Source organism: Pseudoalteromonas sp. SG44-1 (genome assembly GCF_014164315.1).
GTDB classification, from domain to species: domain Bacteria; phylum Pseudomonadota; class Gammaproteobacteria; order Enterobacterales; family Alteromonadaceae; genus Pseudoalteromonas; species Pseudoalteromonas rhizosphaerae.
Genome location: NZ_JACJEW010000032.1, coordinates 1 through 57573 on the forward strand (window position 1 = coordinate 1; position 57573 = coordinate 57573).

Annotated in this window: 53 protein-coding genes; 6 read left to right on the top strand and 47 right to left on the bottom strand. The window is 39.6% G+C overall.

Features of this window, described 5'->3' with window-relative positions; genetic code table 11:
- Positions 1–196: 196 nt before the first annotated feature.
- The 18 genes from H5187_RS14840 to H5187_RS14925 form a co-directional block, all read right to left on the bottom strand.
- Positions 197–1003: a hypothetical protein gene (locus H5187_RS14840; protein WP_182718764.1), complete on the bottom strand. Its 807-nt coding sequence runs from the start codon at positions 1001–1003 to the stop codon at positions 197–199.
- Positions 1004–1145: 142 nt separating this feature from the next.
- On the bottom strand, positions 1146–2642 hold the full coding sequence (locus H5187_RS14845; protein ID WP_182797998.1) for a helix-hairpin-helix domain-containing protein: 1497 nt from the start codon (positions 2640–2642) through the stop codon (positions 1146–1148).
- A 3-nt stretch (positions 2643–2645) separates the two neighbouring features.
- Positions 2646–4115, bottom strand: a complete 1470-nt coding sequence (locus tag H5187_RS14850) for a PP2C family serine/threonine-protein phosphatase (protein WP_182718762.1) — start codon at positions 4113–4115, stop codon at positions 2646–2648.
- Positions 4115–5164 carry a TerY-C metal binding domain-containing protein gene (locus H5187_RS14855; protein ID WP_182718761.1) on the bottom strand — a complete coding sequence of 350 codons (1050 nt, stop codon included), beginning with the start codon at positions 5162–5164 and terminating at the stop codon, positions 4115–4117. Before H5187_RS14855 ends, H5187_RS14850 begins: the two co-directional genes overlap by 1 nt.
- 9 nt (positions 5165–5173) lie before the next feature.
- Positions 5174–5818 (bottom strand): VWA domain-containing protein, encoded by a 645-nt coding sequence (locus H5187_RS14860; RefSeq protein WP_182718760.1) that lies wholly within the window; start codon positions 5816–5818, stop codon positions 5174–5176.
- A 9-nt stretch (positions 5819–5827) separates the two neighbouring features.
- The gene (locus H5187_RS14865; RefSeq protein WP_182718759.1) at positions 5828–6478 is read right to left on the bottom strand and encodes a VWA domain-containing protein; all 651 of its coding nucleotides are present in this window, start codon (positions 6476–6478) and stop codon (positions 5828–5830) included.
- A gap of 146 nt (positions 6479–6624) precedes the next feature.
- Positions 6625–7080: a tellurite resistance TerB family protein gene (locus H5187_RS14870; RefSeq protein WP_182718758.1), complete on the bottom strand. Its 456-nt coding sequence runs from the start codon at positions 7078–7080 to the stop codon at positions 6625–6627.
- A gap of 11 nt (positions 7081–7091) precedes the next feature.
- Complete coding sequence (locus H5187_RS14875) at positions 7092–7703, bottom strand: HAD family hydrolase (protein ID WP_182718757.1); 612 nt, start codon at positions 7701–7703, stop codon at positions 7092–7094.
- Between the two features lie 2 nt (positions 7704–7705).
- Positions 7706–8794, bottom strand: a complete 1089-nt coding sequence (locus tag H5187_RS14880) for a cysteine protease StiP family protein (protein WP_182718756.1) — start codon at positions 8792–8794, stop codon at positions 7706–7708.
- Positions 8791–9564 (bottom strand): HAD family hydrolase, encoded by a 774-nt coding sequence (locus H5187_RS14885; RefSeq protein ID WP_182797999.1) that lies wholly within the window; start codon positions 9562–9564, stop codon positions 8791–8793. The genes H5187_RS14880 and H5187_RS14885 overlap by 4 nt, the downstream gene beginning before the upstream one ends.
- The gene (locus H5187_RS14890; protein WP_182718754.1) at positions 9558–10631 is read right to left on the bottom strand and encodes a phosphoribosyltransferase domain-containing protein; all 1074 of its coding nucleotides are present in this window, start codon (positions 10629–10631) and stop codon (positions 9558–9560) included. Before H5187_RS14890 ends, H5187_RS14885 begins: the two co-directional genes overlap by 7 nt.
- A 357-nt stretch (positions 10632–10988) precedes the next feature.
- Entirely contained in the window at positions 10989–12074 is a 1086-nt protein-coding gene (locus tag H5187_RS14895) for a sodium:calcium antiporter (protein ID WP_182718753.1), read from the bottom strand.
- A gap of 12 nt (positions 12075–12086) precedes the next feature.
- Positions 12087–12665 (bottom strand): TerD family protein, encoded by a 579-nt coding sequence (locus H5187_RS14900; RefSeq protein ID WP_182718752.1) that lies wholly within the window; start codon positions 12663–12665, stop codon positions 12087–12089.
- Between the two features lie 29 nt (positions 12666–12694).
- Complete coding sequence (locus H5187_RS14905) at positions 12695–13297, bottom strand: TerD family protein (RefSeq protein ID WP_182718751.1); 603 nt, start codon at positions 13295–13297, stop codon at positions 12695–12697.
- 83 nt (positions 13298–13380) lie between these two features.
- Positions 13381–13956 (bottom strand): TerD family protein, encoded by a 576-nt coding sequence (locus H5187_RS14910; RefSeq protein ID WP_182718750.1) that lies wholly within the window; start codon positions 13954–13956, stop codon positions 13381–13383.
- A gap of 288 nt (positions 13957–14244) precedes the next feature.
- On the bottom strand, positions 14245–15351 hold the full coding sequence (locus H5187_RS14915; RefSeq protein ID WP_182718749.1) for a TerD family protein: 1107 nt from the start codon (positions 15349–15351) through the stop codon (positions 14245–14247).
- 372 nt (positions 15352–15723) lie between these two features.
- A complete protein-coding gene (locus H5187_RS14920) occupies positions 15724–15993 on the bottom strand; it encodes a hypothetical protein (RefSeq protein WP_182798000.1) in 270 nt (89 codons plus the stop codon).
- Between the two features lie 110 nt (positions 15994–16103).
- On the bottom strand, positions 16104–16571 hold the full coding sequence (locus H5187_RS14925) for a DoxX family protein (protein ID WP_182798001.1): 468 nt from the start codon (positions 16569–16571) through the stop codon (positions 16104–16106).
- Positions 16572–16726: 155 nt separating this feature from the next.
- On the opposite strand from H5187_RS14925, the gene H5187_RS14930 reads away from it, so the two are divergent.
- Positions 16727–17638: a LysR family transcriptional regulator gene (locus H5187_RS14930; RefSeq protein WP_182784965.1), complete on the top strand. Its 912-nt coding sequence runs from the start codon at positions 16727–16729 to the stop codon at positions 17636–17638.
- Between the two features lie 58 nt (positions 17639–17696).
- Here H5187_RS14930 and H5187_RS14935 read toward each other — a convergent pair whose 3' ends face one another.
- Positions 17697–18548, bottom strand: coding sequence for a universal stress protein (locus tag H5187_RS14935; RefSeq protein ID WP_182760819.1), 852 nt, complete (start codon positions 18546–18548; stop codon positions 17697–17699).
- A 10-nt stretch (positions 18549–18558) separates the two neighbouring features.
- Positions 18559–20046: a SulP family inorganic anion transporter gene (locus H5187_RS14940; RefSeq protein ID WP_182718745.1), complete on the bottom strand. Its 1488-nt coding sequence runs from the start codon at positions 20044–20046 to the stop codon at positions 18559–18561.
- Positions 20047–20588: 542 nt separating this feature from the next.
- Here H5187_RS14940 and H5187_RS14945 point away from each other — a divergent pair.
- Positions 20589–21428 carry an ABC transporter substrate-binding protein gene (locus H5187_RS14945; RefSeq protein WP_259398518.1) on the top strand — a complete coding sequence of 280 codons (840 nt, stop codon included), beginning with the start codon at positions 20589–20591 and terminating at the stop codon, positions 21426–21428.
- A 43-nt stretch (positions 21429–21471) separates the two neighbouring features.
- On the opposite strand, the gene H5187_RS14950 is transcribed toward H5187_RS14945, so the two are convergent.
- The 8 genes from H5187_RS14950 to H5187_RS14985 all read right to left on the bottom strand — a co-directional run bounded on the left by H5187_RS14950 (position 21472) and on the right by H5187_RS14985 (position 34761).
- Positions 21472–23352 carry a hypothetical protein gene (locus H5187_RS14950; RefSeq protein WP_182793936.1) on the bottom strand — a complete coding sequence of 627 codons (1881 nt, stop codon included), beginning with the start codon at positions 23350–23352 and terminating at the stop codon, positions 21472–21474.
- A 9-nt stretch (positions 23353–23361) separates the two neighbouring features.
- Complete coding sequence (locus H5187_RS14955; RefSeq protein ID WP_182798002.1) at positions 23362–24453, bottom strand: hypothetical protein; 1092 nt, start codon at positions 24451–24453, stop codon at positions 23362–23364.
- 62 nt (positions 24454–24515) lie between these two features.
- Positions 24516–27584 carry a hypothetical protein gene (locus H5187_RS14960; protein WP_182760815.1) on the bottom strand — a complete coding sequence of 1023 codons (3069 nt, stop codon included), beginning with the start codon at positions 27582–27584 and terminating at the stop codon, positions 24516–24518.
- A 432-nt stretch (positions 27585–28016) separates the two neighbouring features.
- A complete protein-coding gene (gene prpF / locus H5187_RS14965; RefSeq protein ID WP_182798003.1) occupies positions 28017–29192 on the bottom strand; it encodes a 2-methylaconitate cis-trans isomerase PrpF in 1176 nt (391 codons plus the stop codon).
- Positions 29193–29203: 11 nt separating this feature from the next.
- Positions 29204–31810: a Fe/S-dependent 2-methylisocitrate dehydratase AcnD gene (gene acnD, locus H5187_RS14970; RefSeq protein WP_182718740.1), complete on the bottom strand. Its 2607-nt coding sequence runs from the start codon at positions 31808–31810 to the stop codon at positions 29204–29206.
- A gap of 146 nt (positions 31811–31956) precedes the next feature.
- Entirely contained in the window at positions 31957–33081 is a 1125-nt protein-coding gene (prpC, locus tag H5187_RS14975) for a 2-methylcitrate synthase (protein ID WP_145233600.1), read from the bottom strand.
- 25 nt (positions 33082–33106) lie between these two features.
- Positions 33107–33985: a methylisocitrate lyase gene (prpB, locus tag H5187_RS14980; RefSeq protein WP_145233598.1), complete on the bottom strand. Its 879-nt coding sequence runs from the start codon at positions 33983–33985 to the stop codon at positions 33107–33109.
- Positions 33986–34056: 71 nt separating this feature from the next.
- Positions 34057–34761 (bottom strand): GntR family transcriptional regulator, encoded by a 705-nt coding sequence (locus tag H5187_RS14985; protein ID WP_145233596.1) that lies wholly within the window; start codon positions 34759–34761, stop codon positions 34057–34059.
- A 265-nt stretch (positions 34762–35026) separates the two neighbouring features.
- On the opposite strand from H5187_RS14985, the gene rsmF reads away from it, so the two are divergent.
- Together rsmF and H5187_RS14995 are read left to right on the top strand one after the other, a co-directional pair.
- A complete protein-coding gene (gene rsmF, locus H5187_RS14990; protein WP_182718766.1) occupies positions 35027–36463 on the top strand; it encodes a 16S rRNA (cytosine(1407)-C(5))-methyltransferase RsmF in 1437 nt (478 codons plus the stop codon).
- A gap of 375 nt (positions 36464–36838) precedes the next feature.
- Positions 36839–37663, top strand: a complete 825-nt coding sequence (locus H5187_RS14995) for a polysaccharide deacetylase family protein (RefSeq protein ID WP_182718739.1) — start codon at positions 36839–36841, stop codon at positions 37661–37663.
- Here H5187_RS14995 and H5187_RS15000 read toward each other — a convergent pair.
- The 14 genes from H5187_RS15000 to yceD all read right to left on the bottom strand — a co-directional run bounded on the left by H5187_RS15000 (position 37660) and on the right by yceD (position 49459).
- Positions 37660–39513 carry a metallophosphatase gene (locus H5187_RS15000; protein ID WP_149982362.1) on the bottom strand — a complete coding sequence of 618 codons (1854 nt, stop codon included), beginning with the start codon at positions 39511–39513 and terminating at the stop codon, positions 37660–37662. The genes H5187_RS14995 and H5187_RS15000 overlap by 4 nt on opposite strands.
- Before the next feature lie 7 nt (positions 39514–39520).
- A complete protein-coding gene (locus H5187_RS15005; protein ID WP_145233593.1) occupies positions 39521–40300 on the bottom strand; it encodes a TatD family hydrolase in 780 nt (259 codons plus the stop codon).
- Between the two features lie 11 nt (positions 40301–40311).
- The gene (locus H5187_RS15010) at positions 40312–40638 is read right to left on the bottom strand and encodes a PilZ domain-containing protein (RefSeq protein WP_145233592.1); all 327 of its coding nucleotides are present in this window, start codon (positions 40636–40638) and stop codon (positions 40312–40314) included.
- Positions 40639–40645: 7 nt separating this feature from the next.
- Positions 40646–41542, bottom strand: a complete 897-nt coding sequence (gene holB, locus H5187_RS15015) for a DNA polymerase III subunit delta' (protein ID WP_149982363.1) — start codon at positions 41540–41542, stop codon at positions 40646–40648.
- 1 nt (position 41543) lies between these two features.
- Positions 41544–42173: a dTMP kinase gene (gene tmk / locus H5187_RS15020; protein ID WP_182793932.1), complete on the bottom strand. Its 630-nt coding sequence runs from the start codon at positions 42171–42173 to the stop codon at positions 41544–41546.
- A 54-nt stretch (positions 42174–42227) separates the two neighbouring features.
- Positions 42228–43229 carry an endolytic transglycosylase MltG gene (gene mltG / locus H5187_RS15025; protein WP_182793930.1) on the bottom strand — a complete coding sequence of 334 codons (1002 nt, stop codon included), beginning with the start codon at positions 43227–43229 and terminating at the stop codon, positions 42228–42230.
- A complete protein-coding gene (gene pabC / locus H5187_RS15030) occupies positions 43223–44065 on the bottom strand; it encodes an aminodeoxychorismate lyase (RefSeq protein ID WP_259398777.1) in 843 nt (280 codons plus the stop codon). Before pabC ends, mltG begins: the two co-directional genes overlap by 7 nt.
- Before the next feature lie 54 nt (positions 44066–44119).
- Positions 44120–45358: a beta-ketoacyl-ACP synthase II gene (gene fabF / locus H5187_RS15035; protein WP_149982366.1), complete on the bottom strand. Its 1239-nt coding sequence runs from the start codon at positions 45356–45358 to the stop codon at positions 44120–44122.
- Between the two features lie 118 nt (positions 45359–45476).
- The gene (acpP, locus tag H5187_RS15040) at positions 45477–45713 is read right to left on the bottom strand and encodes an acyl carrier protein (protein ID WP_016707440.1); all 237 of its coding nucleotides are present in this window, start codon (positions 45711–45713) and stop codon (positions 45477–45479) included.
- A gap of 240 nt (positions 45714–45953) precedes the next feature.
- Positions 45954–46700: a 3-oxoacyl-ACP reductase FabG gene (gene fabG, locus H5187_RS15045; RefSeq protein WP_145233587.1), complete on the bottom strand. Its 747-nt coding sequence runs from the start codon at positions 46698–46700 to the stop codon at positions 45954–45956.
- A 12-nt stretch (positions 46701–46712) separates the two neighbouring features.
- Positions 46713–47639, bottom strand: coding sequence for an ACP S-malonyltransferase (gene fabD / locus H5187_RS15050; RefSeq protein WP_145233586.1), 927 nt, complete (start codon positions 47637–47639; stop codon positions 46713–46715).
- 59 nt (positions 47640–47698) lie between these two features.
- On the bottom strand, positions 47699–48742 hold the full coding sequence (gene plsX / locus H5187_RS15055) for a phosphate acyltransferase PlsX (RefSeq protein ID WP_145233585.1): 1044 nt from the start codon (positions 48740–48742) through the stop codon (positions 47699–47701).
- Positions 48743–48754: 12 nt separating this feature from the next.
- Positions 48755–48925 (bottom strand): 50S ribosomal protein L32, encoded by a 171-nt coding sequence (gene rpmF / locus H5187_RS15060; RefSeq protein ID WP_002962381.1) that lies wholly within the window; start codon positions 48923–48925, stop codon positions 48755–48757.
- Between the two features lie 9 nt (positions 48926–48934).
- Positions 48935–49459, bottom strand: a complete 525-nt coding sequence (gene yceD, locus H5187_RS15065; protein WP_145233584.1) for a 23S rRNA accumulation protein YceD — start codon at positions 49457–49459, stop codon at positions 48935–48937.
- A gap of 142 nt (positions 49460–49601) precedes the next feature.
- Between yceD and H5187_RS15070 the strand changes: the two genes are divergently transcribed.
- Complete coding sequence (locus H5187_RS15070) at positions 49602–50195, top strand: nucleoside triphosphate pyrophosphatase (RefSeq protein ID WP_145233583.1); 594 nt, start codon at positions 49602–49604, stop codon at positions 50193–50195.
- Positions 50196–50213: 18 nt separating this feature from the next.
- Here the strand turns inward: H5187_RS15070 and H5187_RS15075 are convergent, their stop codons facing one another.
- The gene (locus H5187_RS15075) at positions 50214–50858 is read right to left on the bottom strand and encodes an HAD-IA family hydrolase (protein WP_182798004.1); all 645 of its coding nucleotides are present in this window, start codon (positions 50856–50858) and stop codon (positions 50214–50216) included.
- Positions 50855–51814, bottom strand: coding sequence for a 23S rRNA pseudouridine(955/2504/2580) synthase RluC (gene rluC, locus H5187_RS15080; RefSeq protein ID WP_145233581.1), 960 nt, complete (start codon positions 51812–51814; stop codon positions 50855–50857). Before rluC ends, H5187_RS15075 begins: the two co-directional genes overlap by 4 nt.
- A gap of 625 nt (positions 51815–52439) precedes the next feature.
- Between rluC and rne the strand changes: the two genes are divergently transcribed.
- Positions 52440–55784 carry a ribonuclease E gene (rne, locus tag H5187_RS15085; RefSeq protein WP_182798005.1) on the top strand — a complete coding sequence of 1115 codons (3345 nt, stop codon included), beginning with the start codon at positions 52440–52442 and terminating at the stop codon, positions 55782–55784.
- Positions 55785–56000: 216 nt separating this feature from the next.
- Here the strand turns inward: rne and H5187_RS15090 are convergent, their stop codons facing one another.
- The 3 genes from H5187_RS15090 to H5187_RS15100 all read right to left on the bottom strand — a co-directional run bounded on the left by H5187_RS15090 (position 56001) and on the right by H5187_RS15100 (position 57484).
- On the bottom strand, positions 56001–56459 hold the full coding sequence (locus H5187_RS15090; protein WP_182798006.1) for a GFA family protein: 459 nt from the start codon (positions 56457–56459) through the stop codon (positions 56001–56003).
- Positions 56440–57165: an alpha/beta fold hydrolase gene (locus tag H5187_RS15095; RefSeq protein ID WP_182798007.1), complete on the bottom strand. Its 726-nt coding sequence runs from the start codon at positions 57163–57165 to the stop codon at positions 56440–56442. The genes H5187_RS15090 and H5187_RS15095 overlap by 20 nt, the downstream gene beginning before the upstream one ends.
- A gap of 118 nt (positions 57166–57283) precedes the next feature.
- Entirely contained in the window at positions 57284–57484 is a 201-nt protein-coding gene (locus H5187_RS15100; RefSeq protein ID WP_182798008.1) for an SMI1/KNR4 family protein, read from the bottom strand.
- Between the last annotated feature and the right edge of the window lie 89 nt (positions 57485–57573).

Below are 57573 nucleotides of genomic sequence, written 5' to 3' on the forward strand. Positions count from 1 at the left end.
AAGAAATAGTCGAACAGGTTTCGCAAGCGTGGAATAAATTCATTTCTGTTCCTGATACGGTTAAAAGCATATGCTCTAGAGACTGGATAAAATTGACTTAATCTTTATGCAGATTGGTATTAATCGTATCAAGCTTAAGCAAAAGAACCGCCAACCGTAATCCTATCGAATAAACCGGTTAGTTCTCACTCTAAACTTAGGCTATAGCTTTTAGGCTTATCTCACAGTTTTCAATAGTAAAACTATTTCCTTTAGTGATTTCGACTTTTTTATCATCTGTTTCAGAGTTAAAAAATATTTTTTCACCCTCAAGAGAAATACTACCAATCTGTTTTAATACTGCTATGCCTTGACTTGTTAAGTTAATATCCATGTCATCTGTAAACCCAACGGAGATAGGATCTGCTCCAAGTGTTAAATTAAAACTATGAGGCTTTACTAAAGAGATTCCAGTTTGAATTGGTTTTAATGTGACATTAATTGATGCTTTGCGAAATACCTCTTCTGATGTTGCGACCATAAGCCCTATTACAGCACCAGTTACAACAACACCCATCGTATAACTTAAACCAAGGTTCATTACAACTAGGCCAATTGCTCCACCAACTGCACCAGCAATTAATGCAACCTGAACTTTTAAGTTAGGAATTCTTAACGAAGCAACATACCCTGCTGCCGCACCACTGATACTCCAACCAACTAGTCGTCCTATACCATCAGAAAAAATGCTCATCGACAAAAATGCTAACAAACCACCTGCGGCCCCAATCCCAAGCCCTTTAGCTGCACCATTAAGTATTTTATTTGTATTATTCCATGAGTTACTTTGGTAATAATTTTGTACATAGACAAGAAAAGCACCTATGAGAGCTGCGTCTATAGCACCTGTGAAAACCCAACTGCTAAAAGGTGAATCAAGAAGACCTAAAATGTTTGCCAAAATGGCACTAGCACCACCACCAATACCGGCTCCTGCTGCGAATAAACCCTTTTTATTTATCATATTCCGTCCTATAGAAAAATTTATTAGTGTAACTAATTTAAGTTGAGCAAACGTCACCTAGTGATGCCTATTTTAATAAACCAAAAACTGCTATTTATTTGCTATGATTGTTTTGTTGTTAACATGTATGTCTTATACTTTTTTATTTACTATCGACCATTTGAATATTCAATAATCGGTCGCCCCTCCCATTTCCAATTAATAAATTAATTCCGTCTGTAACTTCAATTTGGCTGCCAGTTGTATAAGCCTCCTTTGTTGTCGCATTAATTAAGTTAGGCATATTTTCATTCACTAAATACCAAGCATTATTATGAAAAACAAAATACCCTTGTCGTTTTTTATCACTTTCTTGTAATCTTTCATTCGGTGTAATAAAGCGATTTGTGTGCCAGCGGTACAATGACTGATTCGTATACACCATTAATCTATGATTGTCAGAAACAAAACGACCTTTTTCTCTTTCTGAATAGAAATTAATAACCGGAAGCAACCCTCGATATTTAGTGCTGCAAAAAGGACACGTTGGAGATAGTGTGTTGTCAAAAATATACCAGCCTTGTGAGCACGTATCATTAACGCATGGCTGAATCAAATCAATCGATTTAATTAGCGCGCTTTCCCACTCATCAGCTGTTGGTCTGCCCTGAGGCGAATGAAGCCCTTCAATAAACGCTCTTTCGAATAACTTACTTATGTAAGGACCTGTGATGGTATAAGGCAGTTTATTTGTGTCTTTCCAAGGTAGCTCTGTTGCTTTTACTCTTTCTACTTTTATTCTGTTATCAGCGTTTGTAGGGTGTTCCACAAATAGAGCTTTTTCGCCCATTGATAACATTTCATCTTTTTGTGGGTCTAAATCTCTTACTTTATCGCCTCGCAAGGGGTGGCGTAATAATAAGTAGTTATAGATTAGTACCGCTAATGCATGCCTATCAGTGGATATATTTGGTAAACACCTAGCAGGATCTGTTTTAGATAAGTGCGCAGTGGCTACAACCTCAGGTGCAATAAAGTCAGGTGTGCCTACTACGTCTGGCGGGTACTTTCCTGGCACAACAAGGCCATCAATATCAATGATAGTTGCAAGCCCTTCGACGGGCGACACAAGCACATTTTTATAACTTAAATCTGAGTGGGCAAGTCCTGCTGCATGTAATCTACGTACGGCTCTGGCAATAGTAAGGGATATTTTTAAGTATTTAGACCAATCTCCTTTTTCACGTTTATCAAGAAAACGATTTTGATTATTTGCAGATGCAAACCACTTACCTTGTTTTTCTTTGCCTTTGATATTTAAAAAATCATTATTGACTGAGCCGTAATCAAAAAAGAAATGAGGCTGATACGATGGCACAACGATGCCTGTGCGACCGTCGTGTTCAACAATTTTTTCAGGCCAACAAAAAAAGTTTTTCCAGTAATCACCTGTTTCATGTTGAAAAACACTTTCACGATACCGACCCGTGATCATCTCTAGTCGTTCTATACTTGCATGATCTAGCTCGTCTCTATAAAAAGCGACCACATAAGATTTACAAGGGCTAAAGTACACATCTTTCATTGCACCTGAACCAATAATCTCATCAACAAATTCTACTGTAGAGCCATCAAGTGCGTTTATTTTAACAACTGTCATAAATCACTCCTTAACTAGGCAAACAGAAATTGTACGATCGTCATGGTTACCCTTTGACCAAAAATCCATCCACTGGGTTAAACCTTTTAAGCCATCTTCGCGGTTCTTGTTTGTAATATGCGGCTCTAACTCATTCCATAATCGATCCCAATGAGGTAATGAATCTAGTTGTTTTTCTGTTTCAAACCATGCATCGGTGATCCCATCTGTAGCAAGAATAAGAGCACTCATTGATTCAACTTTTTCTACTCTAACGCGCCTGTAAACACTACCATCTTCAAATATTCTGTTATCTAAAAATCGAGTTTGTCCAGCAAATTCACCACTGTCTGGCTCGCCCATTAACACTACTGTTTTATTTTTATCATATATTGCAATACCACCGTCACCAATCCAAAAAGAAATAACAAGGTAACCACCTTGCACTTTTTTATGTGCGGCAAGTATTAATGTTGTAGAGAAGTCTTTTACGCTGTCGCCTTTACTTGCATCAACACAATTATTTATTGCTTTAGCGGCACTAAAAACAGCCTTTACAATAGTATGTTGGTAAACTTCGAGTAATGATTTTTGGTTTTCTTCGTTACTATCATTAGAAAAATCATTATATGTCTTTTCAAGTGCGCTGCCATAATGCCCATTTAAAGACTCTTTAAGTGAATCGGTTGCATTACTAACAGCTACAAATGCGCCTTGGCGAGAATATTTGCACGAACCTGCACCATCAGCAACACAGCTTATAATCCATTCGGATGACTTATCACAATAGAGTTTAAAATCGTCATCACGATGAATACCTTTGTGAGCATGCGAGCGCCCTCTTACACTGCACCCCATTAATAACATGCTACTATTTTCACAATATGCGTGGTGGGTATCTGGTTTATGAAAACGAGCCGTTTCATCTGAGGGTATATTTTTCCAAAGTGATTTCGGATCTGGCACAAAAGTTACTTTTATTCTTACAACAACACTCTGAACTTGCCCATTAGCAAGTGGGGTTGAACCGTATAAATCAAACTGATGATCGCCAACTTGAGTAGTTGTGCCAGATAGCATTAATTTATCTGGATCAAATTCTACTCCCTCAAATTCATCAACACTTTTAGTTTGAAAAAAGCTGATCTTTGTATTGGCTTCACTCTCAAAAGATATTGATTCTGAAAACAACGTATTTATTTTAAGATTAGGTAATCGGACATTAATGACCAAAGGCGGTATTTGTTTATTTACACTTAAATTGTTCTTTTTTTTATGCAATTTTCCACCCTCAAAGGTTGTTAGACGCACCACACTCTTGTCATTCTTTACTAATGGAGTAAGTTCATTAAGTAATGCATTGATATGATGCTGTACAACGGTTTGATCTAAATATTGGTTAGCTCGCTTTTGAACAAATGACTGTCTGGTATTTGTAAGTGAAGCTTGGAGTAGAATCTCAAATAATGCTTGTTCAAGCTTTACTTTGCTCATTAGCCCTGGCCTCGCGTAATAGAAAAATCACTGCTTCCTTGACTGAACTTAATACTTTTTTCGCACCATGGACACATAACAAGATCCTCGTCACCAATACACAATAGTTTACCACAACCGCACATTGCAAAAGCTGACTGATTTCCGCATTGCGGGCAAGGCGGAATACCATCAAGAGAAGAAGTATCGACGCTCTGTGCAACATAGTTATCAGAGGACCATTCAAAGTAACTTTCTTCTAATTTATAAGCGCCTTCGAGATGATAATACTTATGGTTTGGAATAAAGCGCTCCATACCTTCAACGAGTCTTGGTTTAATGTATTTAATTAGATAAGGACGCCGATTAGTTGAACAACGCCCGGTTAACGTTACACAACTTGTATCAGAAATATTCTGTTCAGAGGTATCCCTAATCACTTTTAAGCCAGCGTTATCAACTTTATCTAAAGATACTGGAGAATTTTTATTGTTTAACTCTATCATTTGACTTTGTGCTTTAACGGATGCACTTACCCACTCAATAAATTTAAAAAATTGATTTTTACCTGTATTTTCTAGCGCTAATACGGAATTTGCAACTTGATTTAATATATCAATATCTGCATTTAGACCCAGTGTAATGGCAATAAGGCTAGCATTTTTAGCGTACTTATCTTGCCAACGCGTAATTGCCTTACTAGGGTTATCTGTTGGTTTCCCATCAGTAATAAGAAAAACAATAGGTTCCCAATCACCACGGGTTTCATACGTGGTTTTTTTTACATTGGTATCTATTTCATCCATCAATACATTTAATGCGCTACCCAAAGAAGTTCCACCACCAACAGGAATTTTAGGTGGATAAAAAGAAATTAAATCAACTAAGGGGGCAATTACTTTAGATTTTCCTGCAAATGCAATGATACTAATGAACACAGTTTCTAATGAATTAGGATCTTGACGCAAAGAAGAAACAATACTCTCGATTCCTTTCTCCATCAACTCAATTGGCTCTCCTGTCATTGACTCTGAAATATCTATAACAAAAAAAATGGGTAATCTACGCATATTATTTCCTTATAATACGATTTGAAACTCAGGCGGTGGAGGTGGTAATGAGTTTTCTAATGGTCCATCAACACCCGAGCTCATAGAGCCTGCTGCAATAGAATCACTAACCCATTTAAAAAATTGCGCGAATGCAGAACTTTCCATATTGTCTAATACAACAACATTCTTTGTTAATTGTTTTAAAAACTCAGGTTTTGCTTTTGGACCCGCTGCACAGGCAATTATTTCAGCAAAGTTACTAGCCTTAACTTTAGGCAGGCTTTCTTTAAATACCATCAAGTCTGAAGGTGAACCATCTGTCATAATAAATAGCATGGGCCTAAAGTCTCCTTTAGTCTCATCAGAAGATTTAATGACATTTTTTGCTACTTTATCAACTACAAACTCTAGCGCTTCTCCCATATGAGTAGCACCAGATTTAGGTAATTCAATTTCTGAAAACTGCGCACTTTCAAGTGGAGTTAATGGTAAAATTTCTTTGATTTCACGATCAAAAGTTATTAAAGATAAATATACTGATTCAAGTGCATATGGGTCTTGTCTGAGTGCAGTGAGCATTGAACTAATACCGACATTAACTGCATGAATAGGCTCTCCTTGCATAGAGCCTGAGCTATCAATTAAGAGATATACTGGTAATCGTCGACTCATGACGAGCTCCTACTTTTTGGTTAAATCAACTAAGTTAATTTCAGGTGGTGGAGGTGGTAGGTCTGATAGTTGTGATGCTTCAGACTCACCGTTTTCGACTTTTTGAGAGTTTGTTGAAATACTTGCAGATACCCATTCAAAAAAAGCTGATATTGCATTCGAGTCTGTATTTTCAAGATGCACAACATTCTCAGTAATTTTCGTGAGTTCATCTATTTTTGCATGATGACCAGCAGCACACGCAACTATAATACCCATTTTAGTTGCTTTTAAATCATCAATGCCTTTTTGAAAGTCATCCGTTGCACCACCATCACTAAATACAAAAACTAATGGCCTCCAATCGCCTTTTTCTTCTAAGGTCGTTGTTTTGACTTCTTCATTAACTTTGTTCGCTAATAGAGTAAGTGCAGACCCTAGTGATGTAGTACCTGATGGAGTGAGTTCAGGTGCTTGAAACGACATCAAGTCTGTAAGTGGCACTGACTGAACCGCTTTACTGTTAAACTCAATTATCGATAAAAATGCAGTTTCCAATGCGTAAGGGTCTTGGCGTAAAGAAGAGAGTAAAGTTTCTAATCCATTTTTTACAGATTCAATCGGTTCTCCATACATAGATCCAGATGTATCTAATAATAGGTATACTGGTAAACGTCTCATTATGAGCTCCTAAATAGGTAATGATAAAAACTAATCTCAGAGGAAACAGCCAATATAAACTAACAACACAAGATAATAATTGTCATTATTAATTTATGAACATTTTTGCTTAGAGTCTCGTCTACACATTAGCTTTTATAACTGATTTATAAATCAAACTCAGATGGTAAAATACCAACAGCATTACAAGCATCCTTAATTGCTTGCTTTTCATCTGCGTCAAAATCTCCATCAGCTCCACCAATAATAATACCTAATTGAATACAAGCTCTCGCTTGGTCTTGCTTACCTTTTAAAGCACTTAACGCTTGAATGGCTTCTATTTTACCAAAATCATAATCCGCTTCTAATTTATTACAATAAAAATCGAATTTATCTTTTAGATCCGATGCAGAAAAAACTTTTAAAGACTCATTAGACATAATAAAACCAGTCGTTTTTTTCCGCTCATCCGCATCTATATCACCATCAGCGGCTGCAACTAATGCACATATAGCCATTGAAGCATCTGCAAATTTCTTGTTTTTAAATTGTCCAATGTTCTTTTGTAAACTATCGTTTGCATCGCTTATTTTTTCTTTAACGTTATTCCAAAAACTCATACTATTCTCCATTAATTGTTTATAAACGGACTTAATTGCCCTTTTTTAACATAAAACTTTTTTTCAGCGAGCTCTAACATGGGGATATCTACAGGTAAATTACCGTATGCCTCTTCAACTGAGCACGTTAATTTTTCACCCGCAATTAACGTATTAAATCGCGCTACTTTTTCTTCAATTTGGCACTCTGTACCAATTAATCCATTTAGTACATTAGCATCTTCTTTCAATAATGTACCAATTACTCTTTCAACGGGCCATTGTAGTTTATTAACTATACCTTCAATAAAGTATTGGGGCGAAGCGGTAATAATCCAAATTTCTACCCCTTGAGCGTGTAAATGCATCATTCTGTCTACAACAGGTTTAATAGGTGTTAATTTTTCAGCGGTATCTAAGCCTGCTTGAAATACTAGTTCGTTACTTTTTTTGTTTAAAGAAAGCATATAAAAATGCTGCTTAATTGAGTTTTTTATTGTTCTTCTGGATACTTTTTGTTTGGTAAATATGGGTAAAAGATAAGTAAAAAGAGGTCTTTTACCTAAAAAATACTTGAATAAAAAACTCAAAGAGTTTTCTTTCACTAGTGTTTCGTCAAAATCAAATACTGCAATTTTTTTCATAACTAATCTACATCTTTTATAAGTGCACAAGCACCAAATGGCATTTCAGGTAGTACACATACCTCAATACTTTTTTCGTTGGCAATAGTAATTAAATGTGCGATATTTGGGTTGTTAGCGTCATTTACAATTAAAAGATCTGGCACCCGTCGTAACATCACTCGTGTTGCTTCAGCAATTCCGGGTTTAATTCTGTTTATATCAGTCACACTAAATTTGCTCATTAATAAACGAATATAATTTTGAGTTAGCTGATGGCGTGCTTCTCTTTGCTGCTGATCTGGCACTGCTGCTAATTTATAATATACAGTTTTAAAGCAATTGGAAATTTCAAAAATAAACCAATTTGAATGATCATATTGAGCTAAATGCTCATACGAAATACACCCATGAAAATCATCTTTTTTAATCTGTTCATTAATAACTGAGCGACTAATTAAACCACTTACTGTTGAGTTCATTAACGCACTGGGTATTGCATAGTCTTGGTAAGTAACTGAGTAATCGGCAGTTCCACCTATATCAGATACAACATATAACGTATTGCTTATGTTAACTTTACGGCTGGCATTATAATCTTCAATCGCTTTTTTAAGCTCTTTAGTAATAACACCTTTGGCAGTCCAACCATCAATAAATACGATGCTTTGAGGAGGTATTTTCAAATCAAAAATAAGATAATCCAATGCATTAACATCAATACCTTTATCGCGAACAATACTAATTGAGTAATGCGTTGAATTATATTGTGAGTAGTTGTTTATACCTTTATTAACAAGCACGCCAATAGGTGTGCCCGCTCTAACTAAAGAAACAATACACACATCTTGCTTAATATTATTGGAAATGAGGCAAGATAGATTAAGAATTTCTTCAGCTAATTTATGCTTATATTTTGCTGTTAAATCATGAAATAACTTTTCATATTCAGGTGTTGGCTTACTTTCTTGGCTAACCATTTGAGAGTAATGCAATTGACCCGTTTGAATTAATCTTTCTTTATCTTCGATAGAATGAAATTCTGGTTTTATTTTTTTTAATAAGAATATGCAATCATGCTCTGGATAACTACCAATTAGTGGTGTTTTCATTGATTTAGTTCCCTATCTAAAATTTGCGAACCGTTGGGAACAATTAAAAAATCAGACTCTTTCATAAAAGGTAAATCACTATTACTGTCGCCAATACTAAACACCGTATCATGCTCTCCTATCTTCAATTTATTTTTAATATACCTAACGGCAACGTCCTTTCTTGCATAAGGTGGTAGTATTGCAAAATTACGACTATTACTGTGCAATAACATGTCATCTTCAAGTATGCTTTTTAAATACGAATCAACATCTTTCGCTTTATTTTCGCTGTAATCATTTCGTGAAACTTTAACACAAATATAAGCAGTAATACCTTGGTCAGTAATCAGCCTTACCTTTACAGTGTTACCTATTGCAGTAAAATGATTATGTAAATGGTTAAACGTTTTTACTAACTCACTTTCCCAAAATGCTAAATTAAACTCTGCGTTAATAAATGTATGCCATCCATCTAGCAATCTGTGATATTTATCTAATATAACAGCGCCATGCGAGACCACAGCATACGGTGTGTTTTTAATAACAGGTAAACTACAATTTAAAAACGAATCTGTTCTTCTGCCTGTAACTGGTATAAATACGCCACCTGCGGCTTCAAAAACACCAAGTAGTTTTTGTTGCTGCAACGAAGAATACCCCTGAGCTTCACCCTGGTTGTTCGTTGTTGCTACAAAAGATAAATCTCTTTTTGTATTTTTTAGGTTTTTAAACAATGAGTCGTCTAAATCAGTAAATACAAATAGCCTGGAGGTACGTTGTGCTAGCATTTCCATTCGTGGTATTTAACCTGTTCAGTAAAAAGTAACCCTTCATAATTTTTTTCACTAACGACAAATATTGATTTGTTTTCAGGAAAAAAATTATATAGATAATGTTCGGTATCATTTTCGACTGTTATAATTTTATATTTATTAACTATCGCATCGCATAGTAATATTGGCGAACGATTAATAGACTGAAAAACGACTTCCACGCCTTTATTTTCAAGCCTTTCTGCCAATAAAAATGGAATGTACTGATGTTCTCCATCGGCAATAACAACGGTGCTTTGAGATGTATCAATGCCCTTTATTTTTTCTTTGTAAGGCATTAATAATCCACACCGCCCTGTATCATTTGCACAAAGCGCACTAGAGATCTTTGAGTTTACTTTTTTAGGGAGTTGAGGATTAAAACCAGGATCTTTATCTAAACTAATATTAGCTTTAAGTAAGGAAACATAACGAATTGGAATATCTAAATTAAGTTCATATAAATAGTTTTGTTCACCCATCAGGTCGACAATTGCCGTGACCACTATTTCTTCTAAATCGGGTAAGTACGGAAGTATTTTTAAAAGCAATACCTTAATAGTGCGACCTGTTGTAATTTCATCATCAACAATAACAAGTCGTTTAGATTTTACTATAAAGCTTAGCAAGTTTTCACTTGGTTGATAAAACATATGATTAACTGCGTGACTATGTTCTTCATCTACAGTAAACCATAACTTTTCATCAAGCTTATGCCTCGTGGTGTGTTGAAAGTAAACATCATCATTTTGCGTGTGAGCTAAACTATCTGCCACACCTGCACCTAAACCTGTTGCAGCCTCTGCAAAACTTACGACATAGGTTTGTGATCCCTCTCCGATTTTTTCAGCTAATTGGTTATAGGTTTGCCTCATTAACTTTGGCGAAGTTGGGGTATAACGTCCTATTAATTTGTTTACTAAAATAAAATGACGCTTAGGATTCTCTCGACAAGCAAATGTCAAAATACGATCTAATGTTGCTCTTTTTTCATCCGTTTTTAACGAGAGTATACCAGCCTTAATGTCGTAGATATGTTTCATATTTTCCAGTTATATTTTAAGTATGCTTATAAAAAATCCAGTTGCTAACCCCCTGTTTAACTGAAAATTTTTAATGTATTGATAAGTTAATTGTATTTTTCAGCTAATATTTTTGTCTATTTTTATACCCCAGCATTTAACAAACAATACTAATTTTTTATCTGTTGAATAAATAATTCGGTTAATAATAGTAATAGAAAAACGCGATAAAATATGATTATTTAAACATTTTAGTTCTTAAAGAAAAAGCGAGTAAAAAGCAATGAATTTCATGCACCATAATTATAAATGGGCTTAATATTTAAGCCCATAATTTTATTAACATCAAGCTTATATCGTTTTATAAAAAATTAATACCTATTGAATAACGAAGTACATACTCGCTGCCCAAAAAGTAAACATAGCAAGTAAAAAATACGCTATGGTTTTTGTCACTTTCTTATAATTAAATAATAAACTCGCAGCCACTGCAACTGTAACCCCAACAATAGACCAACGTAATATTGTTAAGTTTTCATCTTGTACAAGTGGTAAAGAATCTACACCATTAATTATAAACCAAGCTAATAATGGTAATGCAAATGCAATGGTTGTATCAAAAGTGTTAGATGCTAATGGGTTAGCAACTGCATCTTCATATTCACCTTTTTGAGCATCTTTAACTGATAAAATTAAGTCTGGTACAGATGATGCCGCAGCACCAAAAACTAAACCAGCAAAAAACTGAGGAACACCTAATACTGTTGCGCTGCCTAAAACACCTTCAACTAATATATGAGAAGCCCCCGAAATAACAGCAATAGCGAATGATATAACAATTAAAGCACTTGTTGCCGTAAAGGTACGGTTTGAGAAGAATAAAGCATTAAAGTTAAATGTTAAAATATTAGCAATAACACCTTTATCTTCTATTTCTTCATACTCATATTCTTCATCATCATCGCCACTTATGTGATTTTTAGCATCAAAATATAAATGAACTGCATATAGAAAATAAATTACATTTAATATAACAGCCATCCAAACTGTAAAACTATTAAAACCAAGGCAAACAATTAGTGTAATTTCTGCGGTTAAAACCCAAAAAACATCACGTAATAAAACGCGTTTATTAAGTTCAATATGCTCTACAGATTTACCATTTCCATCTCTCGCCATAATTATAGACAAAGCAGGTATAACACAACCATTAAAGATAGCAGAACCAGCTGTAACACCTAAAGCAACCATAACTAGAGATGGGTCGTTAAACCAAAATAAACAAGCAATAACAACACACATTTCAGGCATGCTAGAACCAATAGCATTCACAGTCGCCCCTTTAACCCCAGGTGGGAAGTTACGACCTAAATACCCTGCTGCCTGCTCAAATGTATCGCACGCAAACTTCAGTAAGTAACACGACAAAATAATATATATAAATGGTAATATTGTATCTAACACGTATTTCTCCGACTAGGCAATATTAACGCCATAATTAACAGCCATAGCATGCAGACCACCTGCATACCCTTGACCAACCGCTCTAAACTTCCATTCATTATTATGTCTGTACAGCTCACCAAAAATGATCGCTGTTTCAGTTGAGTAATCTTCTGATAAGTCATAACGAATTATTTCTTCATCTGACTTTTCATTAACAACGCGTATAAACGCATTAGACACTTGCCCAAAGTTTTGAGAACGGGCGTTTGCATCATGAATGGTTACACCAATAATAATTTTATGAACGTTATTAGGAACAGCCGCTAAATCAATTTTTATAGACTCATCATCTCCGTCACCTTCTCCAGTTAAATTATCTCCAGTATGCTCAATTGATAAGCAAGGAGAAGTTAATGCACCATAAAAAATGAAGTGTTGATCAGATATGATTTTTCCATTTTCATTCAACATAAACGCTGATGCGTCTAGATCAAAATCGGCACCATCTGATGAACGAGAATCCCAACCAAGTCCGACTAAACATTTACTGATACCAGGTGCAATTTTTTCAAGAGAAACATTTGCGCCCTTTTGTAAGGAAATAGCCATTAATGACTCCTTTAATATCTATAAATACTTTACAGGTAACTACTTTCAGCTGTTTTTATCGTTTGCTCAAGTTTTTTATCGCTTGTTGTTTCACCAATTGCAGAAAATTTCCAGTTGCCATTATGCTTATACAACTTACCTAAAATCATAGAAACAGAACCCGCAAATTTAGGGTCGTTCGCAATATCGTATACTGCGTGAATTGAATCTACGCGACCAGGTGTACCTTCGTATAAACGAATTGATGCAAAAGGAATTGTTTTAAAATCATCGCCACTGAACGAGTTAAGTACAAATACAATTTGTTCTGCAGCAGCTGGTAATTGGCTCAAGTTAACGTTAATAACTTCGTTATCTAGTCCATCATCACCATCAGTATCACCGGTTAAGTCGTCACCCGAATGCTGAATACCCGTTGAAGCTAGTTTTCCAAAGTATACAATGTCTAATAATTTTTTATTAGCATCAAAAACTGCACAACTTGCGTCTAAATCTACTGCAACCATTTTCTTACCAAAGAAGCCTTTTTTCTCTATAGCTCCCCAGTTAACGCCTACACAGATGTTTGTTAAAGTAGAACCATTAGATTTTTCAAGGCTGATTTTCTGACCTTTTTGTAATGAAATTGCCATTTTAAATCCTTTATATTAAAAAAAATCAGCTGAAACTATAATTAATTTCAACTGATTTATTAGTTAACTAATGTGGTGTGGTATTAAACCGATACGCCGTATTGGCGAGCTAAAGGTGCAAGACCACCTTCAAAACCTTGACCAATCGCTTTAAATTTCCACTCGCTGTTATGGCGGTATAACTCACCAAAGATCAATGCTGTTTCAATTGAGTAATCTTCAGACAGGTCATAACGTGCAACTTCTTCATTTGATGAAGAGTTAACAATACGGATAAATGCGTTTGATACTTGACCAAAGTTTTGTTTTCTTGACTCAGCATCATGAATAGTTACAGCAACTACAATTTTGGTAATATCTGCAGGGATATCTTTAAGACTAACTTTGACTGATTCATCGTCACCCTCGCCTTCACCTGTTAAGTTATCACCAGTATGCTCTACTGATTTACACTCAGAAACTAGGTTATTGAAAAAGATAAAACCGTTATCTGCTTTTACCTTGCCTTCTGCATTAAGCATAAATACTGATGCATCTAAGTCAAAATCAGCGCCGTCTGTAGCACGAGAATCCCAACCTAGACCTAATAGACAATTTGTCATCCCTGGAGCAACTTTCTCTAGAGAAACATTACCACCTTTTTGTAAAGATACTGCCATTTTAAAACTCCTTTATAATTTATGTAAACGAATAAAAATAAAACACTTACGATACAGATTTAATGTATCTACTTAAAAAAATAATACCATAATGAACTATCTAAACAAGAGCAAGGTAATAAGACTTTTTAGTCTAATGTTTATTGCCTTTATAGCGCGAAATGCAAAGAGAAAATTCATAATAAAGAATTCAGAATCTGATATGTTTTTAAATCTTTCACTGTTAAGAGTGTAATACAGCAAGCTCTATCAACCTGTAGACCTTAGATCTTCTCAATTTATAGTTCGCTATTTACTTCCTGCACTCCATTTAAAGCCCCATCCATATGCTTTATCGCAATCAGCATGACCTTTGAAAAAACGATTAAGCCTTCCTACTGCAACTATATTATTTTCAACTGTTAGCTCTGCGATAGCACAAAAACCTGTATTACTTGACGTTTCATTTAGTTGGGTTTCAATCGGGGGCATGTCTGGCACATGTAACGTTACTACAGCATTTGCTTTGTCCCAATTTGGACTGCCTGAATAAATGAATGAAAAAATAATAATACGCTTTACGTTATTAATACTATTTCCATCTATATGTATCCACTCACCGTTTGAGCTTTCACCTGTTCTGTCATCAGCTAATAACTTAATGTAAGGACTAAATTCAAAACGATTTCCTAAAGCTTGAATTATGCTCTTGTCACCGTTTTTTAGCTCTATATATGCACCAAGATCGAGATCGATTCCTGAACTGAAAAAACCGCTTTTGCCCTTTTCCCAGTTTAAATTAACTTTTATAAGACCTAATGAGCCAGCCTTTTTGGCTAAATCAACTTTAGGAGAACTTTTAGTTAAATTAATTTTACTCAAATTAACTTTTGGTGCCGGTGTAGTTACAGGTGCTATCTTAGATGATAAAGATTCAACTACGGGTTCATCCTCTATATCAACGCCATAATGCTCGGCTAGAGGTTTTAAACCGCCGTTAAACCCTTGAGCTACTAGTCTTACCTTCCAGCTATTATTTCTATTGTAAATTTCTAATAGAATTAAGGCTGACTCAGTCCTGCTAGCTGTATTTATTTCACATGTAAAATCTTCACATCCGAGTGTGAAGTTGGGAATTTCAGAAAAGTTCTTTTTATCAAGTGTTGCTACAACTGATAATTTTTCTATGTTCGGAGGAACACGATCTAAATTTACAGTTATCACAGAAGGTTGTATATGAATTGTTCCACAGACGCTTTTAGGGTTACCATAAAAAATCATATCTTCGTCTGAAGTTACTTTCCCTTCACCGTTTAAGCAAAAAACAGAAACATCTGTGCTAGTAGGTAAAGAGTGCTTTATATTTATAATTGATTGGGAAAGATTAGTATTTCCACCCATAATCAATGATGCCATTATAATTCCTTTTAACTTCCGCTGACATGATAATAATAACTTTAATATAGCACAGGCTCAATAGTCAATTATTATATTAGACATGTTTATATAAATTGTTATTTATCAAATGAGAGTCCGCATTTACGTTATTGGGGTCAAAGCGAGGTCTATTGCAGCTTTGTTGCTTGGAGTTAATTAACTAATCTTTTATTTTTGGCTTTGCGACTTTATTTTGACATTGTTGAAAATTGCGGATGCTCAAATACTTATTGATAGTGAGCTAATTCAGCTGTGAAAAATACTTCCTATCTAATATTCATAGGTTGGATCTTAAGAAAACTTGAAGTTGAACTCTATTAATCATCAAATAGTTACGCGAATTAAAACCCCTTATCTCCGAAAAACACCCAGTTGCACTTGCATAAATCTCTGAATTTCAAGTGCGCTACCGATTGCTAAGTGCTGTGCAGGTGCTGCATTGGCAGTAATAGTCGCTACTGACTCTTCCCAATGAGCGCTAATTAATAAAATGGCACTTGGTTTTTTTAGCGTGCTTGCAAGTGATTTTAAATAAGCAACCAATTGTGTATGGTTTGGTTCATTTAACAGTGGCATTGGGCCGCCACCATGAGAGATAAATGCAATGTCTACATTATTCATAGTTACTCCAAACAAGCTCACTTAACATGAGCAAGTAAACCTTGATAGTTAAACTAACGCAAAGCTAAGACGCGGATTTATCCGTAATCCACGTCATTTCATAATAGTGATTAAACATGCTTGGACTGTAACTGCCTAGACGTTAATTTATTCGCTATAAAGTTATCAATACTAAAACGACCACCACCTTGTAATGTTAGCGCAATCAGTACTACAAACAGTGTCAGTGCATATTCGTAGCCGTTATTTGCCATAAACAAGCCATTGTCTATATGTACTGAAAAAATAGCCACTAGCATGATAAATGCTGAAATAAGTGCAGCAGGACGCGTCAATAACCCAAGTAATAATGCTAACCCGCCAAAAAATTCAGCACTGCCTGCGAGTAATGCCATTAAATAACCTGGAGTAATACCGATACTCGCCATCCATTGACCTGTTCCTTCCAGACCATAACCACCAAACCAAGCAAACAATTTTTGTGATCCATGTGCAGCTAAAATCAAACCAATTGGCGCGCGAAGTAGTAAAGCGGCAAGTCCTGCATCTGATTTTAGTATCGTGTTTATTAGTTTCATTATTTGTTCCTCTTTAGCAAAGTATTTATTTACGTTTTAATTAGACCCTGTTGGGATAAGTACACTTTACTATCAATGTCATGGCGGAGTAAGATGACAAATAAAGAATGATTAACAACAAAATGTTGTTAATCAATTTAAATATGAGAAAAATTATGGATAGAATTGATGCAATGCGGGCCTTTGTATCTGTGGTGATCGAAGGTAGTTTTAGCAATGCAGCAACAACCTTACAACTTTCACCACAATTGGTTAGTAAGTACGTTTCTAAACTAGAAGAACGCCTTGCTGTACGGTTACTTAATCGCACTACCCGTAAAGTGAGCCTCACTGAAGCTGGCACTCATTATTTTCAGCATGCGCAACAGATATTGTTAAGCATTGATGAAATGGATTCACAATTAGGGGGCTTACAGCAGCACCCAACCGGAACTCTGAGAATAAGTGCTCCGGTGTCGTTCGCGTTAAAACACATGGGTAAATTAGTGACTGAGTTCCAATCACATTACCCTTTTGTTAATGTTGATTTGCAACTGAACGACCGCAAAGTTGACATTGTTGATGAAGGTTATGATGTAGCACTGCGTATTGGTCGACTCAAAAGTTCGTCTTTGATTGCCAAGCAGGTCGCGCCCATTAGATTAATTTTATGTGCCTCACCTGACTACCTTGAAAAACATGGTACTCCTGAAAAACCTGAAGATCTAAAAAACCACCGATACTTGCATTATAGCTATACAGAAATGGATACTAAAGACGAAATATATCAGTGGTTACGGGTAAAAAACACGCAACGTAGTAGCGAGTTTCAAAGTAATAATGGGGATGTATTAGTTGATTGTGCTATCGCCGGTGCAGGGATAGCATTACAGCCTACATTTATCGCCAGTGAAGCCATTAATAGTGGCAAGTTGATCGAAGTTTTACCTCAATTTGCAACGGGAACTGTTGGTTTATATGTTGTTTATGCCCACCGAAAATTACTACCACATAAAATCAGGTGTTTTATTGATTTTATTAACGGATACTATGGTACGCCGCCATATTGGGACAAAGCAATCGTTTAATCAGTAAAGCCAAACCGCAGTGTAAGCATAATTAAACTGCGTTTTGACTCACCTAAAATTAACGCAAAATCACCAGCGGCAGTTGGGTGTTTTCTATCATTTTTAGGGTATTACTGCCCAAAAAAGCATGTGCTATTTTTGAATGCGAAAAGGCCCCCATCACCAGCATTTCTATTTCATTTTTAGCTTTATATGCCATTAAAGAACTAAAAATATTACCTTCTAAAATACTTGATTTGACTTCAAAACCACTTTCAATAAGCAACGCTTCGGTGCGTTTAAATTTTTCCAACAAATCATGTTTGCCATTTTCTACAGTCACTAAATGACACGTTAAATGATGCAACAAGCCACCAGCAATAATCTGTTTAACCATTTTATCTGCTGTTTCTCGTCCATCATAAGCAAGCATAAAGTTGTTCGGCTCACTAAAGTGACGATTGGCAATTAAAATAGGTGTATGAACATGGCGAATAACCTGCTCAATATGCGACCCAATAGCTTTAAAATTCTGTTCGTGAGTTTTACCGCTTCGGCCAATAACAATCAGTCGCGCTGCATCTTCAAGGTCGCAAATTGCCTCAACAATACCGCTATGGCGCTGCTTACTTTCAATTGACTTACACCCTTGTTGGCTAGCAAATACACTCGCGTGATCTAACATTTCTTTGCCTATTTGCAATGCTAATTTACTGCGTTGCTCATCCAGTGTCGCCATCTCTGATAATAATGATGTAGTTGCACCAAAACCAATTATGCCACTTAAGTCGTCAATCACAGCAGCGTTTTGTTTTTCTATGGCATGCAAAAATAGCATCGATTTATTAAGTTTCTTGGCCGCCCAAATCCCCGCCTTACACACATCATCTGTGTAAACTGAGCCATCTATACAAGTAATAATTTTATTCATTGTGTTCTCCTTAATGGCCTGCCATGAGTTTTTCAACTTCTTCAGGGTCATTGTGAACGCCAAATTTGTCAACAATCGTTGCTGTCGCGTCGCTCATACCAATAATCTCGACCTCTGCACCTTCGCGTCTAAATTTAATCACAACTTTATCAAGCGACGACACTGCCGTAATATCCCAAAAATGCGAATGGGTTAAGTCAATCACTACTTTAGCAACGACCTCTTTAAAGTCAAACGACTCAAGAAACTGCTCTGAGGATGCAAAAAACACCTGTCCAACAACCTGATATACTCGTTCATTAGCAGATGATTGCGCTGGCTTTACAACCATAAAACGACCAATTTTATTGGCGAAGAATAGTGTCGCCAATAGCACACCGACCAATACTCCCATGGCCAAGTTATGCGTTGCGACAACAACAACGACCGTGGCAACCATTACGATGTTACTTGATAATGGGTTTTTCTTTAAATCTCGCAGTGAACTCCAAGAAAAGGTGCCTATCGACACCATTATCATCACGGCAACCAATGCCGCCATTGGGATTTGCTTTAGCCATTCATCTAAAAACACCACCATAAGTAGCAGAAAAGTACCCGCGGTAAAACTTGATAAGCGGCCACGGCCCCCTGATTTTACATTAATGATCGACTGGCCAATCATCGCACAGCCGGCCATTCCTCCCATTAAACCTGAACCTATGTTCGCGATCCCTTGACCTTTACATTCACGATTTTTATCACTAGCGGTATCGGTTAAGTCGTCAACAATTGTCGCTGTCATCATCGACTCCAATAAACCAACGACAGCAAGGCCAAATGAATAAGGAAGAATTATTAGCAGTGTGTCGAGGTTAAAAGGCACATCAGGCCATAAAAATATTGGTAAGGTATCTGGTAACTGGCCCATATCGCCAACAGTTCGAATCTCAAGTCCTACCAACATTGCAACCAAAGTTAAAACCACGATACACACTAGTGGTGATGGAATTGTTCTGCCTATCACCGGTAAGTAAGGGAATAAATAAATGATCCCAAGACCCGCAGCCGTCATCGCATAGACATGCCATGTTACATTCGTCAGCTCCGGCAGCTGTGCCATAAAGATAAGAATTGCCAACGCATTTACAAAGCCTGTAACCACGGAGCGAGACACAAAGCGCATTAAACTCCCCAGTTTTAAATAGCCTGCAATAATTTGTATCACACCGGTGAGTAATGTCGCCGCCAAAAGGTATTCTAAACCATGCTCTTTAACTAAGGTAACCATCAGTAAAGCCATAGCGCCAGTAGCAGCAGAAATCATCCCTGGTCGTCCACCCACTATCGAAATAACCACGGCAATACAAAATGAAGCATACAAACCGACTTTAGGATCCACGCCCGCTATAATAGAAAAAGCAATCGCTTCTGGTATTAGCGCAAGCGCCACCACAGTACCTGCTAATAAGTCCCCTCGGATGTTAAAAAGCCAATCTCGTTTTATTTTTTCTAACATAAAAAACCTTGTCATGTAGTTAACATTAACGCGCATACAGCAGTCAATAAAACACCGACAATGCTTTACTAAACGATGACAACCGCATTTTCATTAATGTTTTTTTATTTATTAAAACGGCACATAAATGCCTACCAATGTTTGGTATATAGGTATCACGCAGCGGTGATTTAGGGGAGGAATAACTTAGGGCGGCGTTAAACGCAAAACATTGTTCCTTATGTAGAATGAATAAATTATCGTCTTTATTCTTGCATCTAACGTATTTTTAAGCAAGCCAAGTAACTTTTGTGTAGGCGCTGATAGCTGCTGTTACTCCTTACCTTGCCAATAAAAACACATAAAAAACATGCCATCATTTACCCGTTCCTTTTCAAACGGCTGCAACGATAAACATTGCCAATGCATTTTAGTTATCGTCTTTTTAAGTTGTTAAATGCATATATGCGACTAAGCTTTAGTAATAATTACGAAAACTTATCAAATAAATGAAAAAGTACTTAGTCTTTTTATTGTTATTTTGCGGGTTCACACAGGCAACTATGACCCCTGTTAGTTACCAAGTGGGTAAGCAAACAATCATTGCGCCAGCAGTACGATATGAATATGGTTATGCCTATAACATTGGTGGCAAAAGGCTTTTAAAACTAGTCACGTTAAATTGGGCTCCTTATATCGATGAATCATTGTGCAACAATGGCTGGCTGTTTCAATTAACCGTTAAACTGTTGCTGCAAAAAGGCTATGGTGTGCATATTGAATTTTTTCCATGGGCGAGAGCGGTTAGAGCAGCCGAGTTAGGAAAAGCGGATATTTTATTTCCCGAGTATTTTATTGATGATGCCATTATGTCAGATAATAGGCCGAGTAAAACACGCAATGATTTACTGGCTTTATCCTCAGCAGTTCCTGGTGGTAATTTGTCACTGATCGCACTCAGAGGTAATAACTCAAACTATAACGGCAGTTTAGAGTCAATAAAAGATCAAATTATTGGTGTGGTCCGATCATATAAAAACACCCCTGAACTCGATGAGCTGATTGATTCAAAAAAAATTAATACCATTATTGCCAATAATGAGTATCAGCTAATTCATTTACTAATGAGCCTGAGAGTCAACCTGATTGTAGCCGATTATGATGTGTTAATTGCCAGTATTGAAAAATCTGTCGCTTCAGCAAAAGAAAAGCAACAAATGAAAAACGCTCTGGTTCCATTATCCCCTGCTCTCGCTTACAAACCATTGTATTACATGGTAAGTAAAGCAAATCCACAGTGGCAGGAAATTTTAGCCGATCTCAATAACGAGATAAGTAAAATGAAAGAGCAAAGAACACTTTTAGCCTATATCGAAAAAAATAAGCAACAGTGTAGCCGATAATAGTAAAGCGCTTAAATATTAGCAAATAAGCGCCTTTATACTACTAAAACAACGACTCAAATGTCCCATCAGGAAATAATATACCAGGCACCCCTCTTACCGCTGTTACATCTGCGATTTGTGTATCGCCAAAATATAATCCACCACTGTAGTTGCGACCTTTTTGCTTAACATCTAACCAGCGACCTTGAGCACCGTGGATCACAGCATTAATATTATTGCCTACTGTACGTAAGTTAATTTCAAGTGCTCTATTCTTTAGCCGTAAGGCAATCTCTGCATTGGTAATATCAGCTAAACGATTCAAACGACCAACATAAGCAAACTGAAAATCCGGTGCGCCATTTAATGGCGTTATCAATTGCACAGCAAATGCAAGATTCTGTGTAGCTTCATTTATAAATGGCGTTGCTTCGATTGCTTGTAAGTTAAACTGTGTCGTTTGATTTTCACTAACAAGCTGACCCTTAAAGTCAAAACCAGATACCACTGTCACAAGCTCTTCAAAAGGAGTAACGAAGCGATCGGCGTTTAGCTTTATGTCACCTGTTAACACACCGCTATTGGCGTTTTCTAATGATACCGTTGTCTCTATATTCAGCTGCCCGGTTGTTTCACTTTGATCATTTGAAAATGGATCGTCAGTACCATCAAACGACAGCACTAAATCACTCACATCGGCGTTTAGTTGAGTATCTTGGCCTATCACTTTAGCACTCATAATACCGGAGACTTTATTACCCAACAGTCCACTTACTTGCCATTGTGGAATATTCAAATCTAGTTGTACGTCATGATCATCATACTGGCCACTAATAGCCCAAGAATAAGGGGATTGTTGGTAGTTTATTGTCAGTCCCTGTAAATTATAAACTCCTGCGTCGGTATTATTTAATGGCGAAAAATTATAGAGCACGTCATAAAGCACATTCCCTAAAACGATAATAGCTTGTTGCGAGTCTTCGCCTAATATTGTTTCAAATTCAGTCAGCTTTTGTTTGAGCTCATCACTGTACGTTTGCTCTTGTAAGCGTGCCACACCTATTATATTACGCACATCTTCGAGTAACTCACGAGAGTGTAATTGCTCTTCATCTCGTTCTTGTGGCGAAATATTGCTAGCACTCCCAATCATAATGAGCTGTTGTTTGACCTCTCCAACGACGGATTGCAATAATTGATTACCATCTTCATTAAGTAAATTCTCTGACACATAGCGATCTGCAAAAGTACGATAAAGTGGCAAACTTGCTAACTGGGCCTGTTGTTCTACCACCGTATTATTGGCTGTATTTAAGCTCGCCTCGATATCCGCAGCTCTTTTTAAGATCACACCAAAAGTCAGTGCATTAGTAAGCAGCTCGGTTTCAAGGTTGTCATTTAGTTGGCTGTGAGTAAGGTGATAAAAAGGTGTCGCACTCAAGCTCTGCGTGGTTATGCTTATGTCTAAGTTATTGTCGCTAATCACTGAGCTGATCGGTGATAAATAGACCTTATTTTCGCCCGGAGCTGCAAAAAAATCAGCACGGTAACTTAATGTCATATCCATCACTTCTTGATAATCAATACGACGATTGGCATTCCCATCATTCGGATTATTTCTCACTGTGCGACCACAACCTGCAAAACTTGGACATGTTAACGTCGTTGCATTTGAGGTAAATTCAACATGATGAAAATTTAAAGTTGTGGCTGATAAAGTAACATCGTTAATATCTGCAACGTCAATATTTTCTATAGAGCCCGTGTTATCATTTATGATCGTTAATGTACCCGCAGTGGATTGCCAAGGAGCAATATAAAAGCTTACCGTAGAAGACGTTTCCAGCATGGCCGGTAAAGTGTCTGCTGTGCCATTATCTGATGAGCCACCACAACCAACTAATGACATAAGTAAACTAACTGATATAAGTTTTTTAAACATCACAAGTCCTTAAAACGCTAACTTCAGGTACCAATTTACATTGGCATAATACGCTTTATCAATATCGAGATTATCAGTCTGTATATTGAAACCAAAATAATCGTTCTCAATACCAAGCAAAAATGCTTCACTTTTTATTTCATAACCACCAATTACTGCCCAATGATTCCAAAAGTGCATGCGTGCTTTTAATTGAGAAAACGTATCTTGATCAAATTGTTTAACCATCAGCTCACTAGAAAACAAATCGTTAATGCGATAATCTGCATAAACTTTGATACGCACCGGCATATCAAATTTATGCGTGACTTCGTTGCCATACTCAGACGTTGCTAAGCGTACTGTTGGCTCAGTGACAATATCCCCATCATCGTTTTCAGTAAACGGGACCTCTGTTGTATAACCATTTGCAAAACCGCTTTTTTCATACTCAGTTTCATACAGTAAGTCTTGTGCAAGTAGCCCAACGCTTAAATCATGGTTTATTTTCCAATTAACCGCTAAATCAACGCTGTACCCTAAGCCGGATGGGTTCTCATCTGGAGTAAATCGCTTAAATAAAATATCTTTCGAAAAATAAGAGTCGACTGTTAATGCGCCTTGGATCTCATCACTATAGACTGTGCCTTCGACTTTCAGATCTTGAAAATGCGTACTAGCAAAAACCGTTAATTTAGGCGTTATTGTTAATGCGTCAGAGTCTAAAAATTTGAAATCATATGAAACAAACAACCCATTGGTGGTTGATTGCTTACCGTCTAGGTAATAAACATAATTTCTATCTTCAAAAGGCAGGTCATTTTTTTCAGTATGCAAATAACGCGCGGTATCCGCATCAAAGCTTAAAACATAATCAAAGCGGCTTTGATAACCGACTTTAAAATTTCCATAGCCAACACCAAACTCAAAAACATTATAAGTAAAGGCGCTATCACCGGATGTTAATGGAGCATCAAAATCATCTATAAATGCTTTAACTGGTTGGGTCTCTGTGTACACTTCTGAATCGAATGTGGTAAAGACTTGAAACTGCTCTGCAGCGTAACTAATAGGGGTAATTAAAAAAGCGGAAAATCCTAACGTGAGAATTTTTTTTTTCATACTTATTTCACTTGTTATTATTTTAGCTAAGAGGGAGAGTACTCTCCCTCTTAAAGTTACTTTTACTTAGACGAATCTAAGAAAGTAATATCTGTGTAATCGATGACTTCGCCATCATAATATTTAACAGATATACCATTTGTTATTTCTGTAACCTGTCCGAATTCCGTAATCATATTATTGAAATTAGCATTAACAGACCCAGAGAAATCTTCACCATCTCGAGCGCCAATGAACAACTCGTAACCAAACCCATTATGTAATTGAATTTCTAATCCGTAAAGGTCTTCTTGATAGTTACCATCAATAGAAATAGTTGCGGTAAAGTTAAGGCCTGAAGTTAATCCTGAAGCCGTAATTGCAGCTATACTAGAAGAGTCGGTTCCTGCTAATGAAAGTGTCCCCACAAAACCAGAATCACCATCAATTATTTCGACTCTGCTCCAACCATTTACAGCCAATACAGTTCCATCAATCGCCGTATCTGAGTTAACTTCTTCCTCAAAGTCAATTGCTAAACATGAGTCAGATTGCTCTGTTGAGATTACGCCATAGTAAGCATCAACACAATCTTCTAAAGCATCACTCATGTTAGCTAGTGTTTCGATTTTAATAACCGCACCATCTTCGCTTTTTATCATACCACCAAAAGCAAAAATAAGTGCTTTGTTGTTGATGGAGCCATTCACAGTAACCTTTTCGCCTGTTACTGTATTCATAAGATCCAGCTCTAAATCATCTTTATCAAAACTATAAGTCCAAGCTGGATAGCGAGTTGAAACCACATCAACTCCTTCATCGCCATAATCCCATGCTTCAGTCAATACGTCGTAGATTACTTCTGAAATATCAAATAAAGCTTGGCCACCAGTTTTAGTTATAAGCGTAGCACTACGCGCTTGTTCTGTTCCTGCTTTTACCTTAACTAACAGCTCAAACTTAGCAATTGTGGATTTAGCATTTGTTTCAAGAGTTGTAGCTGTTGTAAGAGCAGTAGCGGCTTTATCTGCAAGTTCAGTTGCAAACGCAGTACTTAATTTTGCAGCTGCTGATAATTCAGCGGCCATTGTTTTATCAATTTCTTCGGAAGCAATCGCCGCTAACGATGCAGCAGCAGTTTCAGCTTGGTCAGCAGCACTGGCAAGTTCATTTGCTTTAGTACTAAGAGCCATAGCCTGGATAATTGCAGATTGTGCCGATGCAAGAGCAGCTACAGCATTTTCTTTTGTATCAAGCATTGCTGCATCAACAGCCATCATAGCCGTCGATAAATCGGCTTGAGCAACCATTGCAGCTGAATCAGCTGAACCTAGTGAGGCATTGGCAACACTAGCATTATTTTTGGCAACATCTAGTGCTAATTCAAATGCTGCTACAGCCTCATTAGAACGTGCTTCTTCTTCTGCAATACCTTTAATTAACGTAACAACGGCAGAAAGTTGTGCTGTTATGGCATTGACTAACACATCTGATTTATCTGTTAGTTGCTGATATTCATCCCCTAAACCTGCGGCAGTGCTGGCAATTGAAGTGGCTGAATTAAGCGCAGCAGAAAGCTCTACTTGCAACTGGCTATACGCTACTTTATTACCCGATAAAGTGAATACTGCTGAACTATAAGCGAGTACTTTATCCGTTGTATCTAAACCTGCATCCCCCAATTCTTTAACTGTATTGAGTTCAGTCACGCCCTTAGAAACGGAAGTTGTAGCAGTTGCTAATGCGCTAGTGATAGTTGTTATTTGTGATTCTAATTCTGCAGCTACTTTAGCTACAAAGTCATCACCAGCATCACAGTTATCTTCACAGCCAATCTTCTCTAATGCTTTTTTTACTTCTTTTGCGGTTTCATTTAAATCTTTATCTAAGCCTTTTTCTTTTGCTTTTGCTTGCACATCTTCAACAGCTTTAGTGGCTTTATCTTTGAGTTTTGCAATCTCATCAGGATCGGTAATACCTAAGTTTTCAGCAACTTTAGTAAATGCTTCATCAATGCCTTCACCTGTTACTACTGCGGCAAAAATAAGGCTAGTATTCTCAACGGCTTTTTGTAGTTCAGCTGCAATCTTTTGGACAATTTCATTGTCACTGTTGCTTACTTTGCCTTCTTTAACCGCGGCAGACAAACTTGCAATCAGGTCTTTTAATGAGCCATTGGCACCCGCCCCAGCAACAGACTGCAATGAAACGGCAGTTTGAACTAATGCCAAAGTACCTGCATCCAGTGAATCACCTTCGCCAATATCACTGAAGTCAACCGCACCACCAAGAGAAATATCACCAAGTAAAGAAGCTGCTTTAATTGCGGTATCAGGGCCTAATATTTGAATTAATGTTTTTAAACTTGCCGCTGCAACTGCTTCATCGGAGACTGTTGAACCATCTTTAGCGCCATCTAACAATATTTTTGCTGCAATACTTGTATAAAGAGTCACATTAGCAAAGTACTGCTGTGCACCACTCCCATCACCTTCCGCAAAATTAATACCACGAGCACTTGCAGGCGCTACTGGCGCTTTAATAAACTTAACAACCTGTAGTTCAAGATCGTCTTTGTACCATTCGCCAAAATCAATCGCAGTATCACCATTATTTATCATCCCAGCGTCTTCAGATGCTGCTGGGGCTTCATCATAGCTGCCACAACCAGTAAATGAATCACATTTAACCATACTGTCATCATCTTCTTTCGACGTACTCACCGTAATATAAAGTGCTCCCGTAAAGCCGTCTTCAAGGTAAATATTATAGGCACCCGTGATTGATGTCATTGTCTCAGTTGGATTAGCTGCCGCAACCATTGCCTGTGCTTTGGCATCAGCATCAGCTTGAGAAGTCGTCGATTCTGCAGTATAGCTTGCATCAGACGCAGCCTCTAAACGATACGCAACGGGAACAGGTTCACCCGAGTCATCGACTGTAGATACTGTCACTACAGCATTTTTTAACGAACCTTTTACCGCTTTCCCAGATACTTGGGTATTAAAATTAGTGCTGACTTCGCCTTTATATACTGTAACTGGGTCAGGCTTGTTATAGTTATTATCATTATCTGAACCACAACCAGTTAGGCCGAGAGTCAATGCAACCGAGGCTGCAATTGGGGTAAATTTAATTATTCTTTTCGCCATGAAAATCTCCTTGAGTGCTTGTTAGCAAATAGCATTACTGAAATCGTAGCCTATATTAATATCAACAGTCATTTAAGTTAAAATTATGTATCAAACCGTATCAAGTTAACGCAATAAGCTACTTTGTTATTACATGTTATCAACTTACCACCAATATATGACAATTTATGGAAAAATGTAATTTTAATTACACCTGTAAATAATCAACTGACAGGCTCAAAGAATTTATATATCCAGTAAGAAAATAAAAAATAAAAACATTTAAAAACAAGTCTTTAATTATTTTTCATTTGTTTTTTAATTGATTGGGGAACAGATAAGAGATGAAATGTTAACCTAAAGATGTAAAATCACGCAAATCCATTTACATTCATTCACATAAATAAGAGAGGAAAAGTAACTTAGCAGTCACTTTTCGTTTTATTACATTAATTAATTCGCCTCAGGTACTCGGACAACGCCTTCCATTAGCACACGAGCACTGCGACTCATACTGGCCTTGGTAACCTGCCACTTACCGTTTTGAAGTATCGCTTGCGCGCCTACAGTTAATGTACCTGACGGATGGCCAAAATTAACTTCGCTCAACTGACCGCCACCAGCTGCAAGATTAACGAGCGATCCTGCTATCGCAGCTGCGGTGCCGATTGCAACAGCGGCAGTACCCATCATGGCATGATGAAGTTTCCCCATCGACATGGCACGTACCAGTAGGTTGATATTATCACTGTGAATTTCTTTACCGCTTGAAGCTAGGTATGTCATTGGTTTATTAATAAATGCCACTTTTGGTGTATGTTGACGCGCTGCCGCCTCACTAATATGAGCGATCAAGCCCATTTTAACTGCCCCATGCGCTCTAATAGACTCAAGCTTAGCTAATGCTTGTTCGTCATTATTTATATCATCTTGAAGTTCAGTGCCGGTATAGCCGATATCTGCTGCATTAACAAAAATAGTAGGGATACCCGCGTTGATCATAGTGGCTCTAAGTACACCAAACTCAGGGACTGCTAGTTCATCGACCACATTGCCTGTTGGAAATAGCGCTCCATCGCCATCCGCTGGCTCAATGAACTCTAATTTCACCTCAGCGGCGGGAAATGTCACCCCGTCGAGTTCAAAGTCACCCGTTTCTTGTACTTCACCGTTGGTCATTGGCACATGCACTAAAATGCTTTTTTTAATATTAGCTTGCCAAACTCGCACTATAGCCACACCGTTTTCTGGAATACGGCTAGCATCAACAAGACCATTACTAATTGCAAATGCGCCAACTGCAGAAGTTAAATTGCCGCAGTTTCCGCTCCAATCAATAAACGCTTTATCAATAGCAACTTGGCCAAATAAGTAATCAACATCGTGATCAGCTTGCTCACTTTTACTTAAAATAACGGTTTTACTGGTACTAGAAGTAGCCCCCCCCATACCATCGGTTTGTTTGCCATATGGATCTGGGCTACCAATCACTCGCAGCAATAAATTATCTCGCACAGAACCTGCCACTTGTGCAGCCTCTGGTAAATCGCTGAGATTAAAGAATACCCCTTTACTAGTGCCACCGCGCATGTAGGTGGCAGGTACTTTAATTTGTGGTTTAAATGTCATAGCTGTTTTCCTTATACACTTTGCGTGGCTTCTAAAAAGTCTTGAGCAAAGCGTTGTAATACGCCACCTGCAGCATAAATGGATAGTTCTTCTTGAGTATCAATACGGCACTTTGTTGGCACATTTAATACTTCACCATCAGTGCGGGTAATCGTTAAATTAACGCTCGCACCTGGTGTTAATTCACCAGTTACATCGTAACTTTCACTACCATCTAGCTTAAGCGTTTTACGGGTGGTGCCCGCTTTAAATTCCAGCGGTAATACCCCCATACCAATTAAGTTAGTACGGTGTATACGCTCAAAACCTTCTGCAGCAATAACTTCAACGCCTGCTAAACGCACGCCTTTGGCTGCCCAATCACGAGAAGAACCTTGGCCATAGTCAGCTCCTGCAACAATAATTAATGGTTGTTTGCGCTGCATATAGGTTTCGATTGCTTCCCACATCCGAGTAACTGTGCCCTCAGGCTCAATACGGGCATATGAGCCTTGTTTCACTTCGCCATTTTCAATCACCATTTCATTAAGTAATTTAGGATTAGCAAAGGTTGCACGTTGTGCAGTTAAATGGTCGCCGCGGTGCGTTGCATACGAGTTAAAGTCTTCTTCTGGCACACCCATATGCGTTAAGTACTCACCTGCTGCACTACTGGCCATAATTGCATTTGACGGTGATAAATGATCAGTTGTGATGTTATCGCCAAGTACCGCTAATGCGCGCATACCTTTCATGGTACGCTCACCAGCGAGTGCGCCTTCCCAATATGGCGGGCGGCGAATATAAGTACTTTGTGGGCGCCAATCGTAAAGTGGGTCGTTATCTTCACCGTAATCAACGGTTAAATTAAACATCGGCTCGTAAACCTTCTTATACTGCTCAGGTTTTACGCTTTGTTTAATCACTGCATCAATCTCTTCATCTGATGGCCAAATATCTTTTAAGGTTACGTCATTGCCCTGCAGGTCTTGTCCGAGTACGTCTTTTTCAATATCAAAACGAATAGTTCCTGCAATGGCATAGGCAACTACTAATGGCGGAGACGCTAAAAATGCTTGCTTAGCGTATGGGTGAATACGGCCATCAAAATTACGATTACCAGAGAGCACTGCCGTGGCGTATAGGTCGCGATCAATCACTTCTTGTTGAATAACGGGATCAAGCGCGCCACTCATACCGTTGCAGGTAGTGCACGCAAAGCCAACAATACCAAAACCAAGTTGCTCTAATTCTGACAGTAATTTGGCATCTTCAAGATACGATTGCACTGTTTTTGAACCCGGTGCTAATGAGGTTTTAACCCATGGCTTGCGAGTTAAGCCCTTCGCATTTGCATTACGCGCAATAAGACCAGCTGCAATGACGTTACGTGGATTACTGGTATTCGTACAACTAGTGATAGCAGCAATAATACAGGCACCGTCCGGCATTAAACCATCTTCATTTTCAACAACCCCAGAGATCCCCTGCACTGCCAAATCACTGGTTGAAACACGGCGATGCGGATTTGACGGTCCAGCAATATTGCGGCCAACGCTTGATAGATCAAATTTTAATACCCGATCGTACTGCGCTGTTTTTAGGCTGTCGCTCCACAGACCGGTAGTTTTTGCGTAATTTTCAACTAAGGCAATTTGCTCTTCTTCACGTCCTGTTAGGCGTAAGTAATCAATGGTCATCTGGTCGATATAAAACATCGCTGCGGTGGCACCAAATTCTGGTGTCATATTTGAGATAGTAGCGCGATCGCCTAATGTCAATGCATCTGCGCCTTCACCATAAAACTCTAAATAGCTTGATACGACACGCTGGCCACGTAAAAACTCAGTGATCGCAAGCACGATATCCGTTGCTGTAATACCCGGTTGACGTTTGCCACTGAGTTCAACACCAATAATATCAGGCAAACGCATATAAGAGGCGCGGCCAAGCATCACGCTTTCGGCTTCAAGGCCGCCAACACCTACTGCAATGACACCTAACGCATCAACATGCGGTGTGTGGCTATCAGTACCGACTAAGGTATCAGGAAAAGCAATCCCATCGCGGCTTTGGATCACCGGCGACATTTTCTCAAGGTTGATTTGATGCATAATGCCGTTACCAGGTGGGATCACATCAATATTTTTAAACGCAGTTTTGGTCCAATTAATAAAGTGGAAACGGTCATCGTTGCGTCTATCTTCAATAGCGCGGTTTTTTTCAAATGCATCAGGATCAAACCCTGCGTATTCAACGGCTAATGAGTGATCAACAATCAGCTGTGTTGGTACTACTGGGTTAACTTTAGCTGGATCGCCGCCTTTGGCTGCAATGGCATCACGCAAGCCAGCTAAATCAACCAGCGCTGTTTGTCCCAAAATATCGTGACAGACTACGCGCGCGGGATACCAAGGGAAATCTAAATCTTGTTTGCGTTCGATAAGCTGCGACAGTGCTGCGGTTAGCATTTGCGGCTCACAGCGGCGTACTAAATTCTCTGCTAAAACACGTGATGTATAGGGTAAGGCTGCGTACGCACCAGCCTTAATTTCATCAATTGCAGCTTGGGTGTCAAAATAATCGACATTAGAGTTAGGTAAGGGTTTTCTGTATTTAGTATTGTTTATGATAGTCATTACAAGACTCGCTAATTTGATGACGGTGGTCGCACACGTATAGCGTGTTTAAGGGATGTATGAAAAAAGAGGCCTTAAAAACTATGCGCTAGTGGCAATGTGCAAAAAATAAAAGGTGAGCGTATTTTCGCCCACCTTTAATAGTCTTAACGTGATTCGATTGGCGTATAACTACGCGCTTCTGGCCCAGTGTAATCTGCACTTGGGCGAATAATACGGTTATTAGCGCGTTGCTCTTTTACGTGTGCGGTCCAGCCTGTTACACGGCTCATAACAAAAATAGGGGTGAATAACTTAGTTGGAATGCCCATAAAGTGATACGCCGATGCATGGAAAAAGTCTGCGTTACAAAATAACTTCTTCTCACGCCACATAATTTCTTCACAGCGCACTGATACTGGATAAAGTACCTCGTCGCCTAGCTCTGCAGCGAGTTTTTCAGACCACTTTTTAATGATCACATTACGTGGATCTGATTCGCGATAGATTGCGTGACCAAAGCCCATAATTTTATCTTTACGCTCCAGCATGCCCATGATTTCTTGCTCTGCATGGTCTGCATCTTTAAAGCCTTCAATCATATCCATTGCCGCTTCATTCGCGCCGCCATGTAATGGGCCACGTAACGTGCCAATGGCACCTGTTACACAAGAGTGAATGTCAGATAATGTCGATGCACAAACGCGACCAGTAAAGGTTGAAGCATTAAATTCATGCTCTGCATATAAAATCAGCGATACATTCATCACTTGAGCAAATAACTCTGATGGCGCTTTATCATGTAGTAGCGTTAAAAAATGCGCGCCAACTGAGTCATCATCAGTTTGTGTTTCAATACGCACACCGTCGTGAGTAAAACGATACCAGTAACAAATAATGCTTGGGAATACCGCAACCATACGGTCAATGGCATCATTAGCCTGACTAAAGTCATGCTCCATTTCAAGGTTACCTAGCATAGAGCAACCTGTACGCATGACATCCATTGGGTGCGCGTCTTTTGGAATGTTTTCAAGTACAGTTTTCAGTGCCGGTGGTAAACCACGTAAACTTTTTAGTTTAGCTTTGTATTCGCTAAGCTCTGCAGAGGTCGGTAATTCACCGCGCGAAAGTAGGAAAGATACTTCTTCAAACTGCGCTTTTTCAGCAAGCTCTGCAATGTCGTAACCACAATACGTTAAGCCTGAACCGGTTTGCCCTACTGTACAAAGTGCTGTTTGGCCTGCTACTTGTCCGCGAAGTCCTGCGCCGCCTAATGCTTTATCTACCATGATGTGTCTCCTGTTGAATTTATTATTATTTATCAGATTTTGCTGAAAAAAGGTTATCGAGTGTATTTTCATACGAGTGATAATCTAAAAAGTCATAAAGCTCAGCACGTGTTTGCATATTTTCAATTTGGCTCTGTTGAGAGCCTTCATTTAAAATTGCTGAATAGACGTTAAGTGCCGCTTTATTCATTGCTCTGAACGCGCTGAGTGGGTAAAGCACCATTTCTACGCCTACATCACTTAGTTGCTCTTTAGTATAAATTGGCGTTTGGCCAAACTCAGTAATGTTGGCCAAAATAGGCACATTAATCGCTTTGGTAAAGGCTTGATAGTCGGCAAGATCGTGTACGGCTTCTGCAAAAATCGCATCGGCGCCGGCTTCAACACAGGCTGCTGCACGTTCAATCGCGGCATTTAAGCCTTCTTTTTGAAACGCATCAGTACGCGCCATAATGTAAAAGTCACTGTCAGTTTTAGCATCAACAGCTGCTTTAATACGGTCAACCATCTCGCTTTGCGAGACAATTTCTTTATTCGGGCGATGGCCGCACCGCTTTTGCGCTACTTGGTCTTCAATATGAAACCCCGCCGCGCCGGCTTTGGTCATCTCTTTGACTGTGCGAGCAATATTAAATGCTCCACCCCAACCAGTATCGGCATCAACAAGTAATGGTAAATCGCTGGCACCTGTGATGCGGCGAATATCTTCCAAAACATTATCAAGACTGGTCATCCCCAAATCAGGCATACCAAATGAAGCATTCGCGACACCTGCACCTGAAAGGTAAATTGCTTGATGACCCATTTTTTCAGCCATCATCGCCGTGTAAGCGTTGATTGTGCCGACGACTTGTAATGGATGATTATTGGCAATCGCCTGTTTAAATTTTAATCCTGCTGACATTACATTCTCCTAACTTTGAACGGGGTTGCTTTATGACAACTTATATTTTTTAATGGTTTAATATGACGTTTTTACTGCTCCGCGCGCTCATTTTGCGCGGCATGTAAATTAAACTTCGTTTGTATATTGGCTTGCGATGCACTGATATGGCGCTTCATCAATAACTCAGCTAATTCTCCATCATGGTTTTCAATCGCATTAATAATGGCTAAGTGCTCATCAAACGCTTTTGATACTCGAGGCCCAACCATACCCATTTGCACACGATACATACGAATTAACTGATAAAGTCCGTTACTCAATAAGTGAATAAGGTGGTCGTTTTTACTGCCTTTAATAATGCGATAATGAAAATCCAGATCGCCGGCTTCTTGATAGTAAGATTCACCCTCTTTTACACGTTGTGTTTTCAGATGCTGATTAAGTAATTGCTTTAAACTTTGTACTTCATCGGGTGCCATATTGTCGGCAGCTAAACGACACGCTAAACCTTCAAGCGCACTGCGAACTTGATATACTTCTATTAAACGTTCAGCTGTAAGTGCCACAACACGACAACCCACATTCGCTTTACGCTCAACTAAATAACAACTTTCAAGGCGGTTAAGCGCTTCACGAAGCGTTGCACGGCTTACACCATAACGCTTTGCCAGTTCTGGCTCGGATATCTTGCTACCTTGAACAATACTGCCTTCGACAATTTCTCGACGCATATCCACAAATACCTGATCTGAGGCGGTAGTAATAGGTGTTTCACTAAAAGCATCTTGCGTCATTATTCACCTTTCCAAGATTGTCGACAATTTACGGATACACTATGGTCTTTAGCTGTAAATGTGTCAACCCTAAATCAGTAAAAACTGCGTTTTAAAACGGCTATTGTCGACATAAGTATAATAAATAATGTTTAAAAACACTTAAAACACACATTTATGCACCAAGTGTCGACAGGTTTGCATACTTTAAAAGATTATTTAAGGCACTGCTCTGAGCCACTAATAATGCTAGAATACAACTTTAAAATTCTCTGTGAGCACGACCTTGGACGCCAATACCTATATTCCCCAGCATTTTATAGATGACGTAAAGACCTATTTACCTGCACACCTAACATTGGATGACTTTCTCAATGCCTGTCGCAGACCGCTTCGTAAATCTGTACGTGTCAATACGCTTAAAATGTCGGTTGAGGATTTTCAGCAGTATGCCCTTGATAGAGGCTGGACATTAAGCCCAATCCCATGGTGTAGCGAAGGTTTTTGGTTAGAGCGCAGTGAACATGAAGAGCAAGCTCTGGCACTGGGTAACACGGATCTACATTTAAGTGGCGCTATGTATGTACAAGAAGCCAGTTCGATGCTGCCACCAATAGCACTCAAAGACGCATTAACTGATGCAACTCATGTGCTCGACATGGCATCCGCTCCTGGCTCTAAAACTTCACAATTAGCAGCATTAATGAATAATCACGGGGTATTGGTTGCCAATGAATTGTCGTCATCTCGTTTAAAAGTACTCAGCGCAACATTAAAGCGTATGGGAGTTGGCAATTGTGCATTGTCGCATTTTGATGGGGCTATTTTTGGCGATTATATGTATGAATGCTTTGACAGTATTTTACTCGATGCCCCATGCTCTGGCGAAGGTACGGTTCGAAAAGATGCTGATGCCTTAAAGAATTGGTCGATTGAGTCAAACATTGATATTGCCAAAGTGCAAAAAAACTTAATAAAAAGCGCTTTCTATGCATTAAAACCAGGCGGTACATTAGTCTATTCAACCTGTACTTTAACCCCGCTCGAAAATCAGCAAGTGTGCGAATATCTTCTCACTGAGTTTACAGAACATCTTGAAATACAACCATTAGATCATTTGTTTGCAGGTGCAGAGCGAGCCACAACCAGCGAAGGCTATTTGCATGTCTGGCCGCAAACATTCGACAGCGAAGGCTTTTTTATTGCTAAGTTTAAAAAGCTTGCTAGCTGCGATAATCCAAATCAAAAAGTAAAAAAAGGTGCATTCCCTTTTCAGCCGTTTGACAAAAAATCCAGCCAAGCATTTTACACTGAGCTAAAAAAACAATTTGACCTGACATCACTCAGCGGCTCACTAATGCAGCGCGATAAAGAACTGTGGCTATTCCCTGAGCAGTTTGCCGCCATTGAAAACAAAATAAAATACGCGCGACTTGGTATCCACCTGGGCATGATCCACAAAAATGGGGTGCGTCTTAACCACGAATTTGCCACCGTATTTGGTGGCCAATGTAAGGCTAATGTAATTGCGCTAAGTAACGAGCAGGCCAATGACTACTTTCAAGGTAAAGATATTCGTTTAAGCGAACCTAGCAACGCACTTGGCGAAGTGGTTTTAACCCTTTGTGGCTGTCCGATAGGGCTTGGAAAATGGCAAAAAAATAAAATTAAAAACTCCTTACCTCGAGATTTAGTACAAAACACTCAACTGATCAGCTGGTGATAATAATAAGGTGTGGATAAGTTGGCAACAATCAATGTATAAAATTTAAGCTTTACGCTTCGTTTTAAGACAAACAGTTGTTTTATAAGCAGTATAAAAAATCATCATTTATTGGGTTTTTTTACATATGTTAACTACACTTAATATTACTTTCTACTTCTCCCTTAATGAACTTAGAAGGTGTTTTTAAAGTTAGCGCAGGCTCATTAGAGCCATCCCCTAAGCCCAGAACAATGCGGATTCGTTCTGGGCGTTTTTTTGTCTATAAATAAGCTATCGTCTTGAAATTTATTCAGTCTCAGTCACATAGGTAATCATTGCTTTATTACACATAACTTGTTTCTATATATAGACTAAGAAAGTGTAAGGACTACCATGTTAAAAATATCTTCATTGATCATGACTATTTCAGTACTGTCATTCTCTGTTATTGCCAATCCTGAGTCGCAAAAATACCTTGGTTTTAATTACCCGCATAAAGCGCAAAATGCTGTGAGTATCACGTTTGATGATGCCCGTCACAGCCAAGTCGATGTTGGCGCTGCGATTTTGAACAGGCACCAAGTCAAAGCAACTTTTTATGTTTCCCCTTTTAACGTCAAGCAGCGCCTAACTCAGTGGCAAGACGCGGTAAAATCGGGCCATGAAATTGCAAATCATACCAGCAGCCACGTATGTACAGGGAATTTTGAATGGTTAAGAGCACAAGACTTATCACTTGAACACACTACACTCAAGTGGCTTGAAAATGATATTTTATCAGCGCAGCAATACCTAAAAGATCATTTAGGAGTGACCCCTCGCGCCTTTGCTTATCCGTGCGGCAATACATTTGTTGGCCGGGGCATTGATACTAAGAGCTACGTGCCTTTAATCGCTAAACATTTTGACAGCGGCCGAACTTGGTTAGATGAGTCAGCTAATAATCCTAATTTTACTGATTTTGCACAGCTAACAGGACTTAGGATCGACGGAATGAGTTTTGATGAAATCATTACTATGCTGGATCAATTACGGGAAAATAATGCTTGGTTGATTTTAGCGGGCCATGAAATTGGTAACAGAGATCAATATACCACTGACGCAAAAGTACTCGAGCAATTGCTTGTTTATCTGAAAGATCCTGCTAACGGTTATTGGTTAGATACAGTAAGTAACGTTAGCGACTATGTAAAACAACAGCGCAAACCATTAAATTAATCATTGCTTAAATCAAACTCTGTGGTGCGATTATCGGGATGGAGTAACTGATAACGCGCCAGCTTTCCTTGTTGTAATTCAATCAAACTAATCGCTGAATCACTCACCAAGTATTTTTGCCCCTCCCCGATGGTTTGATGTTTATCGACTTCCATCTGCCAACGCTTTGTAAAAAAGTTTAACGGGCTTTTCGGCGCGTATAAAATCGAGTCTAACTTATCCAGCACGTTAATTAATTTACGCGGAAACTCATTTTTAATACCACTGGCAGTAAGTTGCCAAATTCTATTGGGGTGCTTACCAAAGCGTTTCTGTACGGAAAAACAGAATGAGTAATGTACATCACCCGATAAAATAAGCGTTTCTTTAGGGGTATCGTCACGGCGAAAGGTATCCAGTAACTTTTTAGCTGAGCCTTCGTGGGCCATCCAGTTTTCAACATCAACTAATAATGGCTGTCCGCAAATATTAAACAATGACTGAATAGCTTCAATTGATTTAACGCCAAACACCGGTGCGGGTGAGACAATGATCACTTGTTCATGAGTCACTAAACTTTCTTCGAGCTCAGTGAGACGCTCCCAATCAAGTAGACCAGAGGGCTCATTAAAGTTTTGCTCATTACGCCAACGATGAGTGCGGGTATCCAGCACGACCACTTTAGGCACAGTATTCAACTCATAATGCCAATGATTAAACTCGAGAATGGTTTTATCAAACGCTTTAAATTGCCATTGTTTTTGCTCAGAAAAACTCGTCTTAAACGCATCAAGTAAAGCAGCTGTTTTATGACCTGCATCATTGCCAAAGCCTTGCATCAGCCAATAACTGATCAAGCCATTATTAACAATACGGCGGCTAACTGGATGTTGGTAAATAACCTGCTCCCAACCAGCCGTCAAGTTCCAATCATCGGTAACATCATGATCGTCAAACATCATTAACGTTGAAATATTTGCCAGTAGCACCTGAACGTGTACTAAGCCATTTTTAAAATCCGTTAAAGCTGCTTTTTCATTATCAAAAACTTGCTGGCATTTGGGCGAGCTTGCTTGATAGCTAATACTATCAAAGTCAATTAAGTCCCACAGTAACGGGCTAAAATTGAGTAAATAAAGGGCTATAAACTCTTCAAAAAAGATCAAGTGATTTGCAGCTTTTAAGCTTGAAAAATGTGGCTCATCTTTTTTTAGCCAATAGCCAACCCCTATTTTATTGCGTTTTTGCCAAGGGACCGTCGGTAAATATAAGTGGCGCTGATAAAGTTGTTCACTTAACTGTGCAGGTAAATCAATTGCCAGTGGTTGCTCTTGGTATATTCCTAATACGCTGATCAGTCGTTCAATTGCTAATAACATCGCACCAGCAACATCATCGGCATACACTTGATCACCAGAGAGCAGTAAAACATCCGCCCCGGTTTTATTTACACTGCGATTTTGCTGTTGAAAATCATTCGCAGCCACTAAGCTATCTTTTGCAGGATGATGTGGGTTACGGCATGAGCCATGTAAAATCTGCTCAAGTTTTTGCGGGATCACAAATTCAGGGGTGGCTTTTCCTTGATAACAAAAATCACTTAAATCAACGTCTAAGTTGCTGTTTAATAGGCGGTAGCTGATCAGCTGATTAACAGGCAATGTTGCGGCAATCGGTTTTACGATCACAAAGTGCAAGTAAAGATGAGTACCTAAAGCAATGCTCTGTTGCTCACTAAAAACGTCTATATCATCAAATTCAATACTAAATTGTGATGCTACAGACGTTGCAAACTGTATGCAAACCTCTGCAGCATCAGCTCGGCGCACCATCGGCCCCATTATTAATAGAGGAAGTGATGCTGTGCTCATATGCTAATTAACCTTTGTTCACTAAGTTGAACAATGAGTAGAAGTTTTCCGTAGTCGCTTTGGCTAGCTCTTTGTAGCTAATACCTTTTAAATCAGCAATGTAATAAGCAACATCTTGCACATAAGCGGGCTGATTAGTTTTCCCACGATACGGTACTGGCGCTAGATAAGGCGAGTCTGTTTCGATTAATAATCTATCAAGAGGGATTTGTTTAACAACATCTTTAAGCTCTACGGCATTTTTAAAGGTCACAATGCCAGAGATAGAAATATAAAAGCCTAAGTCGATGGCTTTTTTAGCCATATCCCAATCTTCAGTAAAGCAATGCAATACACCACCACACTTTTGTGCGTTATGTTCACGCATTAAGTTTATGGTGTCGTCGCGCGCATCGCGAGTATGAATTATAAGTGGTTTTTGTAACTCGTTCGCCACTTCAATATGACCCACAAAACTTGCTTGTTGCACGGCATGGGTGTCTTTCGAATAATAGTAATCAAGCCCTGTTTCGCCAATTGCTACTACTTTATCGTGGCTTGCTAAATCAATTAAGCGTTGTTTATCAAGTGCGTCTTTTTGATCAAGCGGGTGAACACCACACGAGGCAGAGACATCACTATAGCCTTGAATTTTTTCTAGCATACTAGGGAATTGATCAAGTGTGACACTCACACATAAAAAGTGTTCAACTTGTTTAGCCCGTGCACTATCAAGTACTTGGTCTAAGTTTAAATCGAGTTTATCAAAATCGAGTCGGTCTAAATGGCAATGAGAATCTACAATCATGTTACTGCTTACTACATGGTATAAGTTGGATTACCAGAGTTTAACATAGTCCCTAGTAGTTTTTCGATCTTCACATTTAGGTTCGTTTTATCATCGATAAAACTAATACCAATGCCCGGTGGATTAGAACTTTGCGCGCCTTGTGGCGTGATCCATGTAACTTTTCCGGTTATTACATCATCTTCAAGCGCATCCGGTAATGTCACTTTTAATGCCAATGAATGACCCATCTCATAACGCATATTAGTGCGCACAAATAGTCCACCATTTTTTAAATACGGCATATAGCAGCGGTATAATTCATCTAGATCATCTAAATCGACTAATAATTCTTGCACAATAATCCTACTTATAGCTTTTACGTAAACGATACGCTAAACGAGACACTGCCAACGGCAAGTTCAATCCTAATATCTGTGTACTGTTTTGCACAAATTCGGCCAATGCATTTTGCGCACTCTGATATGAATCAAAATCCATTCCAGCAATGAGTTGTTGTTTTAATTGTTCGCTTAAAAATAAACAAAAGACGCGAACACGCTCTGTATCTTTACTGATAATATCAACTAACGCACTGAAATTATGGCCTTGTTTTAGCTCAGTTGCAAACTTATACAATTCATCGATTACTTCCAGCTGCTCATCTTGTTGCCAACGGGCAATCAATAATGGCTGCTGGGTAAACATTTTTAACCATGGATATGCAGGAACGTGCAGTTGGGAAATCCAATTCATAGCAACATTGGCGTCATTCACTTTTACTTGTGTAAGCGCGCAGCGACTTAAAATAGTGGCCGGTAATTGCGTTGTCGCACTCGTTGTTAGTAACAAAAATCGCTGCGGGCTGGGCTCTTCTAACGTTTTAAGTAAGGCATTGGCCGCCGCTGTGGTCATTTTATGGCAATCATTGATCACCACCACTTTATTGGCATTTTGCGCCGCTGATTGATGCATGAAATCGCTGACACTGCGAATATCATCCACACCAATGCTTTGTCCATCAGCTTGCACTACATATTTGTCAGGATGAGTAACTGCTTGATTTAAATGGCAGCTCTTACAATGCCCACAAGGGACTAAGTTAGTTGCAGACAAGCACAATAATGCATTAGCCAGCTGCTCCACTAAGGCGCGCTTACCAACACCTTGTTGACCATTAAATAATTGTCCATGGTGAAAACGCCCAGCATTAAAACTGGCTGCTAATTGCTGCTCAACATTGCTAAGCCAAGGATAAATCATGTTAATTGTTACTTTTCATAAATTGTTCAAGCACGGTAATAATATCTTGATGTACTAATTGCATACTTTGACCTGCATTAACTGTTTTAATAGTGTCATCACTATATGCGAGTTCTAAATAGCGTGCGCGGGTACGTTCAAAAAAACTCAATGCTTGTTGTTCTATACGATCCAGTTCACCGCGTCCTTTCGCACGGGCAAGGCCCACCGCAGGTTCAATGTCCAAATAAATGGTCAGATCTGGTTTTAAACCTTTTAATACAATATTGGCGAGAGAATCTAACGTAGTAGCGGCAATTTCACGTCCGCCGCCTTGGTAAGCCTGCGATGATAGATCGTGACGATCGCCTAATACCCATTGTCCTTTAGCAAGTGCTGGACGAATAACATTATGTAGCAGTTGCGAACGGGCTGCATACATCAGCAGTAATTCTGTTTCGCTGGCAATCTGTTCGACATGGTTATCTTTTACAATAGTGCGCAGTGCTTCAGCGATGGGTGTCCCGCCGGGCTCGCGTACATTAATAAAATCAACTTTGTGCTGCTCTAAAAACTGTTGGCAAATTGCTATAGCTGTCGATTTACCGGCCCCTTCTAAGCCTTCAATCACAATAAATTTTGCTGCTGTCATGATCTCTCTTTTTAGTTTGAGAAAGCATTAATCGGCTTTCTCGTTTTATATTTTTTACTCTGATTTGCTTAACTGTTTTTGATAACGTAAGTAATCTTGTACTGCTTTGTTATGTTCTTTTAAGGTTTTAGAAAATTGATGGCTACCATCGCCTTTGGCAACAAAATAAAGGTACTCAGACTCAGGTGGATTGACTGCTGCAAGTATTGCCGCTTTTGACGGCATAGCAATCGGCGTAGGCGGTAAGCCATTAATTTTATATGTATTATACGGAGTATGATTAGTTAAATCTTTACGTTTTATATCACCATCAAAGTCAGCACCAATGCCATAAATCACGGTTGGATCAGTTTGCAAGCGCATTTTTGTATTTAGTCGATTAGTAAATACAGAGGCTATTAATGGCCGTTCGCTGGCAAGGCCTGTTTCTTTTTCAATAATTGAGGCCATAATCAATGCTTCGTAGGCCGTTTTAAACGGTAAATCAGCAGCCCTGTTTTGCCAAGCCTCATCAAGTACATTTTGCATTATTTTATGCGCTCGTTTGAGCACTGAGCTTGTCGTATCATTAGCATGATAATAATAGGTATCAGGAAATAACCACCCTTCTAAATGCTGATCAGAGCCGACTATTTGCTGAGATAACTCACCAAGACTTAAATCTTGACGAAGGTACTGGGCTTTACTTATTGCCGCTAACACGTCACGAAGTGACTGACCTTCAATAATTGTAAAACTAAAGCTTACTTGTTTACCTTGATTGATTTGCCGAATGTTATCAAGCACCGTGGCGTTATTAAGTTGATATAAACCAGCTTTTAAATCCGTCAGTGTCGGATCGAGTTTCGCGAGTATCTGATAACGTAAGCACCCATCTAACCATTTTTTAGCTTGCCACTGTTGGCAGAGTTGATTAAACCCCGTGCCTTTTTTAACTTCAAACAACGTATTCGCTGGCGCTTTTAAACTACTGTTAATAGTAGCTTGCAACTGTTGATAACCAACTTCAGTTACCAATAATGCTAGCAACACAATCGATATAATCACTCTTAACACGCAGACTCCTTGGTAAATAAACCATGCAATAATACTAAACTGTTTGCTAACTCAAACTGCATACCATCAATCGCTGTAACAGGCACAATTCCCATTAAGCTATTACAACTAAATACTGCCTCCATTTGCAGCAATTGTTCTAGCTTAATATCAGTAAATTCAATGGTTAACTTATCACACAGTGATTGCAGATAAACCCCTTGAATGCCACAGTTTTGCAAACTTGGACTAAAAACTCGACCATTTTTAATAGCAAAAATATTTGCCGCAGAGGTTTCAATCACATTATTGTGATAATCACACACCAGTACATCATCACAATCTTGCCCTTGCATGGCGCGTTTGATCATTACTTGCTCTAAACGATTTAACGTTTTCAAACCAGCAAGCAATGGTTGCGATGCAAGTTGCACAGGGCTAATAGCGAGTTTAATACCTTGTTGTGCTAATTGAGCGTAGTGTGAAGGAAACGGTAATAGCGACAGTACAATCAATAAATTGCTTTGTTCAGGAAGGCCATAACCACGCCCTCCTTCACCACGTGTAACCACTATTTTTAACACGCCCAGCGAAACCGTCTTAATATACTCAGCGATTGCTTGCTGCAGTGCCGATAAATCCAGCTCACCAAAACTAAGTCGCTGCGCGCATTCAACTAATCGTGCCCTGTGAAGTGGCCAATGCTCTACTTGAGCATCAACTATTTTTGCAGTTGTAAAAAAGCCATCGCCATAATTAAAGCCGCGATCATTGCTACTTATGCTAACGCCTTGCTGTGGCGTGACTAATTTTATTGTTTGCGCTATGTGAGTTTTTTGTTTTGGCATATTTTGCATATAAAAAAGCCCAGTAACAACTGGGCTCTTATTTTGTCTCGTTGTTAAAAAAGATTATACCTTTTTAAATACCAACGAGCCATTAGTACCACCAAAACCAAATGAGTTACATAATGCGTAATCAAGTTTCGCATCACGAGCCGTGTGTGGAACGTAGTCCAGATCACAGCCTTCATCAGGGTTATCAAGATTAATTGTTGGTGTTACTTTTTGATCTTGTAACGACAAAATAGTGATAATTGATTCAACAGAGCCTGCTGCACCGAGTAAATGACCCATCATAGATTTTGATGAACTCACCATCACATCTTTGGCAGCATTACCAAAAATTGACTTAACTGCAGAGGTTTCTGCTTTATCGCCAGCGTTAGTCGATGTACCGTGAGCATTAATATAACCCACTTGATCTGCATTGATTTGCGCATCGTTTAAAGCATTTTCCATTGCCAAGGCTGCACCGGCACCATCTTCTGGTGGCGACGTCATGTGATAAGCGTCACCGCTCATACCAAAACCAACCAACTCAGAATAGATTTTTGCACCTCGGGCTTTCGCATGCTCGTATTCTTCAAGTACGATAACACCTGCACCATCAGCAAGTACAAAGCCATCACGGTCTTTGTCCCATGGACGTGATGCAGCTTGCGGATCGTCGTTTCGGGTTGATAACGCACGTGCAGCGTTAAAACCACCCATACCAATTGGCGTTGAGGCTTTCTCTGCACCACCGGCAACCATCGCATCAGCATCACCATAAGCAATCATGCGCGCAGCGTGACCAATGTTGTGTAAACCTGTTGTACAGGCTGTCACGATAGAGATATTTGGACCACGTAGACCGTGCATAATCGATAAATGACCAGAGATCATATTGATAATGGTCGACGGCACGTAAAAAGGAGAAAGCTTACGTGGGCCACTGTTTAATAACTTTATGTGGTTTTCTTCAATAAGCGTTAAACCACCAATGCCCGAACCCACAGCAACACCAACGCGGGCTGCGTTTTGCTCTGTGATCTCAAGGCCAGAATCTTGTAGTGCTTGTACACCTGCTGCAATGCCATACTGGATGAACAAATCCATTTTTTTAGCATCTTTTGCCGGCATATAGGCTGACGCATCAAAATCATTCAGCAAACCAGCGAACTTGGTGCCAAAACTAGATGTATCAAAATGAGTGATAGTTTGGATACCACTTTTGCCATTTAACAAGCCTTGCCAGGTTGATTCAACATCATTACCTAGCGGCGTCAACATTCCTAAGCCAGTTACGACGACTCGACGTTTAGCCACGGTTTGCCTCCAATAAGGGAATTATTATTTTTCTGGTGGGTATTAATACCCAAATGCGTGGAAATACAGGGTATAGATAGATTAAGGGCAGCGAACGCTGCCCTTAATATGCGATTGATTACTCAGCGTGAGCCGTTACGTAATCGATTGCAGCTTGTACTGTAGTGATCTTTTCAGCTTCTTCATCTGGGATCTCAGTATCGAACTCTTCTTCAAGAGCCATTACTAATTCAACAGTATCAAGTGAATCTGCGCCTAAGTCATCAACGAAAGAAGCTTCATGCTTTACTTCTTCTTCTTTAACACCTAGTTGCTCAATGATGATTTTCTTTACGCGTTCTTGGATGTCGCTCATTCTTCTTTCCTTTATTAAAAACGCCAATGCGTTATTTTCAGATTGCGGCGTAGTTTACGGCGCATAATTCTGTGATTCAAGGATTTGCTGATAATTTTTTATCTGGTCAAACCTCTTGACGGTTATTTGTGTCTTTTATCGCTTATTTTCAGCACGAATTCAAGTATGTTTAAAGCAAGTTAACAAAAAATTCAACATTTTTCGACAAGCCGCCTCAAAACAAAATAGGAACAAAGTTCCTTACACCATGTACATCGCACCATTTACGTGCAAAGTTTCGCCTGAAACATACGCTGCTGCATCAGATGCTAAGTAACATACTGCGGCGGCAATTTCATCCGGTTGGCCTAAACGCCCAGCAGGAACATTAGCAAGCGTAGCTGCTTTTTGCTCGTCAGTTAAGCTGTCGGTCATATCTGTTTGAATAAAACCAGGAGCAACTACGTTGACTGTAATACCACGAGAAGCAACTTCACGCGCTAACGACTTAGAAAAACCAATTACACCCGCTTTAGCTGCTGCGTAGTTAGCTTGCCCTGCATTACCCATTGTACCAACAACTGAACCTATATTGATAATTCGACCGTTTTTCTTTTTCATCATCGGGCGTAACACTGCTTTAGATAAACGAAAAACTGAGCTCAAGTTAGTATCAATGATATCGTCCCACTCTGCATCTTTCATACGCATAAGTAAGTTATCGCGGGTAATACCAGCATTATTTACTAATACGTCGATATCGCCTAAATCTGCTTTTATCGCAGCAAGTGTTGCCTCGATCGATGCAGGATCAGTTACGTTTAACGCATAACCTTTACCATTCTCGCCTAAGTATTCGCTGATATTTGCAGCACCAGACTCGCTGGTTGCAGTACCGGCAACTTTAGCACCTTGTGCTACCAATGTAGTGGCGATTGCTTTACCAATACCGCGACTAGCGCCTGTAATTAGGACAACTTTGCCCTCTAACGAAAATAAATTTGCCATTTTTTCCTACTCTTATTTTGCTTCGTCAATGGCAGTTTGGCTATTCACCGAACCACATACCATTGCTTTATCAATGCGTTTAGCAAGACCCGTTAACACCTTCCCAGGACCAAACTCGTAGCTTTGGGTAATGCCCTGTGCTACCAATGCTTGTACTGTTTCTGTCCATCGTACTGGACTGTATAGTTGACGTACTAATGCATCTTTAATAGCATCCGCTGAACTTGCAGCTGTTACATCAACATTATTAATTACATCACACTTAGGTGTATTAAATGTTAAAGCAGCTAAATCTTTTGCTAATTTTTCTGCCGCTGGTTTCATTAGTTCACAATGTGAAGGTACGCTTACCGATAAAGGCAACGCACGTTTTGCACCAGCTTCTTTACACGCTTCTGATGCTCTGTCTACTGCGGCTTTATGACCTGCAATCACAACTTGACCCGGTGAGTTATAGTTTACTGGTGCAACCACTTCACCTTGTGCTGATGCCAAGCACGCGGCTTTAATTTCGTCATCACCTAAACCAATGATCGCAGCCATTGAACCCACGCCTGCTGGCACAGCTTCTTGCATATATAAACCACGGTTTTCAACCAATTTTACAGCTTCGCCTAAGCTCAACACATCAGCACATACCAGCGCTGAGTATTCACCTAAACTGTGACCTGCCATCGTTACGTCTGCATCTGGATTTGCAGCAAGCCATTGGCGGTAAATTGCCACTGATGCTGTTAATAATGCCGGTTGCGTACGATGGGTTTGATTTAATTCTTGTTCTGGACCATTAAGTACTAATGCAGCCAAATCATAACCAAGTGCCGCTGATGCTTGCGCAAACGTCGCTTTAACAATATCAGATTGCTCTAATAGTTCACTTAACATACCCACAGATTGTGAGCCTTGACCCGGAAAAACAAGTGCAATTTTTTGTGCCATACTTTGCTCTTTTAATTAAACAAATAAATAAATGTTTAAGTACACACCTGACATAGTAATTAATCGTCAGTTGCGACTTTTTTAGTTGAATGTGTTTGCTCGAAGATAGCTGCAATTTTTTCAGGAAGTTGACGTTCCACCTCTCTAGCAGCTTCGTCGATAGCAGCATGAAATGCTTTAGCTGAGGCATTTCCATGGCTTTTTACGACAATACCGCGCAATCCTACCAGAGAAGCGCCGTTATACTGGTCGGGGTTCACCCGTTTATAGAGTTTTTTTATTACTGGCTGTAACATAAATGCTAAACATTTATAGAAAAAGTGCTTTTGCAGTGCTTTGGTAAGCTTAAACATAATCAGCTTGGCAATCCCTTCACAGGTTTTCAAAGCCACATTGCCCACAAAACCTTCACAGACGATCACATCTGATTTACCAGTAAAAATATCACTACCTTCGCTGTAACCAGTATAATTAAGGTAGCTACATTGTTGCATCAGTTGTGCAGCTTGTTTGATATCTTCATGGCCCTTAATGTCTTCGGAGCCAATATTTAATAAACTCACTTTTGGACTATCACAGCCCAGTGCTTGCCCTGCGACAACCGAACCCATAATGCCAAATTGATATAAGGTTTGTGCATCACAATGCACGTTCGCACCTAAATCAAGTAAGTAAACCGGATTTTTTCGCTCAGTTGGCACAGCCGAGATCAATGCAGGACGTTTTACGCCTGGCAACATTTTCAGCACATAGTGAGCCATAAATAATAATGCACCGGTATTTCCGGCACTTACGCACGCTTGTGCCTCACCTGATTTAACTAAATCAAGGGCAACGCGCATTGAGGAATCTTTTTTAGATCGCACAGCAGAAGACGGTTCACAGCTATTGGTGACTACTTGACTACAATGACGAATTATTAAACGAGGATGAGATAGAGAATCGAGAGACTCAAGTTCTTTAGATATTACTTGTTCGTTGCCACATAAGATCAATCTTAGATTGGCATTTGCATTTACCGCGTTAACGGCTGCGGGGATAGATGAACGGGGGCCATAATCGCCCCCCATCATATCTAACGCAATTGTTAGATTGGTCAGCATAAAAGCAATCTCTTATTTAGAAATTACTTGAACGCCTTTGTAGTAACCATCTGCAGTCACATGGTGACGACGATGAGTCTCACCAGATGTTTGGTCTACAGTTAAAGTTGGACCACTGATCGCATCGTGTGAACGGCGCATGCCGCGTCTTGCACGAGACTTTTTGCTTTTTTGTACAGCCATAGTCTTCTCCTAAGAATCTTTCTTAAGTTGTTTCAAAATATCAAATGGATTTGGTTTATCATCTTCCGCTTTTAAAACACCAAAGCTGGCAGGCTTTGCTGAATAACTGCATGAAGCTTCGTTGTGGGTAGCAACTAATGGCACGGCTAAAATTAGTTCGTCTTCGATTAAATCAAAAACGTTAACTTCACCATTTTCATCAAGCGCTACTTCATCGTAGTCTTCTGGAAAAATCTCTAACTCTGTATCCTCACCGACTGGTGAATAAACAAAGTCTTGAACCAAATCCAACCCTAAATCACCATTACAACGTTGACAAGTGACAGTAACATGTGTGGACAAATTGCCTCTAATCACAGCGAAACCTTGATCATCGTTTTTGCAATGAATTTTTACCGCTATTTCACCTACTTCTTCCTGCACAACTTCCCGTAAACGGGTAAGTTTTTCAAGCGGTACAATGCCGTCATACTTTAAACGGTGTTGCGCTGCCTTGCCTGGATGAAGAGTGATGGGAATTTTCACCTTTTGCATAGGGGCTGCATCATATAGATAGTTACTTGGTTAGTCAAAGTAAAAAACCAATTTTAGCTGGTTTTTCGCGATTCATTTCTTTGTTTTGCCAACGGATCTGATTTATCCTAACTCAATCTAATTTTCATTAGGAAAACAATCCATGCAGCACCCGCTTATTTTAGCCTCAAGTTCACCCTTTCGTCAGTCTTTATTGCAAAAATTTAATCTGCCGTTCGACAGTTTTTCACCTGATATTGACGAATCAGCACTACCCAATGAAGCCCCTGTTGAACTTGTAAAACGCTTAAGTGAACTCAAAGCACGCGCAGCCACTGCCCTTTTTAAACAAGGCTTAGTAATTGGCTCTGATCAAGTTGCCGTATTTGAGCAACAAATCTTAGGTAAACCACACAACAAAGAAAATGCCATTAAACAACTGAGTTTATTTAGCGGTAATACAGTCACATTTCTAACGGGCTTATGTGTTTATGATATTCAAAGCAATAAAACAAAAACCCTAGTTGAACCCTTTAATGTTACATTTAGAACACTGACACAAGCACAAATATCTGCTTACTGCGACGCAGAGCAACCCTACAATTGTGCAGGCAGCTTTAAAAGCGAAGGCTTAGGTATTTGTTTATTTGAAAAGCTTAGCGGTGATGACCCTAATAGCTTGATTGGTTTACCACTTATCAAACTCAGCCAATTATTGACTGAGTTTGATCTGGATGTGTTAAGTAATCAAGACTAACTATTTATTCACTACGACTTAAACTAAACGCGCAGCTAGTTGCTGATACGAATCAACTGTCGCAATCGGTGTAAACTCGTTTAGCTGCTGGGCGTTATGCACCCCCATAGTTACACCTAAACGGTCAATATTGGCCGCTTTTGCCATCGCCATATCTATTTTGGTGTCGCCAATCATCAGCGCATCATCATGGCTAATATTGAGTTCATCGAGCAGTTGCAACAACATATCAGGAGCTGGTTTTGACAATGCATCATCACTGGTGCGGGTCGCTACAAAGTAATCCCGTAACTGTGTTTCATCCAGCAAGCGTTCAAGGCCGACTCGGCTTTTGCCGGTAGCAACAGCTAATAATACGCCACGGTTTTTTAATGCCGCTAAAGTCTGTTCTACATCAGAAAATAAGGGTGTAGGCGTGTTATCAAGATGTTTATACTGATGCTTATAACCGGCGATTAAATCAGCGTGTAAATGGCTCTGCTGAGGAAATAACACCGTCACGGCCTGCTCAAGTGATAAACCAATGATATTTTTAACCGCCTCGTCACTGGGGCAAACTACACCACAGACTCTCGCAGATTGATGCATGCAGTTAACTATTTTAGCCACTGAATCCATCACCGTGCCATCCCAATCAAATATAACTAATTTATAGGGTTTCACGGTTTTGCGGCACGTAACGTTTTAATACAATTAGCCAGCGCTTTATCAAGCGGCGCTTCTACTCGCATAGTAGTTTCATTTTTTGGATGATAAAAACTCAAATCGTGCGCATGTAAAAATAATCGCCCTAATCCCACTTTACGCATCGCCGCATCAAATGCTTGGTTGCCATACTTATCATCACAAGCAATTGCATGACCTTTACATTGTGTATGCACACGAATTTGGTGAGTACGACCTGTTACTGGTGATGCCTGCACTAACGAACATTCAGCAAAGCGCTCCAGTACTTTAAAACGAGTATGTGAAGGTTTACCTTCAACGTTATCCACACGTACTACTCGTTCACCTGATTGTAGGGTGTTTTTACGCAGCCCTTCGGTGACATTTTTAGTTTTAGAATCCCATTGCCCATCAACCAATGCCCAGTAATTCTTTTCCATGGTTTTTTCACGTAACTGTTCATGCAAGCTGGTCAACACTGAACGACGTTTCGAGATTAACAAACAGCCTGATGTATCACGGTCTAAACGATGTACAAGCTCTAAACTGCGCTCATCTGGGCGCAATACGCGCAATGCTTCAATTAAACCATAACTGAGCCCACTGCCGCCATGCACAGCCATGCCTGATGGTTTGTTAATGACGATAAGGTATTTATCTTCAAATAAAATAGCCTCTTCAAGTTTGGTTACTACATCAAGGTTTTTAGGCACAAACTCTTCACGTTCAGCTATTTGTATTGGTGGAATACGAACGATGTCATCGAGTTGTAATTTATACACAGGTTTGATGCGTTTTTTATTAACCCGCACTTCCCCTTTGCGAAGAATTCGATACACAGCGCTTTTAGGCACCCCTTTTAAATGAGTAATAAGAAAGTTATCAATCCGTTGACCTAAATGGTCTTCGGTAATCGTGACGAAAGATACTTGTAAGCCGGTTTTTTCTGACATTGCCTAATCACTGATTTAAGTAAAATAATTTTAGTTGCTAACACAGTTATAATAATGGGATAATCACCGTCGCAAATATATATTTGCAAATAACAACGGTGCTTTTTAACACATTAAAACATTCGTGATGCACATTCTGGGTAATTGATCATACAGATCCGAGATAAGTTTTCCAAAGCTTTTATACATACCCAGTTTACACGTGCCTTCAATTAACTCCGATGCGTGTAATATATCGCCAGTTAAGTTTGAGCATGAAGTGTTATTTAATGTTGATGAAAAAAGCAATTTGAACAGATAATTTGTCTGATCGTGACGGCGTACAATACGCCGTTCAGCAGATGTGTTGTAACCGTACAAGTTAATTTAATTAATGGTCGACTCTGGACAGAACTCGAATACGTCACTGTAAAAAAACAGCCGATAGTTTTGGCACCATAATAGAATTTAATAACGTGACAACACGTTATTGTCAGCCAGCACCATAAAGATACTTAGAGTACGGATACAGTACCAAGCTCCCCCACAGACCCAGTCGTGAGATTGTACAAAAAGAAGCGATGGGAGCAACTGAACAGGCGAAAAGTTTCGTCATGTCAGAGACATAACACAGTAGAGTAACAATATGAAACGTATGCTAATCAATGCGACGCAGCAAGAAGAAATGCGCGTAGCACTGGTTGATGGCCAGCGCCTGTATGATTTAGATATCGAAAGCCCGGGTCACGAACAAAAAAAAGCCAATATTTATAAAGGCAAAATCACTCGTATAGAACCGTCATTAGAAGCCGCCTTTGTTGATTACGGCGCTGATCGTCACGGATTCCTTCCTTTAAAAGAAATAGCCCGTACTTACTTCCCACAAGGTTATACTTTCCATGGTCGTCCGAATATTCGTGACGTGATCAAAGAAGGTCAAGAAGTTATTGTCCAAGTAGACAAAGAAGAACGCGGCCAAAAAGGCGCAGCCCTCACCACTTTTATTAGTGTTGCAGGTAGCTACTTAGTCTTAATGCCTAATAACCCTCGTGCTGGCGGTATTTCTCGTCGCATCGAAGGTGATGAACGCACTGAACTTAAAGAAGCTTTAAGCCGTTTAGAACTGCCTAAAGGCATGGGTTTAATCGTGCGTACTGCCGGTGTTGGTAAATCGTTTGAAGAACTAAACTACGATTTAAAAGCGCTGCTTGTTCATTGGGATGCGATTCAGCAAGCCTCTGATGGCGGTAAAGCACCGTTCTTAATTCATCAAGAAAGCAACGTGATTTTCCGTGCGATTCGCGATTATTTACGCCGTGACATCGGTGAGATCCTAATTGATAAAGCCCGTGTATTTGAAGAAGCTAAAGCGCACATTGAGCGTTTTCGCCCTGACTTCATGAGCCGTGTAAAACTTTATCAAGGTGAAGTGCCTCTTTTTACTCATTATCAAATCGAAAGCCAAATTGAGTCTGCGTTTCAACGTGAAGTACGCTTACCTTCTGGTGGTTCAATTGTTATTGACCCAACTGAAGCACTTACTTCTATCGATATCAACTCATCTAAAGCCACTAAAGGCGGCGATATCGAAGAAACTGCGCTTAATACCAACTTAGAAGCTGCAGACGAAATTGCTCGCCAATTACGTTTACGCGACTTAGGTGGCTTAATCGTTATCGACTTCATTGATATGACACCACCGCGCCATCAACGTGAAGTAGAAAATCGCTTAAAAGATGCTGTTCGTCCAGATCGTGCCCGTGTACAAATTGGTAAAATTTCGCGTTTTGGCTTACTTGAAATGTCGCGTCAGCGCCTACGCCCTTCATTAGGTGAAGCGAGCCAAGGCCCATGCCCACGTTGTAGTGGTCAAGGTACTATTCGTTCAAACGAGTCGATTGCATTGTCAATCCTACGTTTAATCGAAGAAGAAGCGATTAAAGACAATACCTCACAAGTTAATGCCCAAGTACCTGTAGCGGTTGCCTCATATCTGTTAAATGAGCAACGCCGTAGCGTGCATCGCATCGAAAAACGTCATAACTGTGATGTGGTGATCATTCCAAATCAACATATGGATACACCACATTATGAAGTAATGCGTTTGCGTAAAGATGAAACAATTGAAGCAGCAAGCTACGAGCAAATCACATTACCAGAACAAGAAGTGTATGAAACATCAAAAACACCAACGGTCGCGGTACGTGAAGAGCCGGTGTTAAAAGGCGTAGTTATGCCATCAACACCAGCACCACAAGCTCAGGCTCAAACAGCCCCAGCAGCGGCACCACAAAGTGTTGCAGCCCAGCCGCAGGTAAGTTTATTTACTACCATCAGCAATTGGTTTAAGGCTTTATTTGCAACGCCTGCTGAGCAAATAGAAAGTAAAGAGCAACAGCAGCAAAAAACAGCGAGTGAATCTCGTAATAATCCACGTCGTAACAATGACGGTGATACACGTCGTCGTAATAACCAACGTCGTCGTAACAATAATTCACGCACTAAACCGCAAAGCGAGCGTACAGAGAGCGTAGCTGAAGAAACGCCAGCAGTTGGAAACACGCAAAACAACGAGCAACAGGAAAGAAACGATAACCGTAACAAACGTCGTCGCAATCCTAACTCACGTAAGCGTAACGATAACCGTAACGATGACAGCAAAGTAGTAGCAGAAAAAACCGAAGCAAAAGCTGACGTAAAAGACGTTGCACCAAGCCAAGATGTCGTTGTTGAAGCAACGGAGCAAAAACCTAAGGTTCGTCGTCAGCGCCGTAACTTACGTAAAAAAGTTCGTCTGCAAGATGAAAATGCACAACCGGCTACAACCAACAATGACGCAGAGCAACAAGCTACGCCTGTTGTTGATGACAAGCCGGCTAAGCCAGTTGTAACTCAAACTGAAGAAGTTAAAGCACCGGTTGAGGCTACTGCTGTTGAAACAACGGCTGTTGAAGCGCCTGAGCAAAAAGCTGAACAGACGGCACCAAACGAGCAAGAGACAGTAACATCGACTGATGAAGAGCAAGGCCAAACGCGTACGCGTTCACGCCGTTCTCCACGTCATTTACGTGCTGCTGGGCAACGCCGTCGTCGCCCTGAGGGTGAAGAAGCTACGCCAACGCAAGGTACACAACCACCAGCATTTATTCCAGTTGCAGATCAAGCCGCTGCTGAATATGAAGCTGAGTTAAAAGCCAAGCAAAATAAGCAAGCTGCAGAAGTAGTTGAAGAAAAACCTGCCGTTGCTGCAGAACCTACTCCAGAAGTGGTTGAACAAGCGCCTGTTGCTGCTGAAGCAACTGAAGAAGTGGTTGAACAAGCGCCAGTTGCTGCAGAACCTACTGAAGAAGTGGTTGAACAAGCACCAGTTGCTGCTGAACCTACTGAAGAAGTGGCTGAACAAGCGCCTGTTGCTGCAGAACCTACTGAAGAAGTGGTTGAACAAGCACCAGTTGCTGCAGAACCTACTGAAGAAGTGGTTGAACAAGCGCCTGTTGATGCAGAACCTACTGAAGAAGTGGTTGAACAAGCACCAGTTGCTGCAGAACCTACTGAAGAAGTGGTTGAACAAGCGCCTGTTGCTGCTGAAGCAACTGAAGAAGTGGTTGAACAAGCGCCTGTTGCTGCTGAAGCAACTGAAGAAGTGGTTGAACAAGCGCCTGTTGCTGCAGAACCTACTGAAGAAGTGGTTGAACAAGCGCCTGTTGCTGCTGAACCTACTCCAGAAGTGGTTGTTGAGGAAGCACCAATGGCAGAGACTAAGCCTACTGCAAAACCTGTAGCACACACTAAAACAGTGATCACTTCAGGTAAAGCAAGTGCGCCAATGGCACAACCTACTGCCGTTGCAGATAGCGAAGTCGCCCATACGCCAAAAGCGATGGCACACGACAAACGTGACGCTATTCCAGATAGCGGCTTACGTGCCGGTTCTATCAAACCAGCTGGTCGCGCGAATGCTGCAATGACTAAAACCATGAGTGTTGACTAACACTTTTGGTTTAGCTTAAAAGCACACTAAAAAGCCGCGTTAATGAAAATTAACGCGGCTTTTTTAATAGCAGTTATAAGGTTAAAGAGAACGATTTACTAGGTTCTAGCTAAAGCAGACTAGCCTAAGCAGAGATACTAGATAAATAGTGATGGAAAAACAAACAGCACATTGCACTTGTTATTTATAAAAAGCGCATGAAGGGTAACGCTGTATTTATCCTTGTTTTAGCGCATACTCATGCAGCAATTCAGGAAACTTTTCCTGCGGTGGAAACTTACAAAAACTGTGCTTTGCCCCCGTACTCGCCCACTCAAGTTTTTCATCCGTGTAAGTTTCAATGAATGGTTTGTAGGTGCGAGAGTCATCTAGCATTGTTGAGCGAACATTTACAAAATCATCCAAACCTTCTAGGTGGGTAAATAACCAGCTCATACAATGTCCACAAAAAAAGTGCTGCGTACTACTGTCATGCAGCCCGCCAATAACAGGCGCTCCAGATGTAATAGAAAAGGCAGCTCGCTGAAATAATGAGCTTAAGCTAAATGCGCTAGACGTCATTTTCTGACAGCCAGTGCAATGACAAGCCATAGTGATCATTGGCTTTGCGCTAACTTCAAACTTTACCTGTCCACAACGACAATGGCCTTTTGTTTTATGAGATGTACTGTCCATTATAATTTTCCTTTAAGTTCAATTTTATCAACGCCGATGCTACGTTGAATGTATCACAAATAACCTTAGCACATGCTACAGGGTTTGATTGCGCTATAAAATGTCCGCCTTCAATCTCAACTTGGCTGAAGCTGGAACACATTGACGCTAAGTACTTCACCGCACTCGCGCTTACCAGTAAATCTCTACTAGGGCGAATATAAGTCACTGGGCAATCTAACTCGCACTGTTGTTTTGAAAGGCCAGCTATGTTGCCTAATCTTAATTTGAGTTTACGTTTATTCGCTGTTTGCAGCGAAGCAAATACGGGATAAACCAACGTTTGGCCACCCGTTAAACTAAAACCAAACAGATAAAGTAGCTTTTTACTTAAATAATTTGCTGACAGTAAGCTAACGGGTAAAAAGCCTGCCAACTTAGATAACAAAGAAGGCGCTGAGATAAAGCTGGCCAAAAATACGATGCCTTTCACACGACTGCCAAGTAGCTTATAAAGCTCATAAGCCACCGGCCCAGAATAAGACTCCGCGACAATATAAATATCTTTAAAACGCTTTGCTATTTCTGCCGCTTGTTTAGCATAAGTTACGCCTTCAAGTGATTCATATGAGATCACTTCAGTATTTATATTTTCAGGCAAGTTTTTTGTCAATTTAGCAAACAGGCGGCCAGTCCCGTCAAGGCCAGGAAGCAGTATAATTTTCATATTTAAATTCAACACCCAACGTTAGCATTCAAATACTTGAACTTTGATTTTGGCCAAGTGCTTTTGTGCACAAAAATCATGAGCAAAAAATATGAAACGCTAAAACGGCAGCAGGCACTTACTCTAACTCTAACCAATTTTCTATCACCCAATCTTTGAAATCACCATTGTGTAGATTGTGTGTAAGATCATCATGATCGTAGTATCCAATATTATCTTTTTCATTTATGGTGAAATAATTTCCATTCTCTTCGCAGAAAACAATAAAATCCTTAGGAACTCCATGCGTATTCTCATGACTTTGATCACCGATTCTCATCAGCTTTGATCACTTGATTTATCATTTTGTAGAGCCGTTTTTAAATTAGCTTAACTGATCATCATCAGTCAATTTATTTAACTGTTTTC

Coding starts and splice junctions, on each gene's coding strand:
- H5187_RS14840 (WP_182718764.1), bottom strand. CDS start 1,003: ATGATAAATAAAAAGGGTTTATTCGCAGCAGGAGCCGGTATTGGTGGT.
- H5187_RS14845 (WP_182797998.1), bottom strand. CDS start 2,642: ATGACAGTTGTTAAAATAAACGCACTTGATGGCTCTACAGTAGAATTT.
- H5187_RS14850 (WP_182718762.1), bottom strand. CDS start 4,115: ATGAGCAAAGTAAAGCTTGAACAAGCATTATTTGAGATTCTACTCCAA.
- H5187_RS14855 (WP_182718761.1), bottom strand. CDS start 5,164: ATGCGTAGATTACCCATTTTTTTTGTTATAGATATTTCAGAGTCAATG.
- H5187_RS14860 (WP_182718760.1), bottom strand. CDS start 5,818: ATGAGTCGACGATTACCAGTATATCTCTTAATTGATAGCTCAGGCTCT.
- H5187_RS14865 (WP_182718759.1), bottom strand. CDS start 6,478: ATGAGACGTTTACCAGTATACCTATTATTAGATACATCTGGATCTATG.
- H5187_RS14870 (WP_182718758.1), bottom strand. CDS start 7,080: ATGAGTTTTTGGAATAACGTTAAAGAAAAAATAAGCGATGCAAACGAT.
- H5187_RS14875 (WP_182718757.1), bottom strand. CDS start 7,703: ATGAAAAAAATTGCAGTATTTGATTTTGACGAAACACTAGTGAAAGAA.
- H5187_RS14880 (WP_182718756.1), bottom strand. CDS start 8,794: ATGAAAACACCACTAATTGGTAGTTATCCAGAGCATGATTGCATATTC.
- H5187_RS14885 (WP_182797999.1), bottom strand. CDS start 9,564: ATGCTAGCACAACGTACCTCCAGGCTATTTGTATTTACTGATTTAGAC.
- H5187_RS14890 (WP_182718754.1), bottom strand. CDS start 10,631: ATGAAACATATCTACGACATTAAGGCTGGTATACTCTCGTTAAAAACG.
- H5187_RS14900 (WP_182718752.1), bottom strand. CDS start 12,665: ATGGCTATTTCCTTACAAAAGGGCGCAAATGTTTCTCTTGAAAAAATT.
- H5187_RS14905 (WP_182718751.1), bottom strand. CDS start 13,297: ATGGCAATTTCATTACAAAAAGGTCAGAAAATCAGCCTTGAAAAATCT.
- H5187_RS14910 (WP_182718750.1), bottom strand. CDS start 13,956: ATGGCAGTATCTTTACAAAAAGGTGGTAATGTTTCTCTAGAGAAAGTT.
- H5187_RS14915 (WP_182718749.1), bottom strand. CDS start 15,351: ATGGCATCATTGATTATGGGTGGAAATACTAATCTTTCCCAATCAATT.
- H5187_RS14920 (WP_182798000.1), bottom strand. CDS start 15,993: ATGAATAATGTAGACATTGCATTTATCTCTCATGGTGGCGGCCCAATG.
- H5187_RS14925 (WP_182798001.1), bottom strand. CDS start 16,571: ATGAAACTAATAAACACGATACTAAAATCAGATGCAGGACTTGCCGCT.
- H5187_RS14930 (WP_182784965.1), top strand. CDS start 16,727: ATGGATAGAATTGATGCAATGCGGGCCTTTGTATCTGTGGTGATCGAA.
- H5187_RS14935 (WP_182760819.1), bottom strand. CDS start 18,548: ATGAATAAAATTATTACTTGTATAGATGGCTCAGTTTACACAGATGAT.
- H5187_RS14940 (WP_182718745.1), bottom strand. CDS start 20,046: ATGTTAGAAAAAATAAAACGAGATTGGCTTTTTAACATCCGAGGGGAC.
- H5187_RS14945 (WP_259398518.1), top strand. CDS start 20,589: ATGACCCCTGTTAGTTACCAAGTGGGTAAGCAAACAATCATTGCGCCA.
- H5187_RS14950 (WP_182793936.1), bottom strand. CDS start 23,352: ATGTTTAAAAAACTTATATCAGTTAGTTTACTTATGTCATTAGTTGGT.
- H5187_RS14955 (WP_182798002.1), bottom strand. CDS start 24,453: ATGAAAAAAAAAATTCTCACGTTAGGATTTTCCGCTTTTTTAATTACC.
- H5187_RS14960 (WP_182760815.1), bottom strand. CDS start 27,584: ATGGCGAAAAGAATAATTAAATTTACCCCAATTGCAGCCTCGGTTGCA.
- prpF (WP_182798003.1), bottom strand. CDS start 29,192: ATGACATTTAAACCACAAATTAAAGTACCTGCCACCTACATGCGCGGT.
- acnD (WP_182718740.1), bottom strand. CDS start 31,810: ATGACTATCATAAACAATACTAAATACAGAAAACCCTTACCTAACTCT.
- prpC (WP_145233600.1), bottom strand. CDS start 33,081: ATGGTAGATAAAGCATTAGGCGGCGCAGGACTTCGCGGACAAGTAGCA.
- prpB (WP_145233598.1), bottom strand. CDS start 33,985: ATGTCAGCAGGATTAAAATTTAAACAGGCGATTGCCAATAATCATCCA.
- H5187_RS14985 (WP_145233596.1), bottom strand. CDS start 34,761: ATGACGCAAGATGCTTTTAGTGAAACACCTATTACTACCGCCTCAGAT.
- H5187_RS14995 (WP_182718739.1), top strand. CDS start 36,839: ATGTTAAAAATATCTTCATTGATCATGACTATTTCAGTACTGTCATTC.
- H5187_RS15000 (WP_149982362.1), bottom strand. CDS start 39,513: ATGAGCACAGCATCACTTCCTCTATTAATAATGGGGCCGATGGTGCGC.
- H5187_RS15005 (WP_145233593.1), bottom strand. CDS start 40,300: ATGATTGTAGATTCTCATTGCCATTTAGACCGACTCGATTTTGATAAA.
- holB (WP_149982363.1), bottom strand. CDS start 41,542: ATGATTTATCCTTGGCTTAGCAATGTTGAGCAGCAATTAGCAGCCAGT.
- tmk (WP_182793932.1), bottom strand. CDS start 42,173: ATGACAGCAGCAAAATTTATTGTGATTGAAGGCTTAGAAGGGGCCGGT.
- pabC (WP_259398777.1), bottom strand. CDS start 44,065: ATGCAAAATATGCCAAAACAAAAAACTCACATAGCGCAAACAATAAAA.
- acpP (WP_016707440.1), bottom strand. CDS start 45,713: ATGAGCGACATCCAAGAACGCGTAAAGAAAATCATCATTGAGCAACTA.
- fabG (WP_145233587.1), bottom strand. CDS start 46,700: ATGGCAAATTTATTTTCGTTAGAGGGCAAAGTTGTCCTAATTACAGGC.
- fabD (WP_145233586.1), bottom strand. CDS start 47,639: ATGGCACAAAAAATTGCACTTGTTTTTCCGGGTCAAGGCTCACAATCT.
- plsX (WP_145233585.1), bottom strand. CDS start 48,742: ATGCTGACCAATCTAACAATTGCGTTAGATATGATGGGGGGCGATTAT.
- rpmF (WP_002962381.1), bottom strand. CDS start 48,925: ATGGCTGTACAAAAAAGCAAAAAGTCTCGTGCAAGACGCGGCATGCGC.
- yceD (WP_145233584.1), bottom strand. CDS start 49,459: ATGCAAAAGGTGAAAATTCCCATCACTCTTCATCCAGGCAAGGCAGCG.
- H5187_RS15070 (WP_145233583.1), top strand. CDS start 49,602: ATGCAGCACCCGCTTATTTTAGCCTCAAGTTCACCCTTTCGTCAGTCT.
- rluC (WP_145233581.1), bottom strand. CDS start 51,814: ATGTCAGAAAAAACCGGCTTACAAGTATCTTTCGTCACGATTACCGAA.
- rne (WP_182798005.1), top strand. CDS start 52,440: ATGAAACGTATGCTAATCAATGCGACGCAGCAAGAAGAAATGCGCGTA.
- H5187_RS15090 (WP_182798006.1), bottom strand. CDS start 56,459: ATGGACAGTACATCTCATAAAACAAAAGGCCATTGTCGTTGTGGACAG.
- H5187_RS15095 (WP_182798007.1), bottom strand. CDS start 57,165: ATGAAAATTATACTGCTTCCTGGCCTTGACGGGACTGGCCGCCTGTTT.
- H5187_RS15100 (WP_182798008.1), bottom strand. CDS start 57,484: ATGAGAATCGGTGATCAAAGTCATGAGAATACGCATGGAGTTCCTAAG.